The sequence below is a fragment of the Streptomyces sp. MAR4 CNX-425 genome, from assembly GCF_048656465.1.
In the GTDB taxonomy this organism is placed as follows: Bacteria; Actinomycetota; Actinomycetes; order Streptomycetales; family Streptomycetaceae; genus Streptomyces.
Genome location: NZ_JBMDLF010000016.1, coordinates 56,601 through 100,765, shown reverse-complemented (window position 1 = coordinate 100,765; position 44,165 = coordinate 56,601). Strand labels below are relative to the sequence as shown.

The following is a 44,165-nucleotide window of genomic DNA, read 5'->3' as shown; positions in this document are numbered from 1 at the left end:
CCGCGCCCGGTACCGCCGCGAAGGTGCGCGGGGGGCGGAAGTCCGCCGCGGCGAACGCCGACTCGACCGCCTTGGTGACCGTGTCGACCGCGTCCGTCTCGGCCAGCACGATCGCCGAGCCGCCGAAGCCGCCGCCGGTCATCCGCGCGCCGAGCGCGCCCGCGGCGACCGACGACTCGACGACCACGTCGAGTTCGCGGCAGGAGACGCGGAAGTCGTCGCGCAGCGAGGCGTGTCCGGCGAGCAGGACCGGGCCGATGTCGCGGGTGCGGCCGGCGTCGAGCAGCGTGATGCACTCCTCGACGCGCCGGTCCTCGGTGACGACGTGCCGTACGAGCGGACGCAGCGCGGGGTCCGGCAACCGGGTCAGCGCGGCGTCCAGCTCCGCGTACGGCACGTCCCGCAGCGCCGGTACGTCCAGCGCCCGGGCCGCCGCCTCGCAGCCGGCGCGCCGCCGCGCGTACTCGCCGTCGCCCAGGGCGTGTTTGACCTGGGTGTCGACGACGAGCAGGGTGAGCCCCTCGGCGGCCAGGTCGAAGGGCACGGCGCGCTGGGTGAGGTCCCGGGTGTCGAGGTAGAGCACGTGGCCAGCGGTGCAGCAGGCGGAGGCCATCTGGTCCATGATCCCGCTGGGCACGCCGACGAAGTCGTTCTCGGCGTGCTGGCTGACCTTCGCCAGCCCCACGGGGTCGAGACCCAGGCCGCACAGGTCGCTGAGCGCCAGCGCCGTGGACACCTCCAGCGCCGCCGACGAGGACAACCCGGCGCCCGTGGGGACCGTGCTCTCGTAGTGGATGTCGGCGCCGCGGAAGTCCGCGAAGCCGTCGGCCATGCGGCGCAGCGCCCACACCACGCCCGTCGGGTACGCGGCCCAGCCGCCGCGGTCGCCGCCGACTGTCAGGGGGTCGATGCCGTCGACGTTCAGTTCCACGAGGCGGGAGCCGGCGTCGCCGGAGTGCAGCCGCAGCACGCCGTCGTCGCGGCGGCGGGCGGCGGCGAGGGTGGTGTGCGGGAGGGCGAGCGGCATGACGAAGCCGTCGTTGTAGTCGGTGTGCTCGCCAATGAGGTTGACGCGGCCGGGTGCCGCCCAGACCCCGGCGGGCTGCTCCCCGTACAGCTCGGCGAACGCCGCGGCGGTCTCCGCCACGGCGGTCGCCTCCGCGCCCGCACCCGCAGCCGTCCGCGTCTCCGCCGTCTCTCCAGCCGTCATCGGTCCCCTCCGCCTTCCCCCGCGCCCGTGACCCGCTGTGCGAAGTCCCAGGCGTCGGACACGATCCCGTCCAGGTCCGTACGCGACGGCCGCCAGCCCAGCTGCTCCTTCGCGGCCTCCGCCGACGCCACCAGCACCGCCGGGTCCCCCGCCCGCCGCGGCGCGACCACCTCGGGCACGGCGTGCCCCGTCACCCGGCGCACCGTCTCGACGACCTCGCGCACGGAGAAGCCCGCGCCGTTGCCGAGGTTGCAGATGCGGTGCTCGCCGGGGCGTACGGCGTCGAGCGCGAGGAGGTGCGCCTCGGCGAGGTCGGCGACGTGGATGTAGTCGCGGATGCAGGTGCCGTCCGGGGTCGGGTAGTCGTCGCCGAAGACGGAGATCGACTCGCGCCGGCCCAGGGCCACCTGGAGCACCAGCGGGATGAGGTGCGACTCGGGGTCGTGGCGCTCGCCGTACGGGCCGCCGCCGGCCGGCGGGAAGTACGCGCCGGCGACGTTGAAGTAGCGCAGCGACGCGGCGGCGAGGCCGTGGGCGTGGCACTCGCCGCCGATCATCTGGTCGACGGCGAGCTTGGAGGCCCCGTACGGGTTGGTCGGCGCGGTGACGGCGTCCTCGGTGATCGGCACGGACTGCGGCTCGCCGTAGGTGGCGGCGGTGGAGGAGAACACCAGCCGCCGTACTCCCGCGTCGCGCATCGCGGCGAGCAGCTCCAGGGTGCCGCCGACGTTGTTGCGCCAGTACTTCTCGGGGTGCGCGACGGACTCGCCGACCTGCGACGAGGCGGCGAAGTGCAGCACGCCGTCGTACGAGGAGTCCAGCCACTTCGCGGCGTGCTGGATCCGGTCCTCGATGAACTCGGCGCCCTCCGGCACCCCGTCGCGGAACCCGGTCGTCAGGTCGTCGACCACCGTCACCCGGTGCCCGGCCGCCAGCAGGTGCGCCGCGACGACGCTCCCCACGTACCCGGCCCCGCCGGTCACGAGATACCTCCGGCCGCCCGGGGCCGCGTTCTCACTCACGCGCTCGCTACCTCTCGCAGTCGTTCGGCCGCCTGCTCGGGCGGCGTGTCGGTCGTCGGGGCGTCGGTCGTCGGGATGTCGGCCGCCGGGATGTCCGTCGCGGGGCGGGCCGGGGTGCCGTCGGCAGACATCACGCGCTCGCTACCTCTCGCAGTCGTTCGGCCGCCCGCTCCGGCGGCACATCCGTGACAAAGGCGTCCATCGCGGACTCCGAACCCGCCAGGTACTTCAACTTCCCCGGGCTCCGCCGAATCGTGAACAGCTCCAGGTGCAGAGCGTAGTCATCGCGCCCCGCCGCCCGCACGGGCGCCTGGTGCCACGCCGAGATGTACGGCGTCGGCGGCTCGTCCGGCCCGAAGATACGGTCGAATCTGCGCAGCAGTTCGAGATACACCTCCGGGAACTCCGCCCGCGCCGCGTCGTCCAGCGCCGGCAGGTCCGGCACCCGCCGGCGCGGGTAGAGGTGCACCTCGTACGGCCAGTGCGCCGCGTACGGCACGAAGGCCACCCAGTGCGCCCTCTCCAGCACCACCCGCGTCCCGGCCGCCGCCTCCGCGCGGACCACGGTGTCGAAGAGGTTCTCGCCCGTCTTCGCCCGGTGGTCCGCCACGCAGCGCATCATCTGGGCGGTGCGCGGGGTGACGTACGGGTAGGCGTAGATCTGGCCGTGCGGGTGGCCGAGGGTGACGCCGATCTCCCTGCCGCGGTTCTCGAAGCAGAAGACCTGCTCCACGCCGGGGAGTTCGGCCAGTTCCGCGGAGCGGTCGGTCCACGCCTCCAGCACCAGCGCCGCCCCGGCGGGGGAGAGGTCGGCGAAGGAGGCGTCGTGGTCGGAGGTGAAGCAGACGACCTCGCAGCGCCCCGCGCCGGGGGCGCGGGTGAACGGCGGCTCGCCGGTCGCCGGGCCGGGCCCGCCGGTCAGTGAGGGGAAGCGGTTCTCGAAGACGGCGACGTCGTAGTCGTCGGCGGGGATCTCGGTGTGCCGTCCGTTCCGCGAGGGGCACAGGGGGCACTCGTCGGCGGGCGGGTGGTACGTGCGGCCCTGGCGGTGCGAGGCGACGACCACCCACTCGCCGCGCAGCGGGTCGAAGCGCGCCTCCGACGCGGTGCGTGTCGGCTCCAGGGGGCGGCGGTCGGCCGCGTCCCGGACGGCGTCGTCACGCGCGTCGAAGTAGATCAGCTCGCGCCCGTCCGCGAGCTGCGTGTGCGTCTTCTTCACTGGAGCCTCTTCCTCGGCCCTGGCCTGCCCTGCCTGCCGGTCGTCACGGTCCGGTCGCTGCCCAAACACAATCGAACACAATGAACCACAAGCCAACAGGGGAGTCAACGCCGGAGCGTCGGTCCCGCCAAATTTTCCCTTATCGGACATTCTGGGTGCGGTATCCAGCAGGCAACAGAACAGTCCCCACAGAAGCATTCGGAATCCAACGCCACCGCGCAATGAAGCGGACCTGAACCCATGCACCCACTCGCGGCAGAGCTGCGGCTCGACACCAACGCCCTCGACTACGTGATCATGGCCCTGTACTTCGTCGTCGTGCTCGGCATCGGGTTCCTGGCCCGGCGAAGCGTCAAGACCAGCCTCGACTTCTTCCTCTCCGGGCGCTCCATGCCCGCCTGGATCACCGGCCTGGCGTTCATCTCCGCCAACCTCGGTGCCACCGAGATCCTCGGCATGGCCGCCAACAGCGCCCAGTACGGCGTCTACACCACCCACTGGTACTGGATCGGCGCCATCCCGGCCATGGTCTTCCTCGGCCTGGTGATGATGCCCTTCTACTACGGCTCGAAGGTCCGCTCGGTGCCGGAGTTCCTGCTGCACCGCTACGACCGCGGTGCCCACCTGCTCAGCTCGGTGCTCTTCTCCTTCGCCGCCGTGCTCATCGCCGGCGTCAACCTCTACGCCATGGCCATCGTCGTCGAGGCGCTCCTCGGCTGGCCGGAGTGGGTCGCCATCGTCATCTCCGCCGCCGTCGTGCTCGTGTACATCACCCTCGGCGGGCTGTCCTCCGCGGTCTACAACGAGGTGCTGCAGTTCTTCGTCATCATCGCGGCCCTGCTGCCGCTGACGATCCTCGCGCTCAAGCGCGTCGGCGGCTGGGACGGCCTCAGCGACACCCTCACCGAGTCCCGCGGCGGCGACTTCGTGACCGCCTGGGGCGGCACCGGCATCGGCAGCGACAACCCGCTGGGCGCCAACTGGCTGACCATCGTCCTCGGCCTCGGCTTCGTCCTCAGCTTCGGCTACTGGACCACCAACTTCGCCGAGGTGCAGCGCGCGCTGTCCGCCAGGAACCTCTCCGCCGCCAAGCGCACGCCGCTCATCGGCGCGTACCCGAAGGTCTTCATCGTCTTCCTGGTGATGATCCCCGGGCTGGCCGCGGCCGCCCTCGTGCCGAAGATCGGCACGTCCGGCTCGGACCTGACGTACAACGACTCGATCCCGTACCTCATGGAGCAGCTGCTGCCCAACGGCGTCCTGGGCGTCGCCGTCACCGGGCTGCTGGCGGCGTTCATGGCCGGTATGGCGGCGAACGTCTCCTCGTTCAACACCGTGTTCACCACCGACATCTGGGAGCCCTACGTCAAGCGCGGCCAGACCGACGCGTACTACCTGCGCTTCGGGCGGATCATCACCGTGATCGGCGTGGCGGCGAGCGTCGGCACGGCGTTCATCGCGTCCAGCTTCAGCAACATCATGAGCTATCTGCAGACGCTCTTCTCCTTCTTCAACGTGCCGATGTTCGTCGTCTTCATCATCGGCATGTTCTGGAAGCGCACGTCCGTGAAGTCCGGCTTCTGGGGGCTGCTCGTCGGCACGGTCGCCGCGATGCTCAACTACTTCTGGATCTACAAGCAGGAGGTCATCAGCATCCCCACCGACCAGGGCGCCAACTTCGTCTCGGCGATCGTCGGCTTCGTCGCCGGCGCGGCCGCGATGGTGATCGTCACCGCGTTCACCTCCCCCAAGCCCGCCGAGCAGCTCGCGGGCCTCGTCTACGGCACCCGCTCCCCGGGCATGTCCGAGCCCCCGGCGGAGGGGGACGACGCCTGGTACCGCAGCCCGGCCCTGCTGGGCTGGGGCGCGATCGTCCTGGCCGCCGCCTGCTACATCCCCTTCTCCTTCTAGGAGCGCACCATGAGCGAGAGCAACCGGCGCCCGGACGGCCCGGGCCACGGCGGTCCGGGCCACGGGGGCCCGGACCACGGCGTGCCGGACACCGGCGAGCTGGCGCAGACGGTCGAGGAGCTGGAGCGGAAGTCGGCGACGGCCAGCAGGCTGTTCGACGTACGGCGGCTGATCGGCGGGCTGTTCGTCGTGTACGGCGTGATCCTCGTGATCGTCGGCGCCTTCGACTCCGGCGCGGAGATCGCGAAGGCGGAGGACGTGCGCATCAACCTGTGGACGGGGCTCGGGATGCTGGCGCTCGGGCTGTTCTTCCTGGCGTGGCAGCTGCTGCGGCCGATGCACCCGCCGTCGGCGGAGGAGCTGGCGGAGGCGATGCGGGGAGGGGACGGGCCGGAGGGCCACTGACGCGTACGCGCGCGTGGACGCGTGCGCCGTACGGGCGGTCGTCCGGGCCTACCCCGTGCCGTCGCCGTCCGCCGCCGGGCGGGCGGCGGCGCGGTCCAGCAGCCCCGTACGGGCCGCCAGCGCCGCGGCTTCGAGCCGCGAACCCACCCCGAGCTTCATCAGCACCCGCTGCACGTGCGTACGGGCCGTGCTCGCCGCTATTCGCATCCCTTCCGCGATCAGCCGCGTGTCCTCGCCCTCCGCCACCCGCACCAGCACCTCGACCTCCCGCGGGGTGAGCAGCTGAAGCAGCCGGGCGCCCTCGTCGTCCGGCTCCGCCGCCGGGTTGAGCAGCTCCGTGAACGCACTCTGCAGCAGCTGCGGCGCCACCGCCGCCTCCCCGGCCCGCGCCTTGACCAGCGCCCGCTCCACGCCCTCGATGCGCTCGTCGTGCCGTACGTAACCGGAGGCGCCCGCGGCGAACGCCGCCGCGATGCCGCGCGGGTTCGGCACCGGGCCGAGCACCACCACCGCAATCTGCGGCCGCTCCCGCTTGATCCGCAGCACCGGGTCGAACGCCCCGGGCGCGGCCGGCGCCGCCGTGCCCAGCAGGCACACCTCAGGCCCTCTGCTCACCACCAGCTCCGCGGCGCCCGCCGTGGGTGCGGCCGCGGCCAGCACCCGGTGCCCGCGCAGCCTGAGCGCGGACGCCAGAGCCTCGGCGAGCAGGCGGTGCTCGTCGACCACGATCAGCCGAACGGCCATCACGCCCTCCCCCGGGGTCCACTGCCCCGGCAACGTACAGCCTTACCGCCCCCGTGCCCGCCGGAACTCCGGAATCCATCCGGAACGGGCCCCTATCCGGCCGGTTTCTACGCCGCGTGGCGAACTCGCCACGGAAAGTTCGCCGTTGGGCTTCCCTTGTCGGTCCCGCGCCCTACGCTGTGGGGGCAGCACCGGTGGGGGCCGGTGCCGTTCAGGGGACGAGAGTCGTGGGTACGGCGCACGGGGCGGGGTAGCTATGGGACGCGGCGGCGGCCGCAGCTCATGCTTGTGCTTCCCGCTTTGTGCGCCGTATTCCGCGAGTTCTGGTCGTCCGTGACATGGGGGTGTCCGTGGTTCGGATCCGGGTCCTGGTGGCCGATGCCCACCGCGTGTTCGCCGAGTCGCTGGCCGCGGCGCTGGCGGCCGAGCCGGATGTCGACGTGCTGCCGGCCGGCAGCGGTCACGCGGCGCTGCGCTCGCTGGAGCGGGCCGCCGCGGAGGGCCGCCGGTTCGACGTGTTCCTGGTCGACGCCGACCTCGACCGCGAGGCGCCCGCGGTGCCGGCGCCCGCGCCCGCGCAAGCCGTCGCGGGGAACGGCGCGTCGCCCGCCGCGGCGGCGCCCGGTGCGCCGGTGCCCGGCGGGCCGGGCGGGGTATCGCTCACCGCGCGCGTCCGCGCGGCGCACCCGCAGACGCGCACGGTGGTCCTCGCCGCCCGCGACGACCCCGCGCGCGCGGCGGCGGCGCTCCAGGCCGGGGCCTTCGGCTGGGTCGCCAAGGACAGCTCGCTGTCCCGGCTGCTGGCGGTGATCCGCGGTGTGCTCCGCGGCGAGACCCATCTGCCTCCCGCGCTGCTCACCGGCGTGCTGCGGGAGCTGACGGCGGCCCGGGAGCACCGTACGGAGAGCGAGCAGCTGGTCGAGTCGCTGACCCCGCGGGAGCACGAGGTGCTGCGCTGCATGGTCGCGGGCCTGGGCCGCAAGGCGGTCGCCGAGCGGCTGTACCTGTCGCCGCACACGGTCCGTACGCACATGCAGAACGTGCTGGGCAAGCTCGGGGTGCACTCGACGCTGGCCGCCGTCGCGCTCGCCCGCCGCGCGGGCGTGGGCCCGGTGGACCTGGGCGAGCCGGCCCGGGTGGGCGGCTAGCGCCGCGGCGGGTGCGGAAGCGGTCCGCCCGCCCGCCCGCCGCGTGTCCGGCCGGCCGTGCTGTCCCCGGCGCGTACCGGCCCGGCCGAGGCGCGATTTGTGAAGACTCTGGGTACACCCTCCATACGGCCCGTACCGGGCCCGTAGCCCTCAGTAGGCTGGACCGAGGCGTGCGCGGCTCCGGCCGTCAGGGACAACTCGACCGAGGGGAGACTCGTGCGTTCCGGGGACATTTTCGCCGAGCGCTACGTGCTCAAGGAGGTGCTCGGCACGGGGCGGGGCGGGGACGTGTGGCGGGCCGCGGACACGGTGCTGGGCCAGGACGTCGCGCTGAAGCCGGAGCGGGCGGGCGGTCCCGGCGGGACCGCGGTGCGGCAACTGCTGGGCGAGCCGCGTGCCATGGCCAAGTTCCGTGACCACCCCCACGTCGTGACGCTGTTCGACGTCGTGCCCGCGGAGCCGGACGAGTCCGGGGCGCGGGCCTTCTGGTTCGTCATGGAGTACGTGCCGGGCGGCGGCCTCGACCGGAGGCCGAGGTTCTCCCCCGAGCAGGCGGCCCGTATCGGCGCGCAGCTCGCGGCCGCGCTGGCGGCGTTACATGAGGCGGGCATCGTCCACTGCGACGTCAAGCCCGCCAACATCGGTCTCACCCGGCAGGGGGACGCGAAGTTGCTCGACTTCGGGGCCGTCCACCGGACCGGCGGCACCGAGACGATCACTCTCGAAGGGCCCGTCAGCTACACCCCGGACTACGCCGCCCCCGAGGTGGCCCGGGGCAACCACCCGCAGCCGGCCTCGGATGTGTTCTGCCTGGCCGCGACCCTTCACGCGCTGGTCACCGGGGCGCCGCCGCGCGGGGGCACGTGCCGTGCGGACGCCGTCTCCGCCGGGACGGGGGACGAGGCCGACCCGGAGGACGCCGGCGAGCAGGGCGAGTGGCTGAGGTACTGGAAGGCGGAGCGGGGTGTCGTCGAGCTGGACCCCGCCGTGGGGCTGCTTGCTCCCGTGCTCGCCGCCATGCTGCGACGCGACTTCCGGCAACGCCCCGACGCCGCCGAGGCCGGGCGGCTCCTGGCGGCCGTGGCCGCGCCCGGGCAGGGAACCTCCGGGGACGCCGCCCCCGAGGCCGGTGCCGCGGGCGGCACGGCCGCGGCAGACACGGTCCCGGGAGACACGATCCTGGAAGACACGGTCCCGCAAGACACGGCTCCGGGCGGTACGGCCGCGGGGGACACGGCCCCGGGGGGCGGCCCCGCGGGGGGCACCGCCACGACCGGCACCGGCGCCCCGCGCCGGCGGTGGCGGCTGCCGCTGGCCGCCGCCGCTCTCGGCGCCGTCGCGCTGCTGGCCCTGGCGTTCCTCGTCGTCCCCGGCCACGACGACGCCGGGAGCACCCCGCGGGGAGACGACGCGAAGAGCGCGTCGAACGCGCTGATCGCCGATCCGCACACGGCCGACGTGTGCGCCATGGCGGACCCCGCCGCCTTCGGTCAGTTCGGCGCGGAGGACGTCCGCGTGGACGTGGACTACGGGAACTTCGACCAGTGCGACGTCCTGCTGGAGATCGACGAGGAGACCCGGATCGACGTGTCGCTCAGCCTGCGGGAGGGCACCCCGCCCGAGGGCGCCGAGCCCTCCCGCACCATCGGGAGGATCGACATCCACCGGGAGGAGCCGGAGAGTGACGAGTGCACGCTGCTGCTGTCGTCCGACACCGCCACCGGGGGCGGGCTCGTGGGCGTACGGGTCAACATGGGCAAGGGCACCGTCGTCGGCGGCGCCGCGACCCTGTGCACGGTCGCGGACCGGGCCGCGGAGAGCGCGGCCGAGGTCCTCGACCGGGGCCCGCTCCCACGCCGCCAGCCGGCCTACCCGAGCAGGTCGCTCGCCTGGGCGGACGCCTGCCGGCTGCTGGACGCCCGGGCGCTGTCGGCCGTGTCCGGCCTCAAGGACGACGTCCCGAGCACCGGCGTCGCCAACTGGAGCTGCGAGTGGGCGAACGACGACGGCGGCCTGGACGTGAAGATCGCCTTCTTCCGCGACCAGCCCAAGTCCGGGGAGGACGCCGTCACCACCGTCCGGCCGAGCGGGTACCGCACCGTGGTGGAGCCGGACGACGACGGCGCCACGTGCTCCGCCTTCGTCGAGTACCGCAGGTACAGCGGCCAGGGCGCCGAGACCGCCGCCGAGATGGTGCGGCTGGACGTCGGCGGGCGCCCGCCCACGGAGAAACTCTGCGAGATGGCCGAGGACCTCGCGTCCTCCGCCGCGGCCGAACTCCGCGCGCGCTGACGCGGCGCGTCCGCGCCGGGCGGCCCGCTACGGGACGTTGTCGAACGGCGCCGTCAGCTGCCGCAGCAGCGCCGCCAGCTCCCGGCGCCGCTCCGTCGGCAGCTCCGCCAGGATCGCCCGCTCCTGCGCCAGCAGCGCCGCCAGCGCCGCGTCCGCGCGCTCCCGGCCCTCCGCGGTGAGCCGTACGAGGACCCCGCGCCGGTCGCTGGGGTCCGGCAGCCGCTCGACCAGGTCCTTCTTCGCCAGCCGGTCGATGCGGTTGGTCATGGTCCCGGAGGTCACGAGGGTCTGGGTGAGGAGCTGGCCGGGGGAGAGCTGGTACGGGTCGCCGGCCCGGCGCAGCGCGGTGAGGACGTCGAACTCCCAGCCCTCCAGGCCGTGTTCCGCGAAGGCCAGCCGCCGCGCCCGGTCCAGGTGGCGGGCCAGCCGGCTCACCCGGCTCAGCACCTCCAGCGGCTCCACGTCGAGGTCGGGGCGCTCCCGGCGCCACGCCGCGACCAGCCGGTCCACCTCGTCCCGCATGCGATCAGTGTAGTTGGTCTGTCGACATGAAGTCTCTTGACATCGAGATACATGGGCGGAACGCTGACACCATGACCTCACCCTCCTGGGACCCGCGGCAGTACCTGCGCCACGAGGGAGCCCGCACCCGTCCGCTCACGGACCTTCTCGCCCGCGTCGGCGACCCGCCGCGCCGGCCCGCCCGGATCGCCGACATCGGATGCGGCACCGGCAACGGCACCGCGCTGCTCGCCGCCCGCTGGCCCGACGCCCACCTCACCGGGTACGACAGCTCGCCCGACATGCTCCGCGCCGCCGCCGCGCACGCCGGCCCCACGCCCGGCGGGGGCCGGATCGACTTCGCGCCCGCCGACCTCGCCGACTGGACGCCGGAGCCCGGAACGTACGACCTGATCTTCGGCAACGCCGTGCTCCAGTGGGTGCCCGACCACTGGGAGCACTTTCCCCGCTGGCTCGCCGGCCTCGCCCCCGGCGGCACCTTCGCCTTCCAGGTCCCCGGCAACTTCGACGCCCCCAGCCACGCCCTGATGCGGCAGCTCACCCGCGACCCGCGCTGGCGCGACCGGCTCGACGGCGTGCTGCCCGACCGGCCGGTCCTGCAACCCGTCGCGTACCTGGAGCTGCTCTACGACCTCGGCTGCGCGGCCGACGCCTGGGAGACCACGTACACCCACCTCCTGCACGGCGCCGACCCGGTGCTGGACTGGGTGACCGGCACCGGCCTGCGGCCCGTCCTCGACGCCCTCGGCGACGCGGCCGACGCCTTCGTCACCGCCTACGCCGCCCTGCTGCGCACCGCCTACCCGCCGGGCCCGCACGGCACCCCGTTCCCGTTCCGCCGCATCTTCGCGCTGGGAGTCGCCCCGTGATCACCGGAATCGACCACGTTCAGCTCGCCGTCCCCGCCGGGAGCGAGGAGCTGCTGCGCGTCTTCTACGGAGACGTGCTCGGCATGACCGAGGAGCCCAAGCCGGCGGTGCTCGCAGCCCGCGGCGGCTGCTGGTTCCGCTCCGGCGCCGTCGTGCTGCACCTCGGCGTCGAGCAGGACTTCCGCCCGGCCCGCAAGGCGCACCCCGCGCTGATCGTCACCGACCTCGACGCGCTGGCCCGCCGGCTGGCCGCCCGCGGCCACGACGTGACCTGGGCCGACGGCGAGATCCCGGGCGTACGGCGCTTCCACACCGCGGATCCGGTCGGCAACCGGCTGGAGTTCCAGGCGGCGTAGGGGCCCCGCCGCCCCCGGGCCCCGGCCCGGGACCCGCGCGGCATCCGGACCGGCGCGTGGCCCCGGCCCCCGCGGGCGTCCGGACCGCCGCCGGACCTCCACCGGACGACCCGGCGCCGCCCGGCGCCGCCGGGCGGCCCCCTCGGCGCGTACCGCGCGCTAGGCCCGGCGGTGGCCTATCAGCCGCGGCTTCGCCTCCAGGTCGCCCAGGCCGTGCCAGGCCAGGTTCACCAGATGCGCCGCGACCTCCGCCTTCTTCGGCTTCCGCACGTCCAGCCACCACTGCCCGGTCAGCGCCACCATCCCCACCAGCGCCTGCGCGTACAGCGGCGCCAGCTTCGGATCGAACCCGCGCGACTTGAACTCCAGCCCCAGGATGTCCTCCACCTGGGTGGCGATGTCGCTGATCAGCGAGGCGAACGAGCCGTGCGACTGGGCCACCGGGGAGTCCCGCACCATGATGCGGAAGCCGTCGGTGTACTCGTCGATGTAGTCCAGCAGCGCGAACGCCGCCTGCTCCAGCAGCTCCCGCGGATGCCCCGCGGTCAGCGCGCTCGCCACCATGTCGAGGAGCTGCCGCATCTCCCGGTCCACGACGACCGCGTACAGCCCCTCCTTGCCGCCGAAGTGCTCGTACACCACCGGCTTGGACACGCCCGCCTTCGACGCGATCTCCTCCACGGACGTCGCCTCGAAGCCGCGCGCCGCGAACAGCGTGCGGCCCACGTCGAGGAGCTGTTCGCGGCGCTCCTTGCCCGTCATCCGCCGCCGGGTCCGGCGCGGGGGCTTCCCCTCGCCGCCGTCACCGCTGTTGCCCGCGCTGGTCTTACCGCCGGTAGCCACGGGCACCATCATGCCGCTTCGGCGGCGGCCTCCTCACGCCGGGCCGACCCGGCGGCCCCGGCCGACTCCTTGCCGGCGGCCTTGCCCGCGCCCCGGCCCGCGTCGTCGTCCTTGTTGCGCTTCGACTCGATACGGGACTCGCTCGGCCAGCGCACGTCGTACGCCCAGCCCAGCTTCTCGAACCAGCGGATGATCCGCGCGCTGGAGTCGATCTGGCCCTTCATCACGCCGTGCCGCGCGCAGGTCGGGTCCGCGTGGTGCAGGTTGTGCCAGGACTCGCCGCCGGACAGGACGGCCAGCCACCACACGTTCCCCGAGCGGTCCCGGGACTTGAACGGGCGCTTGCCGACCGCGTGGCAGATCGAGTTGATCGACCACGTGACGTGGTGCAGCAGCGCCACCCGGACCAGCGACGCCCAGAAGAACGCCGACAGCGCCCCCTGCCACGACCAGGTGACCAGCCCGCCGACCAGCGGCGGGAACACCAGCGACACCGTCGTCCACAGCACGAACTGACGCGACACCCGGCGGACCGCGGTGTCCTTGATCAGATCCGGCGCGTACTTGTTCTGCGGGGTCTGCTCCTCGTCGAACATCCAGCCGATGTGGGCCCACCACAGGCCCTTCATCAGCGCCGGAACCGTCTCGCCGAACCGCCAGGGGGAGTGCGGGTCGCCCTCGGCGTCGGAGAACTTGTGGTGCCTGCGGTGGTCCGCGACCCAGCGCACGATCGGGCCCTCGACCGCCATCGACCCGGCGATCGCCAGCGCCACCCGCAGCGGCTTCTTCGCCTTGAACGAGCCGTGCGTGAAGTACCGGTGGAACCCGACGGTCACCCCGTGCAGGCCGAGGAAGTACATGAACACCATCAGCCCGAGGTCGAGCCAGCTCACCCCCCAGCCCCAGGCCAGCGGGATGGCCCCCACCAGCGCGACGAACGGCAGCACGATGAAGGCCAGCAGCGTGATCTGCTCGACCGACCTCTTGCTCTCACCGCCGAGCGTCGCGGACTCGGCGGGGACCGTGGCCGGGCGTGGCTGCTCGTCGATCACATCGGGCGTGGACGGCATGGGCATCCCTCGGAGGCTGGGGAACATGGACGGGGACATAGGGACGGGAGAACATCGACCGGAGGCTACGGTCCCGTAACCTACGTTGGCGTAAGTATGGCATGCCTCAGTTACGGGCTGAAAGAGGCACGGTCCGCACGGGCGTACTTCCGCGCCCGCGTGGAAGGAACACCTGTTGAGTGCCCGCAGACGCCGGTTCCCATGCCGCGACCCGGCGGGCTTCGCCCACCCGGGCAGCAAGCAGGGCCTACTAATGTGGGGGCGTCGGACAGCGCGGTCCGCACCCCGGCCCGCCGCGCTCTCGCACGCGGCGGGCGGAAACACCAGCGCCGCACGCCAAGGAGCCGCACCAGTGACCAGTGCCGACACCCACGCGCACCGCCCCGCCGGAGCCGTCGCCGGCCCCGACCCGGGCGCCGCGGCCGCCGGCAACGCCGAGCTGCGCGCCGACATCCGCCGCCTCGGCGACCTGCTCGGCGAGACCCTCGTCCGCCAGGACGGGCCCGAGCTGCTCGACCTCGTCGAACGTGTCCGCGCCCTCACCCGCACCGACGGCGACGCCGCCGCCGAGCTGCTGCGCACCGTCGACCTGGAGACCGCCGCCCGGCTCGTCCGCGCCTTCTCCACCTACTTCCACCTCGCCAACGTCACCGAGCAGGTGCACCGCGGCCGCGAGTTCCGGGCCCGCCGGGCGGCGGAGGGCGGCAGCCTGGCCCGTACCGCCGACATGCTGAAGGACGCCGACCCCGAACACCTGCGCGAGACCATCGCCAGCCTCGGCGTACGCCCCGTCTTCACCGCCCACCCCACCGAGGCCGCCCGCCGCTCCGTCCTCACCAAGCTCCGCGACGTCGCCCGGCTGCTGGAGGCCGACGAGGGCACCTCCGACGCCGACCGCCGCCGCTGCGACCGCCGGCTCGCCGAGGACATCGACCTCATCTGGCAGACCGACGAGCTGCGCGTCGTCCGCCCCGAGCCCGCCGACGAGGCCCGCAACGCCATCTACTACCTCGACGAGCTCAACCGCGGCGCCGTCGGCGACGTCCTCGAAGACCTCGCCGCCGAGCTGGAGCGCGCCGGCGTCGACCAGGCCGCCGTCCTGCCGCCCGGCACCCGCCCGCTGACCTTCGGCACCTGGATCGGCGGCGACCGCGACGGCAACCCCAACGTCACCCCCCAGGTCACCTGGGACGTCCTCCTGCTCCAGCACGAACACGGCATCACCGAGGCCATCGGCCACGTCGACGACCTGCGCTCCGCCCTGTCCAACTCCATCCGCAACGGCGGCGCCACCGACGAGCTGCTGGAGTCCGTCCGGCACGACCTGGAGCTGCTCCCCGAGATCAGCCCCCGCTACAAGCGGCTCAACGCCGAGGAGCCCTACCGGCTCAAGGCCACCTGCATCCGGCAGAAGCTCCTCAACACCCGCCGCCGCCTCGCCGACGGCAGCGCCCACGTCCCCGGCCGCGACTACCTCGGCACCCAGGAGCTCATCGACGAGCTGACCCTCGTGCAGACCTCGCTGCGCGAACACCGCGGCTCACTCGTCGCCGACGGCCGGCTGGAGCGCACCATCCGCACCGTCGCCGCCTTCGGCCTCCAGCTCGCCACCATGGACGTACGCGAACACGCCGACGCCCACCACCACGCCCTCGGCCAGCTCTTCGACCGGCTCGGCGAGGAGTCCTGGCGCTACCTCGACATGCCCCGCGACTACCGCCGCGGCCTCCTCGCCCGGGAGCTGCGCTCCCGCCGCCCCCTCGCCCCCACCCCCGCGCCGCTCGACGCCGCCGGGGCGAAGACCCTCGGCGTCTTCGAGACGGTCAAGAAGGCCATCGACGCCTTCGGGCCCGAGGTCATCGAGTCGTACATCATCTCCATGTGCCAGGGCGCCGACGACGTCTTCGCCGCCGCCGTCCTCGCCCGCGAGGCCGGGCTCCTCGACCTGCACGCCGGCTGGGCGAAGATCGGCATCGTGCCGCTCCTGGAGACCACCGACGAACTGCGGATCGCCGACGACCTCCTCGACGCCATGCTCTCCGACCCCTCCTACCGCCGCCTCGTCTCGCTCCGCGGCGACGTGCAGGAGGTCATGCTCGGCTACTCCGACTCCTCCAAGTTCGGCGGCATCACCACCTCCCAGTGGGAGATCCACCGCGCCCAGCGCCGGCTGCGCGACGTCGCCCACCGGCACGGCGTACGGCTCCGCCTCTTCCACGGCCGCGGCGGCACCGTCGGCCGCGGCGGCGGCCCCACCCACGACGCGATCCTCGCCCAGCCCTGGGGCACCCTCGAAGGCGAGATCAAGGTCACCGAGCAGGGCGAGGTCATCTCCGACAAGTACCTCGTGCCGTCCCTGGCCCGGGAGAACCTCGAACTCACCGTCGCCGCCACCCTCCAGGCGTCCGCCCTGCACACCGCGCCCCGTCAGTCGGTGGAGGCGCTGACCCGCTGGGACGCCGCCATGGACGTCGTCTCCGACGCCGCCCACGCCGCCTACCGCCGCCTCGTCGACGACCCCGACCTCCCCGCCTACTTCTTCGCCTCCACCCCCGTCGACCAGCTCGCCGACCTGCACCTCGGCTCCCGGCCCTCCCGCCGCCCCGACACCGGCGCGGGGCTCGACGGGCTCCGGGCGATCCCGTGGGTCTTCGGCTGGACGCAGTCGCGGCAGATCGTGCCGGGGTGGTTCGGCGTCGGCTCCGGGCTGCGGGCGGCGCGGGAGGCGGGGCTCGACGCGGTGGTGGAGGAGGCGTACGAGCACTGGCACTTCTTCCGCAACTTCCTGGCCAACGTCGAGATGACGCTCGCCAAGACCGACCTGCGGATCGCCCGGCACTACGTCGACACACTCGTGCCCGACGAGCTGAAGCACATCTTCGCCGCGATCGAGGCCGAGCACGAGCTGACGGTCAGCGAGGTGCTGCGCATCACCGGGGAGAGCGAGCTGCTGGAGGCCAACCCGGTGTTGCAGCAGACGTTCCGCGTCCGCGACGCCTACCTCGACCCGATCTCGTATCTGCAGGTGACGCTGCTGGGGCGGCAGCGGGAGGCCGCCGAGCGGGGGGAGGAGCCGGATCCGTTGCTGGGGCGGGCGCTGCTGCTGACGGTGAACGGGGTGGCGGCGGGCCTCCGCAACACGGGGTGACCTCCGGTCGGGGCGGCGGGGCGGAGGGGTGGCGTCCCGCTGCCGGGGCGGCGGGCGGTGGCGTCACGCTGCCGCGGCGGACGTTGCTGCTGACGGGGTGACTCGGGGCGGCGGGGCGGCGTTCCCGTGTCCGTACGCCGCGCGTGGACCGTCCCCCCCCCGAGCCCGCATACGGGTACGGCCCCCACCCGGCGGGTGGGGGCCGTACCGCGGGGTGTCAGTGCTGGCCGCGCATGCCGCGGCGGCGGAGCACCAGGTAGCCGCCCAGGCCCAGCAGGCCCGCCGCGACGACCGAGATACCCGTCACCGACGCGCCGGTCGCGGCCAGGCCGCCGTCGTCGTCGCCACCGCCCTGCGCGCCGGGCGCATTGGACTCCGTGGGCGTCGCGTCGTCGGCCGGGGGCGTGCTCTCCTCGCCGGGCTCACTCGGCTCCTCCGCCGGCTCGGACGGCTCGTCCGTGGGGGCGTCGGTCGGGGGCATGCTGGTCGAGGGCGAGGGGCTCTCGGTCGGCGTCTCCATGCTGGGGCAGGTGTGCGAGAGGTTGAACAGCTCCAGCTCGCCGCCCTCCACCTCGGCCACCGCCGAGGTGAGCTGCGCGCCCGGAGCGGACGCGACGTTCGCGTGCTTGTCCGACGGCGGCCCGAAGTCGGTGATGACCTGCTCGCCGCCCGGCTCGAAGGTCACGGTCAGCTTGACGAACTCGGAGGAGTTGCCGGGGAGGACGAAGTGCCAGCCGTCCTGGTCCCGCGGCACCCCGGGGCACTCCTTCTCCTGCGGAACCCCGCCCGCGGTCGAGTCCGTCGTGCGCGGCAGTTCCTGCCGCAGCTCGACCGTGTACGTGTCCGTGGCCAGGGCCGCCGGAGCGGAGAGCAGCAGGGACGCGGCGGCGGTCGCGGCGACCGCACCGACCGAAGCTATGGTGCGCATGTGAAACCCAACTTCGTGAGTGAAAGGCGTACGGAAGAGAAGTTGGGGGGCGGCTCAGCTTCCGTCGCCGACGCGGTGCCGGTCAAGGCTGTGGGGTGCATGCCAGGGAAATACTCGGTCACATTGTGATGACAGAGCGGCGGATCACCCGTTATACGTGTTCTGGGCCCGCTCCAGCCCCTCGGTGACCAGCGTCTCCACCGCGTCCGCCGCGCGGTCCACGAAGTAGTCGAGATCCTTGCGCTCGGCCGCCGAGAAGTCCTTCAGCACGTAGTCCGCGACGTCCATCCGCCCCGGCGGCCGGCCCACCCCGAAACGTACCCGGAGGTACTCCCGGCCCAGCGCCTGCGACAGCGACCGCAACCCGTTGTGACCGTTGTCGCCGCCGCCGCGCTTCAGCCGCAGCGTGCCGTAGTCCAGATCGAGTTCGTCGTGCACGACGACGAGGCGGTCGAGCGGGATCTTGTAGAAGCCCGCCAGCGCCGCGACCGGGCCGCCGGACAGGTTCATGTACGCCATCGGCTTGGCCAGCACGATCCGGCGGCTCAGCGGCCCCGGCGGCCCCAGCCGCGCCTCCACGGACTGCGCCCGCGACTTGTGCGTCCGGAACCGGCCGCCCGCGCGTTCGGCGAGCAGGTCGGCGACCATGAAGCCCACGTTGTGCCGGTTGCCCGCGTACCCCGGGCCCGGATTGCCCAGGCCCACGACGAGCCACGGCTGTGCGGCGTCGGACATCTGCTGGCTCTCCCGGGGTGCGTGCTCGTACGGGGACGGGGGGCGGGCCGGTGGCGCGGGGCCGCGGCGGGCACGTACGGGACCCTGCCCGTGCCGTGCGAACGCCGCGGCCCGCCCGCCGTCACTCCTCGGACGCGCCCTCGGTGGCCACGGCCTCGCCCTCGGCGGTCTCGCCCTCCGCCGCCGGCTCCTCCGCCTGCGGCGCGACCACGTGCAGCACCGGGTCGTCGCCCTCCACCGCGAGCGTCACGCCGGCCGGCAGCTTCACGTCCTGCGCCGTCACCGTCGCGCCGGCCTCCAGGCCCTCGACGCTGACCGTCACCGACTCCGGGATGTTGGTCGCCTCGGCCTCGACGGGCAGCGCGTGCAGGGTGTGCTCCAGGAGGTTCTGGCCCGGCGCCAGGTCGCCCTCCACGTGGATCGGGATCTCGACGGAGACCTTCTCGCCGCGCTTCACGACCAGCAGGTCGACGTGCTTCAGCACCCCGCTGCGCAGCGTGTCGCGCTGCACGTCCTTCGGGATGACCAGCTCGGACTTGCCGTCGACCTCCAGGCTGATCAGCACGTTCGACGTCTTCAGCGCCATCAGCAGGTCGTAGCTCGGGAGCGCCACGTGCCGCGGGTCGCCGCCGTGGCCGTAGACGACACCCGGAATCTTGTCCTGGCGGCGCAGCCGGCGGGCCGCGCCCTTGCCGGTCTCGGTCCGCGCCTCCGCGGCGATCTTGTACTCGGCCATGACTGCACTCCTCGCAGTAGGTGTAGCTGACGGGACGGTCACCCGGCCGCGATCGGCCTGCCACGAAGAGCGCGTCGATAACGGAGCACCGGACCACCGGAACTTTGACGAACCGGGGCGGCCTCCCTCGCCGAGCAACTCCGTGAGTCTACCCGGCGGCGGGAGGCCGCCCCAAGTCGATCTTCGTCGCGGCGGCGGCTACGCGTGCTCGTCGAAGAGGCTGGTCACCGACCCGTCCTCGAACACCTCGCGCACCGCACGCGCGATCACCGGCGCCATCGACAGCACCGTGATCTTGTCCAGCTCCAGCTCGCCCGGCGTCGGCAGCGTGTTCGTGAAGATGAACTCGCTGACCTTCGACCCCTTCAGCCGGTCGCCCGCCGGGCCCGACAGCACCCCGTGCGTCGCCGCCACGATCACGTCCTCCGCGCCGTTCGCGAACAGCGCGTCCGCCGCCGCGCAGATCGTGCCGCCGGTGTCCACCATGTCGTCCACCAGCACGCACACCCGGCCCTCCACGTGCCCGACGACCTCGTGCACCGTCACCCGGTGCGCCACGTCCGGATCGCGGCGCTTGTGCACGATCGCCAGCGGCGCGCCCAGCCGGTCGCCCCACCGGTCCGCCACCCGCACCCGCCCCGCGTCCGGCGACACCACCGTCAGCTTCGACCGGTCCGTCTTCGACGCCACGTAGTCCGCCAGCACCGGCAGCGCGAACAGATGGTCCACCGGGCCGTCGAAGAAGCCCTGGATCTGGTCCGTGTGCAGATCCACCGTCAGAATGCGGTCCGCGCCCGCCGTCTTCAGCAGATCCGCGATCAGCCGGGCCGAAATCGGCTCCCGGCCGCGGTGCTTCTTGTCCTGCCGGGCATAGCCGTAGAACGGCACGATCGCGGTGATGCTGCGCGCCGACGCCCGCTTCAGCGCATCCACCATGATCATCTGTTCCATGATCCACTGGTTGATGGGCGTCGTGTGGCTCTGCATCACGAAACAGTCGGCACCCCGCGCCGACTCCTCGAAACGGACGTAGATCTCACCGTTGGCGAAGTCGAACGCCTTGGTCGGAACGAGGCCCACACCCAGCTGGTGTGCGACCTCCTCGGCTAGCTGCGGATAGCCACGGCCGGTGAAAAGCATCAGCTTCTTCTGGCCGGTCGTCTTGATCCCGGTCACAGCACGTTCTCCTCGGTATCGGGGCAGGCGGCCGGGCGGGCGGCCGGTCGGGTGTCCTACTCACCGTACGCCCCGAACCTGCCCACCCCCACGCCGTCACCCCTGCTGACCGGCGCCCTCGTCGCCCTCCGCGCCCGCGTCGCGGGCCGCCTCCGCCGCCCGCGCCGCCGCGCTTCCCGGGCGCTTGCGGGCCACCCAGCCCTCGATATTGCGCTGCTGTCCCCGCGCCACCGCCAGCGAACCCGCCGGCACATCCTTCGTGATCACCGACCCCGCCGCCGTATACGCGCCGTCCCCGATTGTGACCGGCGCAACAAGCATGTTGTCCGCCCCCGTACGGCAATGACTGCCGATCGTCGTGTGGTGCTTCGCCACCCCGTCGTAGTTGACGAACACACTCGCGGCACCGATGTTCGTGAACTCACCGATCGTCGCGTCCCCCACATACGACAGATGCGGCACCTTCGTCCCCGCCCCCACATCCGCGTTCTTCATCTCCACATACGTGCCCGCCTTCGCCCCCGTCCCCAGCCGCGTACCCGCCCGCAGATACGTGTACGGGCCCACCTTCGCCTCCGGCCCGATCTCCGCCCCGTCCGCGACCGTGTGCAGCACCCGCGCCCCCGCGCCGACCACCGTGTCCGACAGCGTGCACCCCGGCCCGACCTCCGCCCCGGCACCGAGGCGGGTGGCCCCCGTCAGCTGCGTCTGCGGATGCACCACCGCGTCCGGCTCGTACGTCACCGCCACGTCGAACCACGTCGACGCCGGATCCACCACCGTCACCCCCGCCAGCATCGCGTCGTGCAGCAGCCGGTCGTTGAGCAGCCGGCGCGCCTCGGCCAGCTGCACCCGGTTGTTGATGCCCAGGATCTCCCGGTGGTCGGCGGCGAGCGAGGCACCCACCCGGTGACCCGCGGCGCGCAGAATCCCCAGCACGTCGGTCAGGTACTCCTCGCCCTGGCTGTTGTCCCGCCGCACCTGCGTCAGCGCCGACGCCAGCAGCTTCGCGTCGAACGCGAACACCCCGGAGTTGATCTCCCGGATCTCCCGCTGCGCGGCGGACGCGTCCTTGTGCTCCACGATCCCGGTCACGGCCCCGGCGCCCGTACTGCCGTCGCGGACGATGCGCCCGTACCCGGTGGCGTCCGGCACCTCGGCGGTCAGCACGGTCACGGCGTTCCCGCCGTCCGCGTGCGCCTCCGTGAGCCGCGCCAGCGTCTCCCCGGCCAGCAGCGGCGTGTCCCCGCACACCACCACCACGGTCCCGTCCAGCTCCACCCCGCCGCCGGCCAGTTCCTCCAGCGCGATCCGCACGGCGTGCCCGGTGCCGTTCTGCTCCTGCTGCACGACGGCCCGGGCGGCGGGGGCGACCTCGCCGAGATGCGCGGTGACGGCCTCGCGGCCGTGCCCGACGACCACGACGAGGTGCTCGGGGGCCAGCTCACCGGCGGCGGCGACGACGTGCCCGACGAGGGAGCGGCCACAGATGCGGTGCAGGACCTTGGGGGTCGCGGACTTCATCCGGGTGCCCTCGCCCGCGGCGAGTACGACGACGGCTGCGGGGCGGTTCGCGGTCACGTGAGGTCCTTACGCAGGCGGAATCGGGGATACCGGCAGGATACCGAGGGGGTACGCGGGGGTAACGCAAACGGGCCCCGGCGCCTGCCGGGACCCGGGCGGGACGTGGGCTCCCCCGCAAGGATTTGAACCTTGACCTGCCAAAACCAAAATTTGGTGTGCTGCCGGATTACACCACGGGGGATCGTCGCGCCTCAGACCCTACCGGAGCCGCCGCACTGCGCCGAGCCGCTTCCCGGGCGCCGTTGCGTACCCGGTGGTTTCGGGTGCGTTCGAATCCGTTGGGCGCCGGCGAACCCGAAGCCTGTCCCCGCGCGATCGGCCTTTACGCTGGTTGGTATGACCGCGTCGGGGGTAGCCGTGAGCGAGGTCTCCGGGGGGCGGAGGCCGCTCTGGTGGTGGGAGCGGCGCCGGTCGATGGCGCTGGACGTGGGGCTGGCGCTGGCGTCGGCGGCGGAGTGCGCCGTGCAGGGCGTGCCGTTCTCGCGCGACACCGGGCTGCCGGTGGGGTTCGTGATCGTGCTGGGCGTCGTCGCGGGCAGCGCGCTGGTGCTGCGGCGGCGGTGGCCGATCGTCCCGGTGCTGGTGGCGATCGCCGTCACACCCGCCGAGATGGGCTTCCTGCTCAACACCGTCGGCCTCTACACCCTCGCCGCCTCCGACATCCCGCGGCGCATCACCGCGGCGCTGGCCGGCATGTCCGTGTCGGCCGTGATCATCGTCACGTTCGTGCAGATGTACCAGACCTTCGAGGAGCACGAACGGGACTCCCCGTTCGTCCTGGCCGCGCTCGTCGCCCTGCTGATGTCGGTCGGCCTGACGGTGCCGCCGCTGCTGCTCGGGCTGTACTCCGGTGCCCGGCGCCGGCTCGTGGAGAGCCTGCGGGAGCGGGCGGACGGGCTGGAGCGGGAGCTGTCGCTGCTCGCGGACCGGGCGGAGGAGCGGGCGGTGTGGGCGCGGCGCGAGGAGCGGACGCGGATCGCGCGCGACATGCACGACGTGGTGGCGCACCGGGTGAGCCTGATGGTGGTGCACGCGGCGGCGCTGGAGCGGGTGGCGCTCAACGATCCGGAGAAGGCGGCGCGGAACGCGGCGCTGGTCGGGGACATGGGGCGGCAGGCGCTGACGGAGCTGCGCGAGATGCTGGGCGTGCTGCGGGTCCCGGTGGGGTCGGTGACGTCGCCGGCGGGCGGGGCCGGGGACGCGGCGCCGCCCGCGGACTCCGCTGCCGCGCCGGCGCAGTCCGGGTCGGCCGGGGCCGGCGAGGCCGGGGCCGCGGCGGGGGCCCGGCGGGCCGGGCCCGGGGCGGTCGCCGCGGGCGGGGGCGCCGACGGCGGCGGCCCCGGGGCGGCGGCCGGTGGCGCGGACGCCACCGGGGCCGGGCTGGGCGACCTGGAGCTGCTCGTCGGCGAGTCGCGGGTCGCCGGGATGGCCGTGGACTTCGCGGTGGAGGGCGACCCCGGCCCGTACGCCGCCGAGGTGGAGCAGACGGTGTACCGGGTGGTGCAGGAGGCGCTGACGAACGTGCACAAGCACGCCCCGGGCGCCAAGGCGCGGGTGCTGCTGGCGCACCGGGTCGCCGAGGTGGCGGTGCTGGTGACCAACGGCCCGTCCGACGGCGCGTTGCAGAGCGCCGGGCTGCCCAGCGGCGGCAACGGCCTGCTGGGCATGCGCGAGCGCGTGACGGGCCTGGGCGGCGGCTTCGTCTCGGGGCCCACGGAGGGCGGGGGCTTCCGGGTCTCGGCGGTGCTTCCCAGCGGGGCGTAGCGCGGAGCGCGCCCTTCCGTACCCCGCCGGGTGTCCCGGCTGAACCTCCGGTTCCTACGTGCCCCGGCCGCCCCTACCCCGCCTCCGGCGTCAGCCGCCGCGGCTCCAGCCCCGTCACCAGCGTCACCAGCGTCTCGTCGACGCTGCGCCCCAGGAACCAGTCCCCGGTGTGGTCCAGCGCGTATCCCCGGCCCTCCGCGTCGACCGCCAGCACCGCCTGCGCCGTGCTGCCGTCCGGGGCCAGCTCCGCGCCGAGCGGGCACAGCTCCGTCTGCAACGCCCGGCCCAGGTCCGCGAGGGTCCGGGTCAGGTGCAGCCCGTGCATCGGGTCGACGTGCAGGTCGGCGGGGCCCAGCTGGCGGCCCGGGCCCTCGCCGACGACGCGCAGGCCGCCGAACTCCGCCCACGCCTCGACCGCCGCCGGGAACACCGCGTGCAGGTGCCCGCCGGGCGACACATGGGCCCGCAGCGTGTCGGCCCAGCTCTCGGCCTGCCTTATGTCCCACCGGCCCGGCTCCCACCCGGCCGCGCGCAGCGCGCTGTCGACCTCGACGGGGAAGCGGGTGTGGTGCGCGGCCAGGTCGCGCGGGTCCGCGGAGACCACGGCTCAGTCCTCGGCGTGCGCGTCGCCGACGGTGCGCACGCCGAAGTGGGTGAGCAGGGCGGCGCAGGAGCGGCACGGGGGCGCGTACCGCCCGTGCAGCGGGTCGCCGTCCTCGCGGATGTGCCGCGCGGTGATCTTCGCCTGCTTCAGCGCCCGCCGGGCCTCCCCCGCGGACAGCGGCTTGCGCGCGGCCCGCTTGCCCCGGCCGGCCTCGACGGCCGCCAGGTGCCGCGAGAGCAGCACGGCCTCCGGGCAGCGCCCGGTGAACCGCTCGCGGCGGCCGCTGGTGAGCGTGTCGAGGAAGTCCTGGACGAGCGGGTGCAGCAGCGGGCCCCGGTCGGCGCGGCCGGCCGTGCAGGTGAGGGTCTGGCCGCGGACCGAGAGGGCGGCGCCGACGGCCGGCAGCACGCCGTCGCGTCTGCTGCTGAGGCGCGGTGTGCCGTCGCCGGGCTGCGCCGTGTCGCGCCAGTCGGCGCGGGGGTCGGCGGCGGAGCCCGGCCCCGTCCCGATGTCTGTTTCCATGTGTCCGTACGGAGTGTCCGCGTCACCGAAAGGGCTGCCCATACCGCCGTATGGATCGCCGCCGGCTAGCGGATCAGCTGTGTCTGAGCGTGCGTGCATAGCGGTAAGAGCCTCCCCCGTGAAACTCCGCTGTCTCGCGTCGTCCAGCTTGCCACATACGTACGACACGACACCCGGGTCGCCATCCGCACCGGCGTGGGCGCCTCGGGAGCGCCGCTCCGGCGCTGGGCAAGTCCGTCATTGCGGAGCAGATCACGCCGCTTGCCGGGGCGCTGTCTGACCAGGGCGGGACCGGCGGCCACGGCACCCCATAGGCTGTGTTTTGACGGAGACCAACGGCAGGGGGCATACGCGATGACGTCAGGTCGGCGAGGAACGACCGCCGCACCGCCGAACGCGGCATACGCCGGGCAGGTCGTGAACTTCCCGGACCCCGTCCGGGCTGCCAGACACCCCCGCGGCGTCCGGGTCGACGCCGGCGGTTATCCGGACTTCTCGCCGTACGCGCGCGCGGCGGCCGAGATCGCCGACCCGCCGGAGGGCTTCGGCATCGACGAGCTGCGGCTGACGGACTACGTGTCGGCCAACGCGGCGCTGCGGGCGCAGGGCCACGAGCTGTGGTCCACGCTGCCGCCGTCGGCGACGCCGCACGGCTGGACGTGGCACCACGTCGCGGGGACGCGCCGCATGGAGCTCGTACCGGCCGACGTGAAGGCGCTGCTGCGCCACCACGGCGGGCTGGCGACGGCGGCCGTCGACCAGGACAAGCGGGGCACCCGCCCGCTCCAGGAGACGCGGCCGGTGCACTTCACCCTGCCGCGCGAGGGCACGGCGGTCACGGAGGAGCAGGTCGTCGGCGTCGAGGAGGACCTCGGCTACGGGCTGCCGGGCGCGTACCGCGACTTCCTGAAGGCGGCGGGCGGCTGCGCGCCCGTGGGCGCGGCGCTGGACCCGGAGCTGGGGCTCCTGGTGGACCAGCCGTTCTTCACCGTGCGCGACGAGGCGGCGGTCAACGATCTGGTCTACGTCAACAAGTGCCTGCGCGACCATCTGACGAAGGACTATCTGGGCATCGCGTTCCTCCAGGGCGGGGTGCTGGCGCTCCAGACGAAGGGCCGCCGGCGCGGCAGCGTCTGGTTCTGCCCGTACGACGACGCCCGGGACCGGGGCGACGCGGGCTGGTCGGTGGAGGAGCGGGTGGAGCGGCTGCTGCTGTTCTGCGGGGAGGACTTCGACGCCTTCCTGGACCGGCTGGTCGGCGGCCCGCCGGAGCTGGAGACCGTGGCGAATCTGATGGTGGACGGCGGCTTCGCGCGCGCCGTGCCGGTGGAGGGGTGAGGCGGTAATGGTCACCTTCGCACAGGCGCAGGAGCGCGCCGACTCGTGGATCAACGGCGGGGTGCCGGAGCAGCGGCGGCGCGAGGTCAAGGTGCGGGAGTTCGAACTGGGCTTCGTGGCCTGGGGCGAGATCCCGGCCGGTGGGGGAGTGCCGGAGGGCTCGGCGGCGCGGATGGTCATCGCGCGCGACTCGGGCGATACGACGCTGTGGCCGGCGCTGCCGGTCGGCGAGGTGATCCGGCGGTACGAGGAGGAGTACGGCGGCGAGGAGGAGGCCGCGCCGCGGGGCGCGCAGCCGGGTGAGCGGGTGGACCTGGGGGCCACGTCGTTCTTTCTGACGCCGCCGGAGTGGTTGCAGGAGGCGGCGGACCAGATCGGGATCCCGGGCCGCGGCCCGTCGGGGTCCCCGGGGTCTTCCGGGCCTGCGGGGTCCTCCGGGGGCAGGCACGCGGGGCCGTCGGGCGACCCGGGTGGCGCGGGTGCGCCGCCGGCGCCCGCGGGCGCCGGCTCCGGTACGGCGTCCGGCGCGGCCTCCGGTACGCCGTCGGCGCCGGGCGGTTCCGGTTCGCCGTACGCGGCGGGGGGCCCGGGTGCGGCGGGGGCGTCCGGCTCGGTGGGTCCGCGGGTGGACCCGACCGCGCCCGCGGCGGCGGCGCCGACGCCGTGGAACGACACGAACTCGCGCGGCGACGACGACGCGGCCTCCGTGCCGCTGCCGGAGACGGTCCTGTCGTCGCAGCTCCCGGAGACCCCGCCGCCGAGCGGCCCGTACCCGCCCCCGCCCGCCTCGGGCAGCTACCCGGGCGGTCCGGGGGGCCCCGGAGGCCCCGCCTCCGGCCCCGGCGCTCCGCCCGCCCCCGGCTCCGGCAGCTACCCGGGCGCCCCGAGTGGCCCGGGTGGCCCGGGTGCCCCCGGCACCTCGGGTGGCCCGGGTGCCTCGGGCGCTCCCGGCGCCCCGGGTGGGCCTGCGTCCGGCCCCGGCGGTACGCCGCCTGCGGGCCCCGGTGCTCCGCCCGCGCCCGGTTCCGGCAGCTACCCGAATGCGCCGGGTGGCCCGGGTGCTCCCGGTGGTGCTCCGGATGCCCCGGGTGGTCCCGGTGCTCCCGGTGCTCCGCCGTCCGGTCAGCCCGCGGCTCCCGGCGGTACGCCGCCTCCGGGGCCCGGTGCTCCGCCCGCGCCCGGCTCCGGCAATTACCCGGGCGCGCCAGGTGCCCCCGGCACCTCGGGTGCTCCGGGTGCTCCGGGCATCTCGGGCGCTCCCGGCGCCCCGGGTGGGTCCGCGTCCGGCCCCGGCGGTACGCCGCCTGCGGGCCCCGGTGCGCCGCCCGCGCCCGGTTCCGGCAGCTACCCGAACGCGCCGGGTGGCCCGGGTGCTCCCGGTGGTGCTCCGGACGCCCCGGGTGGCCCCGGCGCGCCCGGTGCTCCGCCGTCCGGTCAGCCCCCGGCTCCCGGCGGTACGACGCCCCCGGCGCCCGGCGCTCCGCCCGCGCCCGGCTCCGGCAGCTACCCCGGCGCGCCGCCCGGCCCGCCTTCGGCCCCCGGTGCTCCCCCGGCTCCCGGCGCCCCGGGCGCTGCTCCCGGCGCCCCCGGCACGCCCGCGCCCGGCGCGCCGCCGTCCTCCGGGGGCGCCGGTGGCGGGGCCGCCGACATCGCCGAGCAGGCGACCAGCAAGGCCACCCCGATACCGCCCGCGCCCAAGGGCAAGCGGGCCCCCGGCGGGCAGGGCGTACCGCCGCCGCCCGGCGCTCCCGGCACGCCCGGGGCCGGGCGCGGCAGCGGGTCCTCGACACCGCCGCCGCCGTCGCCGCCCGGTGCCCCCGGCAGCGGCAACGCGTACATCCCGACCCAGCTCGTGTCGCAGGTCGACCCGGGTGCCTCCCCGGGCGGGCCGCCCGCGCCCCCCGGCGCTCCGCCCGCTCCCGGCACACCGGCCGCCCCCGGTGCTCCCGGCACACCTCCGCCCCCCGCGGGCCAGGCCCCGCCCCCCGGCCCTCCGGGAGCCCCCTCCGCGCCCGGCGCGCCCCCCGGCGCCCCGGGTGCCCCGGGTGCCGCCCCCTTCCCGCCGGGCGCCCCCGCCGGACCCGGCGCCCCCGGACCCGGCGCCCCCGCTCCCGGTGCTCCCGGCGGGCCCGCCCCCGGCTACGGCTATCCGCCCCCCGGCGTCCCCACCGTCGGCCCCGGCTACCTCGCCGTCCTCCGCTACCGTGCCCAGGACGGCTCCGAGCAGCAGGTCATGCGCCGCTCCGCGCCCGGCACCCCGCACCCCGAGTGGCAGATCCTCCACGAGCTGCGCGGCATGGGCGTACCCCCGCAGCAGGTCCTCGAACTGCACACCGAGCTGGAGCCCTGCGACCTGCCCGGCGGCTACTGCGCGCGCATGATCCGCGAGACGTTCCCGCAGGTGCGGCTGAGCCACACCGCCTCCTACGGCCGCGACCACGCCTCCCGCCAGCTCGGCATGCAGCAGCTCATCGAGCACCAGGGCGAGCTGCACCAGGTCGCCGACGGCCCGGCCCGGCCGCGGCCGCAGCGCGTGCCGCTGCCGCCGCCCGGGCAGATCCCGGTGATGCCGCCGCTGCCCCCGGAGGGGCTGGGGCACGAGCTGCACCAGGCGTTCGGCCCGCAGGGCGTCTTCCGCTACGACCAGCGCGCGGTGGCCCGCCAGGGCGTGCCGGACATCGTGGCGCAGACGCTCGTCTGGGCCGGGCTGCCGATGGACTTCGGCCCGTTCTTCTGGGGGCAGGCGCAGCCGGGCCGGCCGGTGCCGACGCTGGCGGAGCTGGCGGCGGAGCGGGGTGTGCAGCCGGCGCCGGACGCCGGTTCGTACCTCGTGATGGGCAATGACTTCGGCCGCCAGCTCTGCGTCCAGTACGGCACGGCGAACATCGTCGCCGTGCCGCTGGAGGCGGCTCCCGGCGGCGGCAGCGCGCCGCCGCAGTTCGTGAACACCGGGCTGCCGGAGTTCGTGCGCTGCCTGGCGATGCTCGGCCACATGTGGCGGCTGCGCTTGGGGCTCACCCCGGACCAGGCGGGCCGCTGGACGGTCGACTTCCAGTCTCAGCTGGTGGCGATCGACCCAGCGGCGCTGGAGGGCCCCGACCACTGGTGGTCGGTCGTCCTCGAACAGCTCTGGGACGGCCTTTTGTAGGACGACCGTCAGCAGCGCGCGTCAGCGTTACCCGTCAGCGAACGGCCCCACCGGTCCACCGGTGGGGCCGTTTCGTATGTTCTTCGACCGATGACCACCTGAAAGGAGCGGGTGTCAGGGTATGAGTGATTCGCCCGAGTCCTGAAGGATGAGCGCCGACAGTCGACCGGGGACGAGAGGAGCTCGATCACATGGGCGCCGTGAAGTCGTCGGCTCGGAGCTTCGACACCGTACGCGGTGGTCGTGGCTACCGGGTCGACCAAGTGGACGCCGCGGTGACCCGCGTGGGCGAGGAGCGCGACTCCGCCTGGGAGCGGGCCGCCCGCCTCACCGTCCTGGAGCGCGAGCTGAGCCAGGAACTCGACCGGCTCGGCGGCGAGCTGGCGCAGCTCAAGGAGCAGACGTACGCGGAACTGGGAGTCCGCGCCCAGGAGATCCTGCACCTCGCGCAGGACGAGGCGGCCGAACTCCGCGGCACCGCCGCCGAGGAGCTGCGCCGCGCGCGGGAGGAGAGCCGGCGGTACGTCGAGGAGACCACCGCCGAGACCCGCCGGGCGGCCCAGGCGCTCCGCGAGGAGGCCGAGGCCCGGCTGCGCAGCGCGCTGGGCGCGGCCGAGCAGGAGGCCGCCGACCTGCTCGCCGCCGCGCACGCGGCCGTCGAGGACAGCGCGGGCGAGGCGGCGGCGGCCCTGGCGGAGATGAAGCACCGCACGGCGGCGATGCTCGACGACGCCCGCCACGAACGCGACGCCGCGGCCCGGCGGTGGGATGAGGAGGTGCGGGAGCGCCGCGCGGCCGTCGACGCCGACCTCGCCACCCGCACCCGCAGCGCCGAGGCGCACCTCGCCGAGCAGGAGGCGGCGCACGCGGAGGCGCGGGCGTACGCGCGCCGCTGCCGCGACGAGGCGGAGGCGCAGGGCGCGGAGCTGGTGGCGGAGGCGGTGGAGCGGGCCGAGCGGATCGAGCGCGACACGCAGCGCGCGCTGCGCGAGGCGGACGTACGCCGCGAGGAGCTGTCGGCGCACATGGAGCACGTCCGCGCGACGCTCACCGCGATGACCGGCCGCGCCCAGGACCCGGACGCGGCCCCCGGCACCGGCACCGTCCCGGGCCCGTCGCCGCACGCGGACGACTAGGGCCGGGGCCCGCGGCGGGCGGGCGCCGTCCCCGCCGGGCGGGTGTCCACCAAAGGGGAGGGCGGACGCACACCGGGTCGCGTGGGCGGGCTCGGCGCCGTGCCGGTGCCGGTCTCGCCCCTGCGCGCCGGGCTGCCTCCTTCCCGGGGTTCATCCCCGGTCGTCGTCGGAAGCGGCCGGAGTCCCGTGCCGGTACTCCCGCGGCGTCACGTCGTACGCCGCGCGGAAGCCGCGGGTGAACGCCGCGGCGTGGGTGTAGCCCCAGCGGGCGGCGATCCGGTGCACCGGGACGGCCGCGAGCACGGGGTCGCGGAGGTCGCGGCGGGCGTGCTCCAGGCGCTGGCGGCGAATCCAGCCCGCGACCGTCTCGCGCCCGCCGGTGTGCGCGCGGAAGATCCGGTGCAGGTAGCTGACCGAGACGTGGTGCGCGTCCGCCACCTGCTGCGGCGTCAGCTCCGGGTCCGCGAGCCGGTGGCGCATGAAGTCCACCACGCGCACCAGCAGGGCGTGCTGGCGGTGCTCCGGGTCGAGCGACGCCCCGGTCCTCGTCTCCAGCTGGTGAGCCAAGTAGGCGTGCACCAGGTCCAGGACGGCGGTGCCCAGCCGGGCGGAGTCGCTGGGGCGGTAGGTGTCGGCGCTGTTCACCACGTGGCTGACGACGCCGGTCAGCAGCGCACCGGGGCCCTCGCGGCAGGGGAGGTCGTGCCCGACGAGCCGCCGGAGGCTTCCGGGCGGGAGGGTGAGGGTGTCCTTCGGGATCTCGATGGTCAGCGTCCGAAAGTGGCCCCGGCCGTCCTGGGCGCGCAGGCCGAGGGAGTTGAGGCGGGTCCCGTCGTGGAAGTACGCGGAGCCCGGCCGGGAGACGCCGGCGCGGCCGTTCCAGTCGGTGCGCAGCGTGCCCTCCACGGGCACGAGGAACTGGTAGCCGCCCTTGTCGAAGTCGCTGTCGGCTCCCTCGCGGCGGAGGTCCACCGGAGAGATCCTGCGTGACGACACGTGCGGCCCGCCGAGGCTGATCTCCAGCTCCTCGGCGAGGAAGCCGGCATCGGACCGGGCCGCCGGGTCCGCCTCCCTGATGGCGAATCCGGCCATCCGCGCGTGCATACGGCTCTGCCAGTGCGCGAACCGCTCGGCCGCCGGCACGGCGTCGCTGCGGAACTCGTGCCCGATCACGCTCCACCCCTCTGCCCCCCGAGGCGGAGACCCGAGCCTAGAGCATCCGTTTACCCGCCCTTTACCCGGGCCGGGGGCGGTGCCGTGGACGCATCGTCAAGAAAGTGTCCTCAGAGCGTCAATGACGTTGCGCCGGGGCGGGTGCAAGCGTGGGTCGCGACATCCGCGAGAGACCCCGCGCGCCACCGCGCATCCGAAAGGCATCACCCAAGTGAACCGAACTCGCATGACCGTGCTGGCGATGGCCAGTTCCGCCGCGCTCGCGCTGGCGGGCTGCTCCGACGACTCCGACGACTCGGCGGCGGACCTGGAGTCCGAGTCCTCGCAGGAGGCCGCGCCGGAGCCCGAGGCGGAGGAGCCGGAGGCCGCGGCGGAGGAGAGCCCGGCCGCCGCGCCCCAGGAGGTCGAGGTGACGCCGCCGGGCACGACGCTGAAGATCGGTGAGCGCGCGGTCGTCCCGTACGACCGGGCGGGCGCCACCGGCCACATCGGGATCACCGTGACCGGGGTGTCGGACGTGGACAAGGCGGCCTTCGACGCGGCCCTGGGGGAGAACGGCGACGCGGACATCACGCCGTTCTGCGTCGAGTACACGATCGAGAACGCGGACGGCAGCGACCTCGGCGGCTCGTACCCGCCGGATCTCGTGGGCACCACCGCCGACGGCGGCGACCCCGGGGCCACGGTCTTCGGCGCGGACCTCGAAGGCTGCGCGGAGGGCGTGGCGCCCGACGAGTTCGCCGAGGCCGGCGCCACGTACGAGACGAAGCGGCTCCAGGGCGCCGGGCCGGGCGCCGCCGTCGAGGGCGCCGCGTACGAGGAGGACGACTACGCGGACGAGCCGATCGTCTGGACGCCGTAGCCGGCGCCCTCCCACCGGCCGCCCGTGCCCGGTATCTCCCGTACCGGGAACGGGTACGGGGCCCGGCGACGCCCACCAAGGCCGCCGGGCCCCTCTCCACCGCGTACCGCCGCTACTCGGTCGCGATGGCGTTGAGGACGTTCATCCGGCCCGCCCGGAACGCCGGCACCAGGGCGGCGAACAGCCCCACGATCGCCGAGCCGGCGAAGACGATACCGATCGTCGGCCAGGGGACGTCCAGCACCTTCAGGCCCTCCAGCGCCAGGAGCTGCTGCGCCGCCGTCCCCCACGCCATCCCGAGCCCGAGCCCGAGCAGCGCGCCGAACAGGGCGATCACCACGGACTCCAGCCGGATCATCCGGCGCAGCTGCCGCCGCGACAGCCCGATGGCCCGCACCAGCCCGATCTCCCGGGTCCGCTCGATCACCGACAGGGCGAGGGTGTTGACGACCCCGAGCACCGCCACGATGATCGCCAGCGCCAGCAGCCCGTTGACGAGGTTGAGCATCTGGCCCACCTGGTCCTTCAGGGTCTGCTTGTAGTCGGTCTGGTCGCGCACCTGGTACTGCGGGTACGGGTCCATCAGCTTCTTCAGCGAGGCGTACGCGGCCTCCTCCTTGCCGTCCTCGGCCTTGGCGAACATGATCACGTTGTTGGGCATCTTGCCGGCGTCGACGTGGTCTTCGGCGGTGGCGGTGCTCATGTACGCCGCGCCCTGGTCCAGCGCCGTGTCCGACGAGGTGATCGCCCGCAGCGTCAGCTCCGCCTTCCCGCCGAGTTCGAAGTCGACGGTGAGGGTGTCGCCCACCTTCAGCCCGTGGTCCTTCGCGAATTCCTCACCCACGGACATGCTGTCCTTCGCGTAGGCGTCGGTCAGCTTGCCCGCCACGGTCGCGACCCGCAGGTCCTCCGTGTACGTGCGCGAGGCCGCGGTCAGCCCGTACTCCTCGACCACGTCGCCGTTCGGCAGCGTGACGTCGCCCTCCAGGGCCTTGTAGTTCGTCACGTGCTTCAGGTGCGGGGCCGTGTCGATGACCTCCGCGGCCTCCGGCACGATCGACTGCCCCATGTCGGACTGGACGATGAAGTCCGCGCCCACCGACTTGTCCAGCTCCTCCGTCGCCGAGGCGACCATGGAGGACCCGACGACCGACAGGCAGGCGACCAGCGCCAGCCCGATCATCAGCGCCGAGGCGGTCGCCCCGGTGCGCCGCGGGTTGCGCAGCGCGTTGCGCTCCGCCATCCGGCCCACCGGGCCGAAGACCCGCAGCACGCCGGCCGCGAGGGCCCGTACCAGCAGCCCGGCCAGCACCGGCGCGAAGACGATGAAGCCCAGCAGGGACAGCACCACGCCGCCCGCGAGGTACATGGCGCCGTCGGACGCCTCGTCGACGCGGCTGGTGAGGAACAGCAGCCCGCCGCCGGCCAGGGTGAGGAGCAGGCCCAGCGCGGTCCGTACGGCACCGGCCCGGCGGTCGCCCGGCGTGCCGGCGTCGCGCAGCGCGGCCATCGGCGAGACCTTGCCGGCCCGGCGGGCCGGCAGCCACGCCGCGAGGACGGTGACGACGACGCCGAGGACGATGCCGGTGACCGGGGTGGCGGCGTTGACCGTGAGGTCGGAGGTGTCGAGTTGCATGCCGACCGCGCCCATGAGCTTCATCAGCCCCACGGCGATGCCGATGCCCGCGCCGACGCCGAGGACCGAGCCGACGACGCCGAGGAGCAGCGCCTCGACGAGCACGGAGCGGTTGACCTGGCGGCGGCCGGCGCCGATGGCCCGGAGCAGCCCCAGCTCGCGGGTGCGCTGGGCGACGAGCATGGAGAAGGTGTTGACGATGAGGAAGATGCCGACGAGGACGGCGATGCCGGCGAAGCCGAGCATGGCGTACTTCATGACGTCGAGGAAGCCGCCGAGGTCGTCCTTGTTCTCCTCGACGACCTCGTCCTTGGTCTGCACCTTGACGGGGTCGGTGAAGTCGGCCGCGATCTTCCCGACGTCGGCCTTCAGCTCCTCGTTGGTCACGCCGGCGGCGGCGGTGAGGTTGATCGAGGAGTAGACGCCCTCCTTGCCGAGGAGCTTCTTCTGCGCGGTGGCGTTGTCGAAGTAGACGACGGTCGCCCCGGGGTTGGTCATCTTGAAGGTGGCGATGCCGACGACCTCGGAGCTGAACGAGCCGGGGTCGGCGATCGTACGGATCGTGTCGCCGATCTCCACGCCGTGCTTGTCGGCGGCGTCGGCGTCGATGACGACCTCGGTGGGGCCGCGCGGCTCGTGGCCGGAGGTGATCTCGGCGGTCTCCCGCTCCCGCCGGTCCCAGTTGGTGCCGATGGTGGGGGCGCCGGTGTCGGAGCCGAGGTTGTCGTTGTCGGCGTCGGCGACGGTGATGGCGTCGTTGGACACCTCGCCGTCCACGGCCGCGACGCCGTCGACCCTCTTCACCCGCTCCAGGTCCGCGGCCGGCAGCGTCGGCTGCGCCTTGCGGCCCCACTCGTCGTCGTCGCCCGCCGTCTTGGGGCTGACGCGCACGTCGGCGGCGGAGGCGTTGAACAGCCGGTCGAAGGTGGTGGTCATGGTGTCGGAGAAGACGAGCGTGCCGCACACGAACGCCACCGACAGCACGACGGCGACCGCGGAGAGCGCCATCCGCCCCTTGTGGGAGAGGAAGTTGCGCAGTGAGGTCTTGACGACGGTCATCTCAGGCCACCGAGCCCTGCTGCGCGTCGAAGGCGGGGGTCCGGGGGTTTCCCCCGGAGAAGCGGCGCATGCGGTCGAGGACCTGCTCGGCGGTGGGCTGCCACATCTCGTCGACGATGCGGCCGTCGGCGAGGTAGAGGACGCGGTCGGCGTAGCCGGCGGCGACCGGGTCGTGGGTGACCATCACGATGGTCTGGCCCAGCTCGTCGACGGAGCGGCGCAGGAAGCCGAGGACCTCGGCGCCGGCGCGGGAGTCGAGGTTGCCGGTCGGCTCGTCGCCGAAGATGATCTCCGGCCGGGAGGCGAGCGCCCGGGCCACGGCGACGCGCTGCTGCTGGCCGCCGGAGAGCTGGCTCGGGCGGTGCTTGAGGCGGTCGGCCAGGCCCACGGTCTCCACCACGCGCCGCATCCACTCGCGGTCGGGCTTGCGGCCGGCGATGTCCATGGGCAGCGTGATGTTCTCGGCGGCGCTGAGGGTGGGCAGGAGGTTGAACGCCTGGAAGATGAAGCCCACGCGGTCGCGCCGCAGCCGGGTCAGCTTCTTGTCCTTCAGTCCGGTGATCTCGGTCTCGTCGATCCAGATGCGGCCCGCCGTGACCGTGTCGAGGCCGGCGAGGCAGTGCATGAGGGTCGACTTGCCGGAGCCCGAGGGCCCCATGATGGCGGTGAACTGGCCCCGGGCGATGTCCGCATCGACGTTGTCGAGAGCGAGGACCCGCGTCTCCCCCGAGCCGTACGCCTTGGTCACCTGTCGCGCTCGTGCGGCGACGGCCGTGCGCGTCGCTACAGCCGTGGTCACTGTGGTGTCTCCTTCGTCTGCGGAACCTGCTGCGGAACCTGTCCGTTCGTGTCTACGAGTCTCGTGAGCGGCGGCCGGGAAATCCCTGGTGCCTGGCGCCGTATCCGGTGTGGGGATATCCCCACCTCCGTACGGGGGACGGGCCCCCGCCGGCCCTCCGGCGCCCCGCCTTCCACCCGCCTGACCAGGCTAGAAAGCGCGACGCCCGATCCCCTCGGCCGCGCGGAGGACCCGGTCCCTGCTTTTCCGCCGGGGTAAGCCCTTAGGGCCTGCCGTCCGGATCCCGGCCGGGCTCGCGGCGCCCGGCACCGCCCCCCGCGGCGACGGGATCCACCCGGCGGGCCCGGGGGCGGAGCTACGCGATCCGCGCGGGATTGGTCCGTACCTCTTGACGGGCTCCGGGAGGCGCCCTAATTTCCCGGCGTCGAGCGGTGTCCACGGGAGTACGTGACGTCCACATATGTGGACACCCGAGGGCTCCACCCCCCACCCATCGAGGAGTCACCCCCCATGCGATCCATCCCCCTGCGGCCGGCCGCGGCGGTCGTCGCCGCCCTGGCCGCCACGGCCGGTGTCGCCGCGAACGCGGACGCCGGCGAGGCCGGGAACGCCGTTCGGCCGAGCGCGGTGATCGACGTGAGCACGGCGGACGAACTGGACGACGCCCTGGCCGCCGCACAGCCGGGCGACACCATCCGGCTCGCCGACGGCGCGTACACGGGCAACTTCGACGCGACCCGCAGCGGTGCGGAGGGCGACCCGATCACGCTCACCGGCTCCCGCGACGCGGTCCTCACCGCCGGCGGCGGCTACGGCCTGCACCTGGACGGCGCCTCCCACTGGCGGCTCAGCGGGTTCACCGTCACCGGCGGCCAGAAGGGCATCGTGATGGACGCCGCGAACGGCGTGCACATCGACGGCGTCCTCATCCACGGCCTCGACATGGAGGCCGTCCACTGGCGCGACTCCAGCTCCGACGGCTCGATCACCGACTCCACGATCAGGGACACCGGGAACGACGGGCGCGGCATGGGCGAGGGCGTCTACGTCGGCAGCGCCGGCGGCACGGACGACCGCAGCGACGACATCCTGATCGAGGGCAACACCCTCGGCCCCGGCATCGGCGGCGAGAACATCGACATCAAGGAGGGCACCACCGGCGCGCGCATCATCGGCAACACCTTCGACGGCAGCGGCCTCACCGGCGCCCACTACGACGACTCGTGGGTGGACATCAAGGGCAACGACGTCCTCGTCGAGGGCAACACCGGGACCCGCACCACCAACGACGGCTTCCAGACCCACGAGGTGCAGGACGGCTGGGGCTGCCACGCGGTCTTCCGCGACAACCACGCCGACCTCACCGGCGCCTCGGGCCCCGACCGGTTCGCCATCCACGTCACCAACTACGACGCCGGCGACTGCCCCGTGACCGTCACCTCCGACAACACCGTGGAGGGCGGCAACGGGCTGACCAACCCGGGGGTGCCCGTCGGCTGAGGCGGCGGCGGGTCCACTCCATCCGGGCGTCCCGGCCGCTCCGGCCGGTCCGGCCGCGGGAGCCGTCCCCGTACGGCTCCCGCGGCCCGCCGGACGCCGTCCCGCCGCGGCAGTGCTCTCCGGCAGCGCGGTGTCGGCGCGGCGTCGTACGCTGGAGACCCCCGGGGCGCTCGCCGCCCCGGGCTGGTCGCGTTGCCCACGCGAGCCACCTGACCACCCAGCCCGGAGCGGATTGTCCCCATGACCCTGCACGGCCTGCTCGACGCCGTCGTCCGCGACCCCGCCCTCGCCGAGGCGGTGACGGCCGCCGAAGGCGGCGCCCGGCCGCACGTCGACCTCGTCGGCCCGCCCGCCGCCCGCCCCTTCGCGCTCGCGGCGCTCGCGGAACGTACCGGGCGCCCGGTGCTCGCGGTCACCGCCACCGGCCGCGAGGCCGAGGACCTGGCCGCCGCCCTGCGCTCGCTGATGCCGCCCGGCCGCGAGGACGCCGTCGTGGAGTACCCGGCCTGGGAGACCCTGCCGCACGAGCGGCTCTCCCCCCGCTCCGACACCGTCGGCCGCCGCCTCGCCGTCCTCCGCCGCCTCGCCCACCCGGACCCCGCCGACCCGGCCGCCGGCCCGGTCTCCGTCGTCGTCGCGCCGGTACGTTCCGTGCTCCAGCCGCAGGTCAAGGGCCTCGGCGACCTCACGCCGGTCGCCCTGCGCGCCGGCGGGAGCGCCGACCTCGAAGAGACGGTGCAGGCGCTCGCAGCGGCCGCGTACAGCCGGGTGGAGCTGGTGGAGAAGCGCGGCGAGTTCGCCGTGCGCGGCGGCATCCTCGACGTGTTCCCGCCCACCGAGGAGCACCCCCTGCGGGTGGAGTTCTGGGGCGACGACATCGAGGAGATCCGCTACTTCAAGGTCGCCGACCAGCGCTCCCTGGAGGTCGCCGAGCACGGCCTGTGGGCGCCGCCGTGCCGCGAGCTGCTGCTGACCGCGTCGGTCCGGGCCCGGGCCGACGACCTCGCCGAACGGCACCCGCAGCTCGCCGACCTGCTCGGCAAGATCGCCGAGGGCATCGCGGTGGAGGGCATGGAGTCCCTGGCCCCGGTCCTCGTCGACGACATGGAGCTGCTCCTCGACGTGCTGCCGGCCGGCAGCATGGCGGTGTCCTGCGACCCCGAGCGGGTGCGGACCCGCGCCGCGGACCTGGTCGCCACCTCGCAGGAGTTCCTCCAGGCGTCGTGGGCCGCGTCCGCCGGGGGCGGCGAGGCGCCGATCGACCTGGAGCTGCTGGGCCGGGCGTCGCTGTGGGGCATCGCGGACGTCCGCGACCACGCGCGCGACCTGGGCGTGATGTGGTGGTCGGTCAGCCCCTTCGCCGTGGACGCCGAGCTGGAAGAAGACACGCTGGAGCTGGCGCTGCACGCCCCGGAGATGTACCGCGGCGACACCGCCCGCGCGCTCGCCGACACCAAGGGCTGGCTCGCCGACGGCTGGCGCGTGGTCTACCTCACCGAGGGCCACGGCCCCGCGCAGCGCACCGTCGAGGTCCTCGGCGGCGAGGGCATCGCCGCCCGTCTCGACGCGGACCTCGGCCCGGACGCGCTCGCGCCGTCCGTCGTGCACGTCTCCTGCGGCGAGCTGGACCACGGCTTCGTCGCCCCCGAGCTGAAGCTCGCGGTGCTCACCGAGACCGACCTGTCCGGGCAGAAGACCGCCGCCCGCGACGGCGCCCGGATGCCCGCGCGGCGGCGCAAGCAGATCGACCCGCTGACGCTCCAGGCCGGCGACTACATCGTGCACGAGCAGCACGGCGTCGGGCGCTACCTGGAGATGGTGCAGCGCACGGTCCAGGGCGCCACCCGCGAGTACCTGCTCGTGGAGTACGCCCCCGCCAAGCGCGGCCAGCCCGGCGACCGGCTGTACATCCCCACCGACCAGCTCGACCAGGTCACCAAGTACGTCGGCGGCGAGGCCCCCACGCTGCACCGGCTCGGCGGCTCCGACTGGGCCAAGACCAAGTCGCGCGCGAAGAAGGCCGTCAAGGAGATCGCCGCCGACCTCATCAAGCTGTACTCGGCCCGCATGGCCGCCCCCGGCCACGCCTTCGCGGGGGACACCCCCTGGCAGCGCGAGCTGGAGGACGCCTTCGCGTACGTGGAGACGCCCGACCAGCTGTCCACCATCACCGAGGTGAAGGAGGACATGGAGAAGCCGGTCCCGATGGACCGCCTGATCTGCGGCGACGTCGGGTACGGCAAGACGGAGATCGCGGTGCGGGCGGCCTTCAAGGCGGTGCAGGACGGCAAGCAGGTCGCCGTCCTCGTACCGACGACGCTGCTGGTGCAGCAGCACATGAGCACGTTCACCGAGCGGTACGGGCAGTTCCCCGTGGTCGTCCGGGCGCTGTCCCGGTTCCAGACGGACGCCGAGGCCAAGGCCGTGGTCGACGGGCTGCGCGAGGGGTCGGTCGACGTCGTCATCGGCACCCACCGGCTGTTCTCGTCCGACACCCGGTTCAAGGACCTGGGCCTGGTCATCGTGGACGAGGAGCAGCGCTTCGGCGTCGAGCACAAGGAGCAGCTGAAGAAGCTCCGCGCCAACGTCGACGTGCTGACGATGTCCGCCACCCCCATCCCGCGCACGCTGGAGATGGCGGTCACCGGCATCCGCGAGATGTCGACGATCACCACCCCGCCGGAGGAGCGGCACCCGGTGCTGACCTTCGTCGGCCCGTACGAGGAGAAGCAGATCGGCGCCGCCGTCCGCCGCGAGCTGCTGCGCGAGGGCCAGGTCTTCTACATCCACAACCGGGTGGAGTCCATCGACCGCGCCGCCGCCCGGCTGCGGCAGGCCGTGCCGGAGGCCCGGATCGCCACGGCGCACGGGCAGATGTCGGAGTCGGCGCTGGAACAGGTGGTCGTCGACTTCTGGGAGAAGAAGTTCGACGTGCTCGTCTCCACGACGATCGTCGAGAACGGCATCGACATTTCCAACGCCAACACCCTCATCGTCGAGCGCGGCGACACCTTCGGCCTCTCCCAGCTGCACCAGCTGCGCGGCCGGGTGGGCCGGGGCCGGGAGCGGGGCTACGCGTACTTCCTGTACCCGCCGGAGAAGCCGCTGACGGAGACCGCGCACGAAAGGCTCGCCACGGTCGCCCAGCACACGGAGATGGGCGCCGGCATGTACGTGGCGATGAAGGACCTGGAGATCCGCGGCGCGGGCAACCTGCTGGGCGGCGAGCAGTCGGGGCACATCGCGGGCGTCGGCTTCGACCTGTACGTCCGCATGGTCGGCGAGGCCGTCGCCGACTACCGCGCCACGCTGGAGGGCGGCGCGGAGGAGGAGCCGCCGCCGGAGGTCAAGATCGAGCTGCCGGTCGACGCGCACGTCCCCCACGACTACGCCCCGGGCGAACGGCTCCGGCTGGCCGCGTACCGCTCGATCGCCTCGGCGACGACGGAGGACGACGTCCGCGCGGTCCGCGAGGAGCTGGCCGACCGCTACGGCCCGCTGCCCGAACCGGTGGAGAACCTGCTGCTGGTCGCCGCCCTGCGCATGCTGGCCCGCGCCTGCGGCGTCGCGGACATCACCTTGCAGGGCTCGCGCATCCGCTTCAGCCCGGTGACGCTGCGGGAGTCGCAGGAGCTGCGGCTGAAGCGGCTGTACCCGGGCGCGGTGGTGAAGCCGGCGCTGAACCAGATCCTGGTGGACCGCCCGAAGCCGAAGCAGCTGGGCGCGCAGCCGCTGAAGGGCCGCGAGCTGCTGGCGTGGGTGGGGGAGCTGCTGACGACGGTGCTGGACTCGTAGACCGCGGGGCCTGCGGGCCTGCGGGACTGCGGGGTTACGGCGCCTCGACGGCGGAGACGCGGTACTTGCGCACGTCGGCGTCGCGGATCCGGGCGGCCTGGCCGTCGTCCGGGCCGGTGCCGCGGAAGCGGTGCAGGTCCTCGTCGGTCTCCCAGCGCTCGTAGACGTTGATCCGGTCCGCCTCGACCGGATCGGCGCAGAGCGCGAAGTCCAGACACCCGGCGGCCGCGCGCGCCCGCGTGACGACCGGCGCGCAGTCGGCCAGGTAGGCGTCGCGGTCGGCGGCGTCGACGCGCAGCGCCCCGGCAATGATGATCATGATGCTCCTCCCTGTGGGTGGCACGGCCTCCGCAGGGAGAGACCGTCCCGGAGCCCCGGACTCATCGCGGCACGGGGTTGAACATCAGCGGGGTGAGCGCGCGGAAGACCTCCGCCGGGTCGTCGTGCCCGGCGAGCGCCGGGTCCAGGCTGCCGCTGAGCGCCAGCGTCGCGAAGCCGTGGGCCGCCGACCAGGCGGCCAGGCGGGCGGACTCGGGGTCGGGGCCGCCGCGCTCCGCCTCGGGGAGGGCGGCGATGGCCGCGCGCAGGGTGCGGTCGACGCGGTCGCGGGCCGCCGCCAGCTCCGGGGCGTCCGCGTGCAGCAGGTGGGGCTGGTACATCACCTGGAAGTACGCCGGGTGCGCCAGCGCGAACCGTACGTACCGCACGCCCAGGTCCGCCAGGTCCGCCGCCGCCTCCAGCGACTCCGCGAGCAGCCCGTTCCCCTCCGCCGCGACCGCGGTCAGCAGCCCCGCCCGGTCCCCGAAGTGGTGCGCGGGCGCCGCGTGCGAGACGCCCGCGCGGCGGGCGAGGTCGCGGAGGCTGACGGCGCCGGGGCCCTGGTCGGCGATGACGTCGAGGGCGGCGTCGAGGACGGCGCGGCGGAGGTTGCCGTGGTGGTAGGGGCGGCTGGGGCGGTGTCGGGCCATGGGCCCATCCTCGCGCACAGATCTAGTCATTGACAAGTTCCGTGCGGCGAGGCAATCTAGTCAGTGAAAAGATGAGGTTGTGGGAGCGAGGAGCACGCCATGCCGGAAGAACTGAGCCACCAGCGCGTACGACAGCTCTGGCACCTCCTGGAGCCCCTGCACGCCGTCCTCTACTACGCGCCCGAGGCGTTCGAGGAAGCCGCCGCCCTCGGCTACGAGGGCGGCGGGGACCGCTGGCCCTCCTACTTCGCCTGGCGCGCCGCCCCCCTCGGCCCGGTCGGCGCGGCCGTCGTCTCCGCGGCGTTCTACGGCTTCAGCCCCGCCATGGTCCGCCGCTATGTCCCGGCCGCCTGGGAGGTCGCCGAGCCGGCGAAGGTGCTCGCGGCCCGCGAGCGCGCGGTCGACCGCGCGTACCGTTCGATCTTCCGCGAGGACCCGGACGACCCGGCCGCCGGCCCCGCCCTCGACGGCCCCGACCTCGCCGAAGCCGCCCGCCTCACCCGCCGCGCCGCCGAGGCCGCGCACACCGCCGGCCGCCCCCTCGCCGCCGCCAACGCCGCGCTGCCCTGGCCCGAAGCCCCGCACCTCCAGCTCTGGCAGGCCGCGACGATCCTCCGCGAGCACCGCGGCGACGGCCACCTCGCCGCGCTGCTCACCGCGGAGCTGGACGCCGCCGAGTCGCTGGTGTCCTTCGCGGCCGTCGGCGCCGCCTCCGAGGAGACCTTCGCCAGCCGCGGCTGGAGCGACGCCGAGTGGTCCGCGGCCCGGACCCGGCTCGCCGCCCGCGGGCTGCTCACCGCGGACGGCACCGCCACGGACGCCGGCCGGGAGCTGCGCGCGGAGGTGGAGCGCCGTACGGACGAGCTGGCGACGGCCCCGTGGCGCGCGATCGGCGCCGAGGGCGCCGAGCGGCTGGTGGAACTGCTGGGCGGGCCGTGGGTGAAGGTCCTGGGCACGGGGATGCTGCCGGCGGAGAACACGCTGGGCATCGGCAAGGGGTGAGAGTGCGGGCGGGAGCGCCGGCCGGACCGGGACCGGCGCTGACGGCGATCTGCACGATTCGCTGCACGTCCTCGTTACCGGCGCTCGAAAAGCGACCGGCCGCGAACCCGTACGGACACGGCGCCCACAGCAAACCGCGACAGTAGCCGGCCGGCGTTCTTCACCGGCGGCACGACCACGTACGTGGGGACCCGGGGCGGTCTCCCTTCCCCCGGCGCTACCTTGATTGTCCTCTCTTGCCAGCCAGTCCCCGGCCAGGGGACCGTGAACGGCACACCGGTTCGTTCAACACCGGCTACGACGCATCGAGTTCAGCCTTCGCAGCCCGACCGCCGCGTGCGTGTCGCGACGGCCCGCGAAGGTCGCGAGCACCGTCGAAAGGAGGACCTCGATGCTCGATGGTCGGTGTGGGGACGGCGAGGAGGGGGCTGAACCGGACCTCGGTTCCGGCTCGGTCCGGGCCTCGCCGTCAGGGCGGCGGTGGCCGTCAGTGGGTGCTTCACCGCGTGCGTGGTGGGAGGGGGTGCGGTCCGTGCTGTGTGTGATGGAGGCGGTCGCGGTCCTGACCGACGCGCAGGCCCTCGCCGCTGCGGCGAGGGCGCTCACCGCGGCGGGTGACACGGTCGTCAACGCCGGCAAGCCTGAACGACCGTGACACCCGGGTCCGGCCGTCGGCAGACGGTCGGGCCCTCCTTCTGTTCCGTGCGGCCCTTCCAGGAAACAGCATGCGGCGGCGAGGGCCAAGGAATGTTCGTCCATCGTTCCCGACCCGGAGCACGAAACCCGTTTCGTGCCGGGTGAGGAGGGGGTTGTCCGTGTCCGCTGATCCAGGTGTGTGCGGCTCCTGCGGTCGTGCCCTGCCTCCCGCACGCCGTGCGGGCCGTCCCCGCCGGTACTGTTCGAGCACCTGCCGCTCGGCGGGGCGGCGGGCCCGGATGCGC

General features: G+C 74.1%; 37 protein-coding genes and 1 tRNA gene (1 of these 38 only partly in view). 17 read left to right on the top strand and 21 right to left on the bottom strand.

What is annotated here, in order from left to right; all coding sequences use genetic code 11:
- The 4 genes from galK to galT form a co-directional block, all read right to left on the bottom strand.
- Positions 1 to 1,210, bottom strand: a 1,210-nt coding sequence (gene galK, locus ACHZ99_RS31750; RefSeq protein WP_420308293.1) for a galactokinase, incomplete at its 3' end; no start/stop codon positions are given.
- Complete coding sequence (gene galE / locus ACHZ99_RS31745; protein WP_420308292.1) at positions 1,207 to 2,232, bottom strand: UDP-glucose 4-epimerase GalE; 1,026 nt, start codon at positions 2,230 to 2,232, stop codon at positions 1,207 to 1,209. The genes galE and galK, both read right to left, overlap by 4 nt.
- A complete protein-coding gene (locus tag ACHZ99_RS31740) occupies positions 2,229 to 2,363 on the bottom strand; it encodes a hypothetical protein (protein WP_420308291.1) in 135 nt (44 codons plus the stop codon). Before ACHZ99_RS31740 ends, galE begins: the two co-directional genes overlap by 4 nt.
- Positions 2,363 to 3,451 (bottom strand): galactose-1-phosphate uridylyltransferase, encoded by a 1,089-nt coding sequence (gene galT / locus ACHZ99_RS31735; RefSeq protein ID WP_420308290.1) that lies wholly within the window; start codon positions 3,449 to 3,451, stop codon positions 2,363 to 2,365. Before galT ends, ACHZ99_RS31740 begins: the two co-directional genes overlap by 1 nt.
- Before the next feature lie 240 nt (positions 3,452 to 3,691).
- Here galT and ACHZ99_RS31730 point away from each other — a divergent pair, with 240 nt between their 5' ends.
- Complete coding sequence (locus ACHZ99_RS31730; protein WP_420308289.1) at positions 3,692 to 5,362, top strand: sodium:solute symporter family protein; 1,671 nt, start codon at positions 3,692 to 3,694, stop codon at positions 5,360 to 5,362.
- Positions 5,363 to 5,371: 9 nt separating this feature from the next.
- Positions 5,372 to 5,767: a hypothetical protein gene (locus ACHZ99_RS31725; RefSeq protein WP_420308288.1), complete on the top strand. Its 396-nt coding sequence runs from the start codon at positions 5,372 to 5,374 to the stop codon at positions 5,765 to 5,767.
- A gap of 48 nt (positions 5,768 to 5,815) precedes the next feature.
- Here the strand turns inward: ACHZ99_RS31725 and ACHZ99_RS31720 are convergent, their stop codons facing one another.
- On the bottom strand, positions 5,816 to 6,511 hold the full coding sequence (locus ACHZ99_RS31720) for a response regulator transcription factor (RefSeq protein WP_420308287.1): 696 nt from the start codon (positions 6,509 to 6,511) through the stop codon (positions 5,816 to 5,818).
- Positions 6,512 to 6,861: 350 nt separating this feature from the next.
- On the opposite strand from ACHZ99_RS31720, the gene ACHZ99_RS31715 reads away from it, so the two are divergent.
- Together ACHZ99_RS31715 and ACHZ99_RS31710 are read left to right on the top strand one after the other, a co-directional pair.
- A complete protein-coding gene (locus ACHZ99_RS31715; protein ID WP_420308286.1) occupies positions 6,862 to 7,659 on the top strand; it encodes a LuxR C-terminal-related transcriptional regulator in 798 nt (265 codons plus the stop codon).
- A gap of 216 nt (positions 7,660 to 7,875) precedes the next feature.
- On the top strand, positions 7,876 to 9,951 hold the full coding sequence (locus ACHZ99_RS31710; RefSeq protein ID WP_420308285.1) for a serine/threonine-protein kinase: 2,076 nt from the start codon (positions 7,876 to 7,878) through the stop codon (positions 9,949 to 9,951).
- A gap of 27 nt (positions 9,952 to 9,978) precedes the next feature.
- On the opposite strand, the gene ACHZ99_RS31705 is transcribed toward ACHZ99_RS31710, so the two are convergent.
- A complete protein-coding gene (locus ACHZ99_RS31705) occupies positions 9,979 to 10,473 on the bottom strand; it encodes a MarR family winged helix-turn-helix transcriptional regulator (RefSeq protein WP_420308284.1) in 495 nt (164 codons plus the stop codon).
- A gap of 71 nt (positions 10,474 to 10,544) precedes the next feature.
- On the opposite strand from ACHZ99_RS31705, the gene ACHZ99_RS31700 reads away from it, so the two are divergent.
- Together ACHZ99_RS31700 and ACHZ99_RS31695 are read left to right on the top strand one after the other, a co-directional pair.
- A complete protein-coding gene (locus tag ACHZ99_RS31700) occupies positions 10,545 to 11,342 on the top strand; it encodes a trans-aconitate 2-methyltransferase (RefSeq protein ID WP_420308283.1) in 798 nt (265 codons plus the stop codon).
- Positions 11,339 to 11,698, top strand: coding sequence for a VOC family protein (locus ACHZ99_RS31695; RefSeq protein ID WP_420308282.1), 360 nt, complete (start codon positions 11,339 to 11,341; stop codon positions 11,696 to 11,698). Before ACHZ99_RS31700 ends, ACHZ99_RS31695 begins: the two co-directional genes overlap by 4 nt.
- Before the next feature lie 159 nt (positions 11,699 to 11,857).
- On the opposite strand, the gene ACHZ99_RS31690 is transcribed toward ACHZ99_RS31695, so the two are convergent.
- Both ACHZ99_RS31690 and ACHZ99_RS31685 read right to left on the bottom strand, forming a co-directional pair.
- A complete protein-coding gene (locus ACHZ99_RS31690) occupies positions 11,858 to 12,550 on the bottom strand; it encodes a TetR family transcriptional regulator (RefSeq protein ID WP_420308281.1) in 693 nt (230 codons plus the stop codon).
- Positions 12,550 to 13,611, bottom strand: coding sequence for an acyl-CoA desaturase (locus ACHZ99_RS31685; RefSeq protein WP_420308280.1), 1,062 nt, complete (start codon positions 13,609 to 13,611; stop codon positions 12,550 to 12,552). Before ACHZ99_RS31685 ends, ACHZ99_RS31690 begins: the two co-directional genes overlap by 1 nt.
- A gap of 352 nt (positions 13,612 to 13,963) precedes the next feature.
- On the opposite strand from ACHZ99_RS31685, the gene ppc reads away from it, so the two are divergent.
- The gene (ppc, locus tag ACHZ99_RS31680) at positions 13,964 to 16,759 is read left to right on the top strand and encodes a phosphoenolpyruvate carboxylase (RefSeq protein WP_420308279.1); all 2,796 of its coding nucleotides are present in this window, start codon (positions 13,964 to 13,966) and stop codon (positions 16,757 to 16,759) included.
- Positions 16,760 to 16,976: 217 nt separating this feature from the next.
- Here the strand turns inward: ppc and ACHZ99_RS31675 are convergent, their stop codons facing one another.
- From ACHZ99_RS31675 to ACHZ99_RS31650, 6 genes are all read right to left on the bottom strand, one after another.
- The gene (locus tag ACHZ99_RS31675) at positions 16,977 to 17,687 is read right to left on the bottom strand and encodes an LPXTG cell wall anchor domain-containing protein (protein ID WP_420308278.1); all 711 of its coding nucleotides are present in this window, start codon (positions 17,685 to 17,687) and stop codon (positions 16,977 to 16,979) included.
- A gap of 144 nt (positions 17,688 to 17,831) precedes the next feature.
- Entirely contained in the window at positions 17,832 to 18,422 is a 591-nt protein-coding gene (gene pth / locus ACHZ99_RS31670) for an aminoacyl-tRNA hydrolase (RefSeq protein ID WP_420308277.1), read from the bottom strand.
- Between the two features lie 121 nt (positions 18,423 to 18,543).
- Complete coding sequence (locus tag ACHZ99_RS31665) at positions 18,544 to 19,158, bottom strand: 50S ribosomal protein L25/general stress protein Ctc (RefSeq protein ID WP_420308276.1); 615 nt, start codon at positions 19,156 to 19,158, stop codon at positions 18,544 to 18,546.
- Positions 19,159 to 19,356: 198 nt separating this feature from the next.
- Positions 19,357 to 20,334, bottom strand: coding sequence for a ribose-phosphate diphosphokinase (locus ACHZ99_RS31660; protein WP_420308275.1), 978 nt, complete (start codon positions 20,332 to 20,334; stop codon positions 19,357 to 19,359).
- Positions 20,335 to 20,430: 96 nt separating this feature from the next.
- Complete coding sequence (glmU, locus tag ACHZ99_RS31655) at positions 20,431 to 21,915, bottom strand: bifunctional UDP-N-acetylglucosamine diphosphorylase/glucosamine-1-phosphate N-acetyltransferase GlmU (RefSeq protein WP_420308274.1); 1,485 nt, start codon at positions 21,913 to 21,915, stop codon at positions 20,431 to 20,433.
- 110 nt (positions 21,916 to 22,025) lie between these two features.
- A tRNA-Gln gene (locus tag ACHZ99_RS31650) sits at positions 22,026 to 22,099 on the bottom strand.
- Positions 22,100 to 22,254: 155 nt separating this feature from the next.
- Here ACHZ99_RS31650 and ACHZ99_RS31645 point away from each other — a divergent pair.
- Entirely contained in the window at positions 22,255 to 23,682 is a 1,428-nt protein-coding gene (locus ACHZ99_RS31645; RefSeq protein ID WP_420308273.1) for a sensor histidine kinase, read from the top strand.
- Positions 23,683 to 23,755: 73 nt separating this feature from the next.
- On the opposite strand, the gene ACHZ99_RS31640 is transcribed toward ACHZ99_RS31645, so the two are convergent.
- Both ACHZ99_RS31640 and ACHZ99_RS31635 read right to left on the bottom strand, forming a co-directional pair.
- Entirely contained in the window at positions 23,756 to 24,286 is a 531-nt protein-coding gene (locus ACHZ99_RS31640; protein WP_420308272.1) for an SUKH-3 domain-containing protein, read from the bottom strand.
- Between the two features lie 3 nt (positions 24,287 to 24,289).
- Positions 24,290 to 24,808, bottom strand: a complete 519-nt coding sequence (locus ACHZ99_RS31635) for a YwqJ-related putative deaminase (protein WP_420308271.1) — start codon at positions 24,806 to 24,808, stop codon at positions 24,290 to 24,292.
- Between the two features lie 354 nt (positions 24,809 to 25,162).
- Here ACHZ99_RS31635 and ACHZ99_RS31630 point away from each other — a divergent pair, with 354 nt between their 5' ends.
- The 3 genes from ACHZ99_RS31630 to ACHZ99_RS31620 all read left to right on the top strand — a co-directional run bounded on the left by ACHZ99_RS31630 (position 25,163) and on the right by ACHZ99_RS31620 (position 30,430).
- Positions 25,163 to 26,146 (top strand): HNH endonuclease, encoded by a 984-nt coding sequence (locus tag ACHZ99_RS31630; protein WP_420308270.1) that lies wholly within the window; start codon positions 25,163 to 25,165, stop codon positions 26,144 to 26,146.
- A 307-nt stretch (positions 26,147 to 26,453) separates the two neighbouring features.
- Complete coding sequence (locus tag ACHZ99_RS31625; RefSeq protein WP_420308296.1) at positions 26,454 to 29,294, top strand: SUKH-4 family immunity protein; 2,841 nt, start codon at positions 26,454 to 26,456, stop codon at positions 29,292 to 29,294.
- Between the two features lie 191 nt (positions 29,295 to 29,485).
- Entirely contained in the window at positions 29,486 to 30,430 is a 945-nt protein-coding gene (locus ACHZ99_RS31620) for a hypothetical protein (protein ID WP_420308269.1), read from the top strand.
- Between the two features lie 150 nt (positions 30,431 to 30,580).
- Here ACHZ99_RS31620 and ACHZ99_RS31615 read toward each other — a convergent pair whose 3' ends face one another.
- The gene (locus tag ACHZ99_RS31615; RefSeq protein WP_420308268.1) at positions 30,581 to 31,603 is read right to left on the bottom strand and encodes a helix-turn-helix transcriptional regulator; all 1,023 of its coding nucleotides are present in this window, start codon (positions 31,601 to 31,603) and stop codon (positions 30,581 to 30,583) included.
- 226 nt (positions 31,604 to 31,829) lie between these two features.
- On the opposite strand from ACHZ99_RS31615, the gene ACHZ99_RS31610 reads away from it, so the two are divergent.
- Positions 31,830 to 32,465, top strand: a complete 636-nt coding sequence (locus ACHZ99_RS31610) for a hypothetical protein (RefSeq protein WP_420308267.1) — start codon at positions 31,830 to 31,832, stop codon at positions 32,463 to 32,465.
- 112 nt (positions 32,466 to 32,577) lie between these two features.
- Here the strand turns inward: ACHZ99_RS31610 and ACHZ99_RS31605 are convergent, their stop codons facing one another.
- Together ACHZ99_RS31605 and ACHZ99_RS31600 are read right to left on the bottom strand one after the other, a co-directional pair.
- The gene (locus ACHZ99_RS31605) at positions 32,578 to 35,160 is read right to left on the bottom strand and encodes an ABC transporter permease (RefSeq protein ID WP_420308266.1); all 2,583 of its coding nucleotides are present in this window, start codon (positions 35,158 to 35,160) and stop codon (positions 32,578 to 32,580) included.
- Between the two features lies 1 nt (position 35,161).
- A complete protein-coding gene (locus ACHZ99_RS31600) occupies positions 35,162 to 35,959 on the bottom strand; it encodes an ABC transporter ATP-binding protein (protein ID WP_420308265.1) in 798 nt (265 codons plus the stop codon).
- 510 nt (positions 35,960 to 36,469) lie between these two features.
- On the opposite strand from ACHZ99_RS31600, the gene ACHZ99_RS31595 reads away from it, so the two are divergent.
- Together ACHZ99_RS31595 and mfd are read left to right on the top strand one after the other, a co-directional pair.
- The gene (locus ACHZ99_RS31595; protein ID WP_420308264.1) at positions 36,470 to 37,459 is read left to right on the top strand and encodes a sheath polysaccharide-degrading enzyme; all 990 of its coding nucleotides are present in this window, start codon (positions 36,470 to 36,472) and stop codon (positions 37,457 to 37,459) included.
- Between the two features lie 240 nt (positions 37,460 to 37,699).
- Positions 37,700 to 41,254, top strand: a complete 3,555-nt coding sequence (gene mfd, locus ACHZ99_RS31590; RefSeq protein ID WP_420308263.1) for a transcription-repair coupling factor — start codon at positions 37,700 to 37,702, stop codon at positions 41,252 to 41,254.
- A gap of 34 nt (positions 41,255 to 41,288) precedes the next feature.
- Here mfd and ACHZ99_RS31585 read toward each other — a convergent pair whose 3' ends face one another.
- On the bottom strand, positions 41,289 to 41,573 hold the full coding sequence (locus tag ACHZ99_RS31585; RefSeq protein WP_420308262.1) for a putative quinol monooxygenase: 285 nt from the start codon (positions 41,571 to 41,573) through the stop codon (positions 41,289 to 41,291).
- Between the two features lie 61 nt (positions 41,574 to 41,634).
- A complete protein-coding gene (locus ACHZ99_RS31580) occupies positions 41,635 to 42,222 on the bottom strand; it encodes a TetR/AcrR family transcriptional regulator (protein ID WP_420308261.1) in 588 nt (195 codons plus the stop codon).
- Between the two features lie 99 nt (positions 42,223 to 42,321).
- On the opposite strand from ACHZ99_RS31580, the gene ACHZ99_RS31575 reads away from it, so the two are divergent.
- The 3 genes from ACHZ99_RS31575 to ACHZ99_RS31565 all read left to right on the top strand — a co-directional run.
- Positions 42,322 to 43,224, top strand: coding sequence for an SCO6745 family protein (locus tag ACHZ99_RS31575; RefSeq protein WP_420308260.1), 903 nt, complete (start codon positions 42,322 to 42,324; stop codon positions 43,222 to 43,224).
- A gap of 532 nt (positions 43,225 to 43,756) precedes the next feature.
- Positions 43,757 to 43,879 (top strand): hypothetical protein, encoded by a 123-nt coding sequence (locus tag ACHZ99_RS31570; RefSeq protein WP_420308259.1) that lies wholly within the window; start codon positions 43,757 to 43,759, stop codon positions 43,877 to 43,879.
- Between the two features lie 280 nt (positions 43,880 to 44,159).
- Positions 44,160 to 44,165 carry the beginning of a response regulator transcription factor gene (locus tag ACHZ99_RS31565; RefSeq protein WP_420308258.1) on the top strand. 1,113 nt of this gene lie beyond the right edge of the window, so the window shows 6 of its 1,119 coding nt (coding positions 1-6); its start codon is at positions 44,160 to 44,162; the stop codon falls past the right edge of the window.

Bases quoted from the DNA above. Each gene is read 5' to 3' on its own strand.
- ACHZ99_RS31645 (WP_420308273.1), top strand. From the start codon at position 22,255: ATGACCGCGTCGGGGGTAGCCGTGAGCGAGGTCTCCGGGGGGCGGAGG.
- ACHZ99_RS31635 (WP_420308271.1), bottom strand. From the start codon at position 24,808: ATGGAAACAGACATCGGGACGGGGCCGGGCTCCGCCGCCGACCCCCGC.
- ACHZ99_RS31630 (WP_420308270.1), top strand. From the start codon at position 25,163: ATGACGTCAGGTCGGCGAGGAACGACCGCCGCACCGCCGAACGCGGCA.
- ACHZ99_RS31685 (WP_420308280.1), bottom strand. From the start codon at position 13,611: ATGCCGTCCACGCCCGATGTGATCGACGAGCAGCCACGCCCGGCCACG.
- ACHZ99_RS31585 (WP_420308262.1), bottom strand. From the start codon at position 41,573: ATGATCATCATTGCCGGGGCGCTGCGCGTCGACGCCGCCGACCGCGAC.
- ACHZ99_RS31700 (WP_420308283.1), top strand. From the start codon at position 10,545: ATGACCTCACCCTCCTGGGACCCGCGGCAGTACCTGCGCCACGAGGGA.
- mfd (WP_420308263.1), top strand. From the start codon at position 37,700: ATGACCCTGCACGGCCTGCTCGACGCCGTCGTCCGCGACCCCGCCCTC.
- pth (WP_420308277.1), bottom strand. From the start codon at position 18,422: ATGTCCGACGCCGCACAGCCGTGGCTCGTCGTGGGCCTGGGCAATCCG.
- ACHZ99_RS31620 (WP_420308269.1), top strand. From the start codon at position 29,486: ATGGGCGCCGTGAAGTCGTCGGCTCGGAGCTTCGACACCGTACGCGGT.
- ACHZ99_RS31720 (WP_420308287.1), bottom strand. From the start codon at position 6,511: ATGGCCGTTCGGCTGATCGTGGTCGACGAGCACCGCCTGCTCGCCGAG.
- ACHZ99_RS31675 (WP_420308278.1), bottom strand. From the start codon at position 17,687: ATGCGCACCATAGCTTCGGTCGGTGCGGTCGCCGCGACCGCCGCCGCG.
- ACHZ99_RS31705 (WP_420308284.1), bottom strand. From the start codon at position 10,473: ATGCGGGACGAGGTGGACCGGCTGGTCGCGGCGTGGCGCCGGGAGCGC.
- ACHZ99_RS31575 (WP_420308260.1), top strand. From the start codon at position 42,322: ATGCCGGAAGAACTGAGCCACCAGCGCGTACGACAGCTCTGGCACCTC.
- ACHZ99_RS31690 (WP_420308281.1), bottom strand. From the start codon at position 12,550: ATGGTGCCCGTGGCTACCGGCGGTAAGACCAGCGCGGGCAACAGCGGT.
- ACHZ99_RS31580 (WP_420308261.1), bottom strand. From the start codon at position 42,222: ATGGCCCGACACCGCCCCAGCCGCCCCTACCACCACGGCAACCTCCGC.
- ACHZ99_RS31730 (WP_420308289.1), top strand. From the start codon at position 3,692: ATGCACCCACTCGCGGCAGAGCTGCGGCTCGACACCAACGCCCTCGAC.
- ACHZ99_RS31595 (WP_420308264.1), top strand. From the start codon at position 36,470: ATGCGATCCATCCCCCTGCGGCCGGCCGCGGCGGTCGTCGCCGCCCTG.
- ACHZ99_RS31740 (WP_420308291.1), bottom strand. From the start codon at position 2,363: ATGTCTGCCGACGGCACCCCGGCCCGCCCCGCGACGGACATCCCGGCG.
- ACHZ99_RS31605 (WP_420308266.1), bottom strand. From the start codon at position 35,160: ATGACCGTCGTCAAGACCTCACTGCGCAACTTCCTCTCCCACAAGGGG.
- ACHZ99_RS31725 (WP_420308288.1), top strand. From the start codon at position 5,372: ATGAGCGAGAGCAACCGGCGCCCGGACGGCCCGGGCCACGGCGGTCCG.
- ACHZ99_RS31665 (WP_420308276.1), bottom strand. From the start codon at position 19,158: ATGGCCGAGTACAAGATCGCCGCGGAGGCGCGGACCGAGACCGGCAAG.
- ACHZ99_RS31610 (WP_420308267.1), top strand. From the start codon at position 31,830: ATGACCGTGCTGGCGATGGCCAGTTCCGCCGCGCTCGCGCTGGCGGGC.